This window comes from Eubacteriaceae bacterium Marseille-Q4139 (assembly GCA_018223415.1).
In the GTDB taxonomy this organism is placed as follows: domain Bacteria; phylum Bacillota; class Clostridia; order Lachnospirales; family Lachnospiraceae; genus CABSIM01.
This window is the reverse complement of record JAGTTQ010000001.1, coordinates 944365-1002035: the sequence shown is the minus strand read 5'-3', so window position 1 is coordinate 1002035 and position 57671 is coordinate 944365. Positions and strand designations below refer to the sequence as shown.

Sequence of the window (57671 nt, the reverse complement as noted above, 5' to 3'; positions counted from 1 at the left end):
ATTGGCACAGGCTTCCAGTTTTGTCCCATCAATAAATACGGTTTCTTTTGATAATTCTCTGCTTGCTTCCAGGCGGCAGACCATCTGGTAGAACAGATTTTCACAGGCATCTGCCAGAAAACCGGTTCGGAAACGGGCAATGGTGCTGTGATCCGGTGCTTTTTGTCCGGCAAGCAGCCACATAAAGTTGATGTCGCGTCTGCATGCGGTTTCAATTTTTCTGGATGAATAGATGTTCTGGGAATAGGCATAAGTCAGGATCTTGAACATGGTCTTTGGGTCCACTGCCGGATTTCTGCCTTTGGCAGAGTAAGCCTGATACAGCAAGCTGTAATCTAAATCCTCCAATTCGTGGCTCAGCAGTCGAACAGAATCATCATCAGGAACCAAACCTTCCAAATTTAATGGCAAAACCAGTTGATAAGGCTCACCGAATTCGGTATAATTTTTATGGTATTTTAATTTACTGGTCATATCTTATTATACCATGGATTACGGGCTCTTCAGGGTCCGTTTTCTGTTTTCAGGGCATAAAAAAGGAGCCGCTGCTCCATAGATGATTACTCATCTATTTTGCAACGGCTCCTTTTTGCGTTTTTATATACTTAAAATTTTGTAAAAGCCCCTAAAGCTTATTCTCCTCAAGATACTCCCGAAGTTCCCGAAGGGCCCTTGCGAATTTCGCCGAAGCGGCCGTCGGGTTCCCGCGAAGCAGAGATTTTAACGGCGCAGCGTGGGCGGAGCGCACCGAAGACATCCGGTTTTCCAGCTCTGCGCGGATTTCGGAAAGCTGTTCCTCGGTCTTTCCTTTTAAGGCATCGAGATGGAGCTCCGCCAGATCCTTTAAATCGGCCAGGTCTTCAAGGCGGAGCCGAAGTCCGGCCTTTTCACGAAGCTCTTCGAGACTGAAGCCTGTCAGCTCCTCGAAGCGTCCGGCCTGCTCGGCCTGCCATTCCTTCTGCTTTTCCTTTAATTCTGCGGCCGTGGAAATGAGCCGTTCCTTTGTCTCCATCTTCAAAAGGGCTGCCTGCACCTGCACGCCCTCCAGCTCGCCGCGAAGCTTCGTGAGCGCCTCCAGGGATTTCCCGAGGGCAAAGGCACGGCGTGCGCTGTAATTGAGATCGTAGAGGAAGACCACTGTGACAGCGAACACGAGAACAATCGTGAGCATGGGCGGCCACGCCGTAATAAAATCGGCCACCGGGCGGTGGACAACCTCGGTCATCAGGATCGTGAGAAAGCCCCAGGCGATAGACGAGCTGAGACAGATATAGCCGTTTAAGTTCCACTTCTGGCTGCTGTAATCCCAGTAGCGCACCTTAAAGAGCAGTTCCATCACATACCCGGTCACATATTCCAGCACCGTGGCGCCAGCCACGCCGGAGAGATAGGTGAGAACCAGGCTGTCCCGAAATGGGAGAGAGACCCATAACATCATCACCGCGCCGCTCCCGTAAAGGGGAAGGAGCGGGAGGCGCAAAAACCCCCGGTTGACGAGGTGCTTTGTCTTTATGGAAACATAGGTGGATTCAAAGACCCACCCGAAAAAGCAGTAAAAATAGAAAAATGCCATCCATTGATACCAGGCATATGTCGGCATAAAAATACCTCCGGTTTATAAATTCAGTAAAATTCAGAACAGTTCCATGATACCCCATAAACGAAAACCATGCAAGGGCTGAAATCCGAGAACGGCCTCCCGCACACCGCGTCCCCTGCCGTCTGTGCCAGCAAAAGAGGGTGTCCCAAAAGTCATGAAGTGACTTGAGGGGATACCCTCTTTTTCTGAAAAAATAGAGAACGGTTACCACGCCGTTCTCCATTTCCCCTTATTATGTGATATAATAAGGTATGCTCACATTTAAAGATTATACTACGGATCAATTACAATTACCACTATCTTTTGAAGATTTTATACCGGAAAATCATCTGGTGCGGGTCGTAAATACCATCGTGGACAGTTTGGACCTGTCTTCACTCTACGGCAGATACAAAGAGGGCGGATGCCCTGCTTATCACCCACGGATGATGCTGAAGGTTATGATCTATTCTTATTCTCAGAAAGTTTATTCCTCCCGCATGATCGCAAAAGCTCTTCGTGAAGATGTTAATTTCATGTGGATCGCTGGTGGAAATCAACCGGATTTTCGTACCGTCAATCGCTTTCGCCTTCACATGAAAGACATCATCGAGGATGTGTTCTTTGAAGTGGTCAAACTCCTGATCGAGAAAAACTATATCAAGCTTCAGAATTACTTTTTGGATGGCACAAAGATCGAGGCTAACGCCAATAAGTATTCTTTCGTATGGAACAAGTCCGTCCGTAATTATGACCGGAAACTAGATGAAAAGATCAAGAACCATCTCCGGGAGATCGACCGGATTGTGGCGGAAGAAAATCAGATTTATCTGGAAGAAGACCTGGAGGAAAAGGGGGAGCATACCCAGATCACCGCAGAACAGGTGGCAGCTGTTGTGGAGAGCATCGACAAAAAGTTGGAACAAGAGCCAGGAAATAAACAGCTGAAGAAAAAATCCAAAGAATTTAAAAAGGATATCCTTCCCAGGAAACAGAAATACGAAAAATCCCTGGAAACCTTTCGTGGAAGGAACAGCTATTCAAAAACAGACCAGGGTGCCACTTTTATGAGGATGAAAGAAGATGCCATGTTAAACGGCCAGCTAAAACCTGGCTATAACATCCAGATCGGGACAGAGAACCGATATATCGTGGGCTTTACCATACATCCCAACCCAACCGATACGAAAACAATGATCCCGCACCTAAGGCACCTGGAAGAAAAACTGGGGTGTTTACCGGAAAACGTGATCGCGGATGCAGGATATGGGAGCGAAGAGAATTATGAATATTTAGAAGAAAAGAAGGTAGGCTGTTATGTAAAATACAACAAATTTCACTGGGAGAAGAAAAAGAAAAACCGGGAGAACCCTTATCTGGCGGAGAATCTGCCCTATCTGCCGGAATCAGACAGCTTTGTCTGCAGAAATGGGAAACGGCTGGTGCATGTGGGAAACCGAAAATATGTAACAGAAGCCGGCTATGAAACTAGGCGGGATTATTACCGGTGTGAAGACTGCAGCGGCTGCCACTATGCATCAGAATGTAAGCATACGGAAAAGAACCGCACGGTCCGGGTATCCCACCGGTTGAATGAACTGAAAAGAAAAGCAAACGAGAACCTTTGTTCCGAAAAAGGACTGGTACTGCGTTCACAAAGGGTTGTGGAAGTGGAACAGGTCTTTGGGAGGATCAAAGGCTGTTGGTCGTTCCGTCGTTTTCACTTGCGCGGAGCGGATAAGGTAAAAATAGAGTGGGGACTGTTAGCAATCGCCCATAACATCACAAAGATGGCGCTGGAGAGATGAACATCCAGTGCTGTTTTTCATGTAAAAGCCCTTTTCAGCAATATAAGAAGAGGATGCCCCTCTCTATGATTTTTAATCAATCATAGTTTTGGGACACCCTCTTTGCTGGTTGTTAGGAAATGTTGGTATATATGTTTTCGACCCACGCTCCCTTTTCGGGAGTCCTGAAAGCATTGCCTTGCTGTCGTTCAAGGCAGTTATGAAAAAATCAGTCGGTCATCTGGGGGGAGGATATCAGTCAGATTAACGATTGATTGTCTCCCTGACTGATGATGTTATTATGCCATGAAGTTTTGTCAAAAGTGTGGACATTCCATAAAATAACCCTAAAAAATATTAGGAAATCCTTATGGAATTTTGAATATTCACGTATCAGGTGAACTCTTTCACGACACGGATATAGGCCTGCATATAGGAAGACATGTAAACGCCTTTCCGGAAGGCGGCCACGAAGCTTGTGGTGGTACAGGGGGAGCCGACGGAGAAAACGGCAGGCGAACAGGGAATATGCTTTAAATGGGTCTCTCCGACGAAAGTGACGCCGTAGCCTCTGGCGGCAAGCTGGACGGAGGCCTGGATATTCCGGATTTCCAGGATATTTTCCGGAGAAATCCCCGCATTCTTAAAAAGCTGGTCGGCGGTTTTCCTCGTCCGCTGGTCACTTTTTTGAAGAATGAACCGCTCGCCTGCGGCCGTTTTCAGGTCGATCCAGGGATAGCGGCAGCCGTCCCGTTTGACGCCGGTTTTCGCTAACGGATGATCGGAGGACATGGCAAGCACCACTTCCTCCCGGCTGATTTCCACGTAATCCAGCTCCGGGCTCTGGAGCGGGAGCGTGAAAAATGCCAGGTCGATGGAGCCGTCTAAAAGAAGCGATTCCAGCTGGCCGGAATCGGCCTCATGGACATAGAGGCGGACGCGGGGATAGAGCTTCTCAAAGATCGGAAGCGTACACGGCAGCATGTAAACCCCGCGGGTGGAGGGGAAGGCGATCCGCAGCTCGCCGATGTCGTATTTCATGATGTCGGAAAGCTCATTGTCCAGCTCTTTCTTGGCATTCAGGATGTTTTTTGCATATTCCACATACCGCTCTCCTGCATAGGTGAGGACAAATTTTTTCCCGAGCCGTTTAAAAAGCGGCTGTCCCAGTTCTTTTTCCAGATTCTGAACAAATTTGGAAAGCGTCGGCTGTGAGACATAGAGCTCGTTGGCGGCTTTGCTGACGCTCTGGTGCCTGGCGATGGCGATCACATAAGTCATTTCCCGAAAGTCCATAAAATTCCCCTTCCAAAATCATTCCTTAAAACTATAATTTTTATGATAAAAATGAATTTGATTCATGATATGTTTCATCATATAATGAAGACAACAAAAAGTCAAGGGAGAAGAGGAGGAGAAACATGTACCAGAAAGAAATACCATGCACCATCATGCGGGGCGGCACCAGCAAGGCTGTCTTTTTCCTGGAAAAAGATCTTCCCGCCGACGAAAAGGAAAGGGATGCCGTGATTTTAAAGATCGTGGGAAGCCCGGACAAACGGCAGATCGACGGACTGGGCGGCGCAGTCAGCGTGACGACCAAAGCGGCCGTCATCGGCCCGCCAAGCGTCCCTGGCGCCGACGTGGATTATCTGTTTCTCCAGCCGTCCATCACGGAGGCCTTCGTCTCCTCGGCCGGAAACTGCGGGAACATTTCCTCGGCTGTCGGCCCCTTTGCCATCGAGATGGGGCTTGTGAAGGCAGAAGACCCGGAGACCGTCGTCCGCGTGTATAACCGGAACACGAAAAAAATCATCCGCGAGACCGTGCAGACGCCGGGCGGACGCGTTACATACAGCGGAAGCACCTCCATCGCAGGCGTACCCGGGACGGCGGCGCCGGTGAAGTTGGAATTTCCGGAGCCGGCCGGGAGCATGTTCGGACGTCTGCTCCCGACGGGAAAAACCGCGGAAATGCTGGAATACGAGAGCGGAAAAGCCGTGGAGGTGTCCATCGTGGACGCGACAAACCCGCTGATTTTTGTGAATGCAGCGTCGGTCGGCATGGACGGGACAGAGCTTCCGCCGGAAATCGACGGAAATCCGGAGCTTCTGGTGCGGCTGGAAGCCATCCGCGGGGCCGCAGCCGTGCTTCTGGGTGTCTGCAAAAAGCCGGAGGAGGCAAGGCATGTATCGCCCGGCATCCCGAAAATCGCCGTCATCGGGCCGGCAAAGCCATATGAGACCTCCGAGGGAGAAAAAATTGGCGGAGACGATTATGACCTTTCCATCCGCATGATGAGCATGCAGAAAGCCCATCCGGCCTGCGCCATGACGGGCGCCATGTGTACGGCCGCCGCAGCCGTCTGTCCCGGCACGCTGGTTTGGAAGGCATGTCAGAGGGAAGAGGAACCTGTCAAAACAACCATCAGGCTGGGCCACGCCGGAGGGCTTTTGGAAGCCGGGGCGAAGGCGGAGCCAGGTACGGACGGCTGCCCGCATATCTGCTCCGTCTCCGGCATCCGGACAGCACGGCGCCTCATGAGCGGTACGGCCTTTTATGAACCATTGGGGGAATAGGTATGATAAAGACAAACTGGAATCCGATTTATCTCGTAAACGGCCAGGAGCTTGTGCCGGCGGAAAATGAGCCGCTTCTGCGTGCCCAGTTCGGCGAAAGGGCCGTGGATGAGGCAGACTGCGGGACGATGGCATGGAAGATTTTTAAGTCTCACGACAAAAGTGCCGGAAAGCCGGGCGGCCGCCTGGCCCTGACCTTCGATTCCCTGGCGTCCCACGACCTGACGTATGTGGGCGTCATCCAGACGGCAAAGGCCAGCGGCTTAAAGGAATTCCCGCTTCCCTATGTGATGACCTGCTGCCACAACAGCCTCTGCGCCGTGGGCGGCACCTTAAACGAGGACGACCACCGGTTCGGGCTGTCGGCGGCGAAAAAGTACGGCGGGATCTTCGTGCCGGCCCATGTGTCGGTGATCCATTCGTACATGCGGGAAGAATATGCCGGCTGCGGCCGGATGATTTTAGGCTCCGACAGCCATACGCGATACGGCGCACTCGGCACCATGGGCGTCGGTGAGGGCGGCGGCGAGCTTGTAAAGCAGCTTCTTGGAAAAACCTACGACATCGCGTATCCGGAAATCATCTGCGTAAAACTCACAGGAAAGCCGAAGCCAGGCGTCGGGCCCCAGGACGTGGCCCTGGCGCTGATCCGGGAACTGTTCCCGGACGGCCTTGTGAAAAACAAAGTCCTGGAATTTGTCGGCGACGGAATCGGCCAGCTTTCCGCCGATTACCGGTGCGGGATCGACGTGATGACAACGGAGATGGCCTGCCTGTCAAGCATCTGGATGACAGACGATGTGATCCGCGAATATTATAAGACCCACGGGCGGCCGGAGGACTTTTCCTATATGGCCCCGGAGACGTTAGCCCGCTACGACGGCTCCGTGACGGTGGAGCTGGATAAAATTGAGCCGATGATTGCCTTTCCGTTCCATCCGTCCCATGCATTCTCCATCCGGGAGTTTTACGAAACGCCCGAGGACATCCTCCGGGAGACGGAGCGGATGGCATGCGAACGGATCGGGGAAACCGGAAAAAATTTACGGCTGGTGGGAAAAATGGAAAACGGGCGGCTCCGGGTGGATCAGGGCGTCGTTGCCGGCTGTGCCGGCGGAACCTTTGAAAACATCGCCTCGGTTTCGGCGGCGCTCCGGGGCCATACGGCAGGAAACGGCGGCTTTTCCCTGTCCGTCTATCCGGCCTCGCAGCCGGTCTATCTGGAGGTGGTTCGCCAGGGCCTCATGACAGAGCTTATGAAAAGCGGTGTCATCGTCCGCTCCAGCTTCTGCGGCCCCTGCTTCGGCGCCGGAGAAGTGCCGGCAAACGGAGGCCTTTCGGTTCGCCATGTGACGCGGAATTTCCCGAACCGAGAGGGCTCCAAGCCAGGCCAGGGACAGGCGGCCGCGGTGGCCCTGATGGATGCCAGAAGCATTGCGGCCACGGCGAAAAACGGCGGGCTCTTAACGGCCGCCGGAGAGGAAACGCCCATCGCCGGAACCATCTACTATTTCGACAGGAGCCCCTACGACGCCAGGGTTTACAACGGCTTCCGGAAGGCAGAGAAGGAGGCGGCTCTCCAGTACGGGCCGAATATCACCGACTGGCCGGAGATGAAAGAAATGCCGAAGCACCTGCTTTTGGGAACGGCCTCGGTCATCACGGATCCGGTGACGACGACAGATGAACTGATCCCGTCCGGCGATGCCTCAACGTACCGTTCCAACCCGCGGGCCATGGCGGAGTTTACCTTAAGCCGCAAGGATCCGGCTTACGTGGGCCGCGCCAAAGAGTGGCAGAGGGCAGAAGAAAGCCGCGCCGCAGGGAAGACGGAAGAAATTCCGGAAGGCATAAAAGCTGCCATGGAAACGGCGGGAGCCATCTGCGGCGGTGAGATAGAAGCCATCGGGCTCGGCTCCCTGATCTGCGCCGTAAGCCCGGGAGACGGTTCCGCGAGGGAGCAGGCGGCAAGCTGCCAGCGCGTCCTCGGCGGATGTGCCAACATCGCCGCCGGGTATGCGACGAAGCGGTACCGCTCCAACCTGATTAACTGGGGGATGCTGCCTCTGCGGGAGACAGAAGCCGGGGCAATTTCCGTCGGGGATGCCATTTTCCTCCCGGATATCCGGACGGCGGTGGCAGAACATGCGCGGGAGATTCATGGATACATGATACAAAACGGGACAGCACGGGAAATTTCCTTCCTATTGGATCCCATGACAGAGGAAGAAACCGGGATTTTGCTGGCCGGAGGACTCATCAACTACTATCACGGAGGTATGCAATGAAAGAAAAGGTACAAAGGCTTATGGAGGCACAGCAGGTAAAGGCGGTCATGGCACAGCTTGACCGGGACGAGAAGCGCATGGTGGATGACCAGATCGAGCTCTGCGCCATCAATTCCCCCTCGAACCAGGAGGAGAAACGCGCGAAACGCTACGAGGAAATGTTTAGAGAGCTGCCCTTCGACAAGGTCTGGATGGACGAAGTCTGGAACGTCTACGGCCTTTTAAAAGGCACCGGCGGCGGCCCGAAGATTGTGATTTCCGCCCACATGGACACGGTGTTCGACGCGGATACGGACGTGACGCCCAGGATTGACGAAAACGGCGTCATCCACGCGCCCGGAATCACCGACGACACGAGAGGAATGGCCGAGGTTTTAGGCATTGCCCGCGCCATGATGGAAACCGGCGTCCGCGCCATGGGCGACATCCTTTTCTGCGGAACCGTCGGCGAGGAGGTACTTGGAAACCTGAGAGGAACCCGCCACATGTTTGAAACCATGGACGACATCGACGGCTTTATCTCCATCGACGGCCCGATGCCGGAAAAAATCACCCTGCATGCCATCGCCAGCATGGTGTACCATGTCACCTACCGCGGAGTCGGCGGCCACGCCCTCGGCATGTTCGGAATCCCCAACGCCAACAACGCCATGGGACGCGCCATTGCAAAGATCAGCGACCTCCAGGTGCCGAAGAAGCCGGTCACCGTCTTTAACGTGGGCATCGCCCGCGGCGGTACCTCCACCAACGGCATACCGACAAAGAGCGAGCTGATGATCGACATGCGCTCCATGCAGGACGCGGAGCTGGACCGCCTGGCAGACCGGATTGCAGCGTGCTGCCGCGAGGCCTGCGAGGAGGAGAACGCCAGATGGAACCATCCGACGGAGACCGTGACAGTGGAAATCGAGGCCTCTGGAAGACGGCCGGGAGGCGAGCAGGACATGGACGCGCCCCACATCCAGGCGGCCCTTGCGGCATACAGGGCCTTCGGCATGGAGCCGGTGATCCCGGAGGGCGGCAGCACGGATTCTAACATTCCGATCAGCAAAGGAATCCCGTCCTGTACCATCGGAAGAGGCGGAAAAATGGGCCTCAGCCACACAGTAAACGAATACTTTGACCCCACAGGAAGCGCCGAGGGGCCGAAGAGGGATCTGGTGCTGCTTCTGGCATTCGCCGGCCTGGAAGGTGTCTGTGAGCCGGTTGTGCAGAAAAAGAACCGCGGATAAAAGCAGGGGGGGAACCATGGAAAAAACAGCCGAAACCAAGAAAAAGGCACTGAAAATGCCGCACAGCTATGTAATTATTTTTCTGATTCTGATTTTTGTATCCATCCTGACGTACCTGATTCCGGCCGGTGAATATCTCCGGGAAACCGATGCATCCGGTCAGGAAGTCGTCGTCGCCGATTCGTTCCATTACATAGACCAGACGCCGGTTCCGTTCTGGCATATTCCGAACTATGTCATGGACGCCCTTTCCGACCAGGCAGACATCATATTCGGTCTTTTGATTGTCGGCGCCGGGCTGGAAGTCCTTTTGTCCACCGGAATGTTCCACGCCTTCTGCGGCCGGCTCTCCAAGGCCTGCTCGGGAAAAGAAAAGTTCTTTATCCCGCTGTTCCTTCTGCTGTTTGCCAGCATCGGAATCACTCAGGCTACCAACAAATTCATCGGCTTTGCCCCCATCGGTGTCATGCTGGCGGCCACTCTCGGCTATGATGCGGTCATGGGTGTGTCCATCGTCATGCTCGGCATCGGAATCGGGTTTTCTTCCGGCATCTTCGCCTCCCAGACGGCGGTGGCCCAGGGCCTTGTGGGGCTTCCGGCCTACTCCGGCGTCTCCATGCGGATCGTGGCCTTTGTGATGCTGTACCTGATTACGGCCGCCTATTTAATCCGCTACGGCGAGCAGTGCAGGAAAGACCCGGCAAAAAGCGTCATCTACGGCGTGACGGAAATCAAGCATTTTGATGTCAACGAGATTGACGTCCAGGTGGAGAAGCGCCATTACCTTGTCCTCACCATCTTCCTGGCGTCGTTTGCAGTCCTGATTTACGGCTGTTTAAACTTTGGCTGGCAGCTTCGGGAAAATGCCATCGTATTCATGTGGATGGGAATCTTAAGCGGCTTTGCATACGGCTACGGGCCAAGCCGGATCGCCTCCGAGTTCGTAAAGGGAGCCAAAGGAATGGTTTCTGCGGCCCTGATTGTCGGCCTTGGCTCGGCATGCACCCTGATCATGGACGAAGCCAACATCCTGGACACGGTTGTCATGGGAATGGCCTCCAGCATGGATTACCTTCCGGAACTTTTGAAGGGGCCGGTGCTCTTAATTATCAACATGATTGCCAGCGTATTTGTTACCTCCGGCATCGGCCAGGCCTCTGTCGTCATGCCGATTCTGGCTCCGGTGGCCGATATCTCCGGCATCAGCCGCCAGATCCTTGTCCTGGCTTACCGCCTGGGCGACGGAATCTGCGGATATGTCCAGCCCCATGGCGGCTCCCTGATGCCGTTCATTGCGGCGGCGGGAATTCCTTATGACAAGTGGATGAAATTCTTCGGAAAGCTCTGGGGAATGTGGATTCTGGCAGCCTGTCTCCTGATGGTGTTCTGCCAGATCACAGGATATCATTGAGCCATACGAAAAAGGCTGCTGTGCCGGTGGATGCACAGCAGCCTTTGCGGCTTTTATGTTTACATGTTCTCGGGATTTCCGGCTTCTTCCTGCGTTTACGCCTCCGGCACAGCCCCCGCATTCACAATCACATCCGGCGCCCCGGTCAGGTTCACGTTCCGTGTCACCTTCGCGTCGTAGGTGTCGGCCTTCATGATTTCGGCCAGATCCACGCCGGTGGCCTCCTTCATGGATTCAAACAGCTTTGCCATGACGACGGGCACGTTCCCGGCCACGGAGCCGACGCCGTTCTCGCCGTCGCTTCCGCCGCCGATGATGGTGATTTTGTCGATCTGGGACAGCGGCTCTGCGATCTTTCCGGCGATCTCCGGCAGGGCCTTTATCATCATTTCAGCCATGGCGGCCTGATTATATTTCTGGTAGGCCTCGGCCTTCTTTTCCATACCCTGTGCCTCCGCCAGCGCCTTTGCCTGGATCGCGGCAGCCTCAGCCTCGCCGCGGGCCCTGATACCTTCGGCCTGCTGGAGCATCGCATATTTTTCTGCATCAGCCTGGGCCTTTCTGGCCTCGGCTTCCTTTTCCTGTTCGTACTGCTTGGCTTCGGCCTCCCTCTGGCGCCTCGTCAGTTCTGCGGCGGCCGCCTGCTCGATGGCGTAGCGGTCGGCGTCGGCCTTTTTGTTGATTTCAGCCTCCAATTCCTGCTGCTGAACCGTAACTTCCTGGCGCCTTAATTCGGCTTCCCTTTCGGCCTTTGCGATCTGGGCGTTGACGGTGGCCGTCTGGATAGTCTTTTCCTGCTCCTGTTTCTGGATTTCGTAAGCGGCGTCGGCCTCGGCCTTCTTCGTATCGGAGGCCTTCTGGAGTTCGGCCTTCGTGATGGAAAGTTCATTGTTCTTCTGGGCGATTTCCGTCTCAGCCAGGACGCGGGCGTCGTTGGCCGCCTTGTCTGCGGCCGCCTGGGCAATGGCGATATCCCGCTCCGCCTCGGCCTTTGCGATGGAAGCGTCCTTCCGGATCTTCGCGGTATTGTCCATACCGAGATCCTGAATGAGCCCGTGCTCATCCGTCACGTTCTGGATGTTGCAGGACAGGATGTCGATGCCGAGCTTTTCCATGTCCTTCGACGCCTTCGCCATCACCTGATCGGAGAAGGAATCCCGGTCGGTGTTGATGGCCCGCAGCGTCAGCGTACCGATAATCTCACGCATGTTTCCCTGAAGGGAATCCTGGAGGTCGGCGGCGATTTTGGCCGGCTCCTTGTTTAAGAAGTTCCGCATGGCGAGCTTCATCTGGGCGGGATCGTCGGCCACGCGGATTTTCGCCACGGCGTCCACCATGACGTTGATGAAGTCGTTGGTGGGGATGTACTCGTCGGTTTTGATGTCGACGGTGATCTGTCCTAGGTACAGCTTGTCGAGCTGTTCAAAGAACGGGATCTTGAAACCGGCGCGGCCGATGAGGACGCGCGGCTCCTTCCGGAGACCGGAAATAATGTAGGCGTGATCCGGCGGCGCTTTTACATATCCCTGAGTAATTATAATAAGGAAGAGAATCAGGATAATCACAGCCGGAATCGCGGCGATCAGTAAATTAAGTAAACCAGGTGCCATAAAAACTCCTTTCTCTGCAAACCATAGGGATCGTTTTATTGTATGTTTATCTTATCATATGGGAATAAATTGGAAAAGACATTTAAGGAAAACGTCATAAATTGACAGAAAAAAGAAAAAGAAGACAGGACATGGCACGACGTCCGCAGGTGAGCCGCCAGGACATGCGCCGGGAGAGCCGCCGAATACAAAAAACGCCCCGCCAAAAGCGGAGCGAAAATTTCAAGGGGGACCGGGCGGTTGCCCGCCCGGCATGAGTATGAAAAAGCTTTGTGTGTTCAAGTGAATCACTTGAAACAAAGGCAGGTTATCCTTTCGGATAACGTAATTGTATTATAGGGAAGAAATGTGTCCAAAGTGTGTAGGCGCGATTAAAAAAAAATGGCTCTGTCACAACAAATGGTTGATTTTTGACGAGAAATAGCGTATAATAATAGTAAGAAACAGTACCACCGAAGGAGGTAATTGGATATGCCTACTATCAAAGACGCATTAGATATTATCGGTAAGTTGACTGTCGCAGAGCAGGAAAGCCTTAAAACAATGCTTTTAAGTCCTGCCTTTGTAAAGTCTTTGAATATTGAAGATTTCGTAGCAAAGGAACGCTTTGCAAATGGTCGTGTATGCCCTCTTTGTGGCTGTATCCATGTGGTTCGCAATGGTCATCGTAAAGATGGCACACAGCGATATGTATGTAAGGATTGTGGCAAGTCCTTCGTGATTGCTACGAACTCCATTGTGTCTGGTACAAGAAAAGACTTGTCCGTGTGGGAGCAGTACATTGATTGTATGATGAATGGCTTATCCATTCGTAAGACTGCTGTTGCTTGTGGGATTCACAGAAACACCGCATTCCTTTGGAGACACAAGATTTTGGATGCACTTCAGAATATGGCAGACGATGTTACCCTTGACGGCATTATTGAGGCTGACGAAACTTTTTTCGCCATCTCGTACAAGGGCAATCATAGCAAGAGTAAGACATTTGCTATGCCACGCAAGGCTCATAAGCGTGGTCATTCTACACATATCAGAGGCTTGTCCCAAGAAAAGGTATGTGTTCCTTGTGCGGTTAATAGGAATGGCTTGTCTATCTCCAAGATTACGAATACTGGTAGAGTTTCTACAAGAGATTTACATCATATTTATGATGGTAGGATTAAGACCAATTCCACTCTTGTTACGGACAAGATGAACTCCTATGTGAGATTTACAAATGCCAATAGCATTGACCTTGTGCAGTTAAAGACTGGCAAAGCCAAGAAAGGCATTTATAATATCCAACATATCAATAGCTACCATAGCCAGCTAAAGAGGTTTATGCGTGGCTTTAACGGTGTTTCTACCAAGTATCTGAACAACTATCTTGTGTGGAATAACCTTGTAAATTACGCCAAAGAAAGCGACATGGAGAAAAGGAACATCTTCTTAACTTTCGTTTTGGCAACATTGAAAACTGCTAAATGCAGAGATTTATCAAACAGACCAGCAGTTCCTCTGGTCGCCTAATTAGAATTTGTGGAGATGATAAGATGGTCAATATAACAGATGTAAAACAGATTCTTCAATTTGCAATAGATGCGGAGATTAAAGTCTTTCTTGATGGTGGCTGGGGTGTAGATGCTCTTCTTGGATATCAGTCAAGAGCCCATAATGATATTGACATTTTTGTAGAAAAGAACGATTATCAGAACTTTATAGAAATAATGAAAGCTAATGGCTTTTATGAGATTAAGATGGAATATACAACATTGAACCATACTGTATGGGAAGATTTGAAAAACAGAATTATTGATTTGCATTGTTTTGAATATACGGACGAAGGTGAAATTCTTTATGATGGGGATTGTTTTCCGGTAGAAACTTTTTCGGGTAAAGGAAGAATTGAGGAAATAGAGGTTTCCTGTATTGAACCATATAGTCAAGTAATGTTCCATCTGGGATACGAGTTTGATGAAAATGATGCACATGATGTGAAGTTATTGTGTGAGACACTTCATATCGAAATTCCAAATGAGTATAGATAACTGCAAATAACAGTTTATAGGGGAGTTCTGATACTCCCCTATAAAAATGGCTATTTATCAACTGTTTGTTGTGACATAGCCAAAAAAATAAACTTGCTAAAGCCGCAATGAAAAATAAAAAAAACTCTTTAAAAACCAAAGGGTTTTGTATATAATAAGATTGATATTTTGGGCCCTGCATGGGACATAATGAACATTATAACATAGAAAAGCAAATGGAATGACAGGAAAATTTGAGATTTTTCGGAAGAAACAGGAGGAAAACGCCAATGATGATGTCAAACGACATTGGAATTGATTTAGGTACAGCCAGCATTCTGGTTTACATTAAGGGAAAAGGCGTCGTATTGAAGGAGCCGTCCGTGGTGGCCCTGGATCGGGACACAAACAAGATTATCACCTTCGGAGAGGAAGCGCGCCTGATGATCGGCCGTACCCCGGGCAACATCGTGGCCGTCAGGCCCCTGAGAAAGGGCGTGATCTCCGATTATACGGTAACGGAGAAAATGTTAAAATATTTCATCGACAAGGCTGTGGGAAAGCGTACCTTAAGAAAGCCGCGGATCGCGGTCTGCATCCCCAGCGGCGCCACAGAGGTGGAAAAGAAGGCCGTTGAGGACGCCACCTACAACGCAGGCGCCAGAGAGGTCTGCATCATCGAGGAGCCGGTTGCGGCAGCCATCGGCGCCGGAATCGATATCTCCAAGGCCTGCGGAAACATGATCGTCGATATCGGAGGCGGTACGGCGGATATCGCCGTGATTTCCCTGGGAGGCACCGTTGTCAGCACGTCCATTAAAGTGGCTGGAGACGACTTCGACGAGGCCCTCGTCCGTTATATGAGGAAAAAACACAATCTTTTAATCGGTGAGAGGACGGCCGAGGAAATCAAGATCAACATCGGCGCGGCATACCGCCGCCCGGAGCTTGTGACCATGGAAGTACGCGGAAGGAACCTGGTGACGGGCCTCCCGAAGACCATCATCGTGACATCCGACGAGACCCTGGAGGCATTAAAAGAACCGGCGCTCCAGATCGTTGACGCCGTACACAGCGTCTTAGAGCGGACTCCGCCGGAGCTGGCGGCCGACATTTTTGACCGCGGCATCGTCCTTACGGGCGGCGGTTCCCTGCTTTCCGGCCTGGATGCCTTAATCGAGGAGAAGACGGGAATCAATACGATGATTGCCGAGGAGCCGCTTACGGCCGTGGCAATCGGAACAGGAAAATTCATTGAATTCGCCCATGGCGGCGGAAAGGGCGCAGACGACTAAAGCGCCTTTCACAGAGTGGGTATGGCGACAGTAAAAGGTTATGTTGAGAGAATTAAATACCGCAATGAGGATAACGGCTATTCGGTTTTAAGCGTCACCGATGGGAAAGAGGAGTACATCCTTGTGGGAACCTTCCATTATATAAGCGAAGGCGAGCTCATCGAGGCGACCGGCCGCATGGTGGAACATTCGATTTACGGCGAACAGCTTGCGGTGGAGAGCTATGAAATCAAGGCTCCCGAGGACACCCTTGCAATGGAACGGTATCTTGGCTCCGGTGCGATCAAAGGCATCGGAGCTTCCTTAGCTTCCAGGATCGTGAAAAAATTCGGCATGGACACCTTCCGGATCATCGAGGAGGAGCCGGAGCGGCTTGCGGAAATCAAGGGAATTTCCGAGCGCATGGCCATGGAGATCGGCAGCCAGGCCGCCGAGAAGCGGGACATGCGCCAGGCCATGATTTTCCTCCAGCAGTACGGGATTTCCATGAATCTGGCCGTGAAAATCTACCAGCAGTACGGGCCGTCCATGTACTCGGTGATTCAGGAGAACCCCTACCGGCTGGCCGATGACATCCGCGGCATCGGCTTTAAAATCGCAGATGAGATTGCGGCCAAAGTGGGGATTTTCACCGACTCCGACTACCGGATCAAGAGCGGCCTTTTTTACACGCTCCTTTCGGCCGTCGGAAACGGTCACACTTACCTGCCGGAGACGGAGCTCTGCAAAAATGCGTCGGAGCTTCTTAGCGTCGAGCCGGAGCACATGGAAAAGCACCTGATGGATCTCCAGATGGAGCGAAAGCTCATCGTGAAGGAAAAGGACGGCAGGCGGATCGTCTATCCGGCTCAGTTTTACTACATGGAGCTCAACACGGCGCGGATGCTCCATGACTTAAACGAAAAGGATTATGTTCCGGCGGAGCAGGTGAAAAAGCGGCTTTTGGAGCTTTCGGAGACCGGCGGCCCGGAGCTCGACGAACATCAGGAGGAGGCCGTGATCCAGGCCGTGAACAGCGGCCTTTTAATCATCACCGGCGGCCCGGGAACGGGAAAGACGACGACCATCAACATGATTATTCGCTATTTTGAAAAGGAAGGCCTGGAAATTTTGCTGGCGGCTCCCACGGGGCGGGCTGCAAAGCGGATGTCCGAGGCCACGGGACATGAAGCGAAGACGATCCACCGGCTTCTGGAGCTTACGGGAATGCCGGGGGCGCCGGGCTTCGGCGGAAAGAGTGATGCTTCGGGAAACGGGCAGGCGGCCGGGACGGCGTCTTTCGGAAGCTCAGAGAGCCGTCTGGAGGGCATGCATTTTGAGCGGAACGAGACGAATCCCCTGGACGGCGACGTCATCATCATCGACGAGATGTCCATGGTGGACATCAGCCTGATCCATTCGCTTTTAAAGGCTGTGACCGTGGGCACGCGGCTCATCCTGGTGGGCGATGTGAACCAGCTTCCCAGCGTCGGGCCGGGAAATGTCCTGCGGGACATCATCGAATCCGGGAAGTTCCCGGTGGTGAAGCTTACGAAGATTTTCCGGCAGGCGGCCCAGAGCGACATCGTCGTAAACGCCCATAAAATCAACGCCGGCGAGCAGGTGCCTCTAAACAAGCGGAGCCGGGATTTCCTGTTTATCCGGCGGGAGAATCCGGCCGATATCATAAAGGACATGATGGTGCTTGTGAAAGACAAGCTCCCCAATTACGTGAATGCCGAGATGTCGGAGATCCAGATTATGACGCCCATGCGAAAGGGCGCCCTGGGCGTGGAACAGCTTAACAAGGTGCTCCAGGAGAGCTTCAACCCGCCGTCGCTGGGTAAAGAGGAAAAAGAGTCCGGCGGCACCGTCTTCCGGGTCGGCGACAAGGTCATGCAGATTAAAAACAACTACCAGATCGAGTGGGAAATCCGGAACCGCTATGGGATCCCTGTGGAAAAGGGAGAGGGGATTTTTAACGGCGACACGGGTACTGTCCGCGAGATCAACGGCTTTGCGGAGACGATGACCGTGGAATTCGACGAGGGGCGCATGGTGGAATACGGCTTCAAACAGCTCGAGGAGCTGGAGCTGGCCTATGCAATCACCATACATAAGTCCCAGGGAAGCGAGTATCCGGCCGTGGTAATCCCGGTGCATAACGGCCCCAGGATGCTGATGACGCGGAACCTGATTTACACGGCCGTCACCAGGGCGAAAAAATGCGTCTGCCTGGTGGGGCTTCCCGAGGTGTTTCAGGCCATGGTGGACAATGAGACGGAACAGAAGCGGTATTCAGGGTTAAAAGACAGGATCCTGGAAATCGAGTTCTAGTTTAAGAGGAAGTAAATTGAATCGAGATACATTTCTGAATGTTCTTTTTCCCCGCCGCTGCCCGGTGTGCGGGGAAATCACGGAGCCGGCCGGCAGTCTCATCTGCCGTGCCTGCTATCCGAGGCTTTCGCCTGTCAAATCGCCTGTGTGCAAAATCTGCGGAAGAGAGGTTTTATCGTCTGCCGAAGAGCTTTGCCGGGACTGCGCGCGTCGCAGGCCCTCGTTTTCCTATGGCATGGCGCTTTTCAATTACAACGAAACGGCAAAGCGTTCCATGGCGAAAATCAAATACGGGAATAAGCGGGAGTACCTGGATTTTTACGGGGCTGCCATGGCGGCGCGGTTCGGGAAGGCGGTCTGCCGCATGAGGGCCGATGTCCTTGTGCCGGTACCCATCCATCCGTCCAGACGCCGGGCGCGGGGCTTTAACCAGGCGGAGGTGCTGGCCGATGAGATCGGAAGGCGCTTAGGCGTCCCGGTGTACCCGAACCTTCTTGTGCGGACAAAAAAGACGGCGCCCCAGAAGGAGCTTTCTGCCGCAGAGAGGCTTAAAAACCTTTCAGGCGCCTTTGCCTTCGGGCGTCCCGGGGAGCGGTGGGAGCGAGCAGGGCTTCACCTGCTCATGGAAGGACATCTCTCAGACAGGAAAAAGCCGCCTGTCGTGCCGGAAACGGTGATCCTGGTGGATGACATTTACACGACCGGAAGTACCATGGAGGCGTGTGCCCGGGTTCTGTTAGAAAACGGTGTGAAAAACGTTTATTTTCTGGCCGTCTGCATCACGGGAGGACGGTAGATGCTGCCATTCTTTAAATGGCGGAAAATTCTTAAAAATACGCATGAAATGAAGGATTGTGCAGATAAAAACACTTGTCATTTCGCCTGCTATGACATATAATTGATGTATGACAGTGTGTTTCAGCGACTGACGGATGGGGTGCAGAAAAAGAAGCGCCTCTTTTTTTGGAAAAGGGTTGACAGCGTATGTACGGAGAGGGACAGGTCTGCGCTTTTTCATTTGTGACAGCTATCAACAGACGGGTTCTGTCTGCGGATTTGCCGCAGAGGGGAGTCGTTTGTTTCCGCTTATGGTGAGAACGGTTGGAGACCGCCGGGAAAATTGCAGGGCAGTGTACCTGACGGACGGGGATGTGCAGAACGGGTGATATGGTATGGAAAAGCAGTTTGAGTTTGCCGAAACAATCAACAAGCGCATAAAGAATATGCGGGACGGAGAGATGGCCGCCCTTTTTCTGGTGTCTGTGGAAACGGGAGATGGATGGGACGCAGAAAACGGCGGAATTCCCAATGCCGGCCAGGTAAAGAAGACACTGGCACGCTTTTTCAGGGAGACGGATATCATTGAACACCTGGAAGGGGAGAAGTTTCTTGTCTTTCTTCAGGGAAAAATATCGGAGAGTGTCGTGCGCGGGAAGTTAGACATGCTGTGCGATGCTCTCCGGTATGCGGAAGAGGAATTTTCCAACGTGAAGCTGACGGACAGGATCGGAATTTATCTTTTCCGGGATTCCTCGAAAAACTTTCCTGTGGTACTGGAAATGGCGGAGTATGCGGCGGAGCTTGCGAAAACAGAGACTTCTGATAAATATTATGTGTACAGTGACCCGGAGGCCGACCGTGTCAGGTTCCTGGGGGATGAGGCGTCAGCAGCGCAGAATCCGGAAGCCTGCCCGGAGGAGACGGTACGCATCCTTGAAGCGGGGGATGAGATCCGGATCCTTTATTCCGGGCCTGCCCGCTCCGCTTCATACAGGATAGATCCGGCAGACCTGGTACTCTATGAGGATGTAGTGAGGGAGGCCGCGAGAAAAGGCGAGGCAGATTGCAGGTGCCGCGTCTCAGAAGACGGGCTCCAGTGGACGTCCTGCCGGCTCCGGTTCCTGTGCATCCGCCCTGCGGGAGAAAAGCCGCCGGTTGTCCTGGAACTGATCCGGAATCCTTTTGAACTGAAGCGGATGAACTGGCGGCAGAACCTGTACCGGGAGTGGCTTGGCTTTACCCTGAAGCATTCGGATTTCCTTTTGTGGGATGTGGATGTCCGGACGCGGCAGTTCCGCATGTTTTATACGGATAGACGCGAAGCCGGCCCTTACGACGTGTACGAGAATTTCCCGGAATCGCTGATTGAAAACGGCCGGGTTCATGAGGATTCCGCCAGGGACTTCCGGAAATTTGCCGGGGATATGTTAAACGGAAATCCCGGCGACAGCGGAAATTTTATCCTGCGTCACAGAAGGACGAATGTTTACAGTTGGTGTTCCATGTCCTATAAGATGATGTATGATGAAAAAGGAAGGCCGTTCCGCGTCCTGGGAATCAGAGAAAATATATCGGATTTTTCGGAGGGGCAGACAGGTTCCCTATATCGGAGGTCAATACCGGAATGCATCTATCCCCACCTGTTCTGTTATCTCCAGGTAAACCTGACAGAGGATTTTGTGGAAAAACTCCAGGTGGAGGGCAGTGACCGTGCAAGCCTGGATGGGTACAGGAAATACACCTCCTTTTTAAAGAACGGGATCGGCACTCTTTTCACCAGAGAGGAAGAAGACAGCATCCAGAGAAAATTCGGCAGAAAGAGGCTCCTGGCAGATCTGGATCAGGGGCGCAGATGGATTGTGGAACGCCTCCGGTTCGTGGATGCCCAGGGGCGGATCCGCTGCGGGCTGATCGGCGCCAATCTGGCACGGGATGAAAATACCGGCGATGCTTTCCTGTACTCGTATTTGTGTACCATGGACGAGAAATGGAAGTGGGAAACCGGCATGCTTTTTTCTGTCTCGAGAGATCAGGAAACAGGGCTCTGGTCGAAGGAATCGGTTCGTGCCGCGGCCAAATATATGATGGGCATGCCGGAGACCGTCCAGGGTACCGTCTGCCTGATCCGGATTGAGGGGCTTAAGGATCTTTCTGAGGGAAGAAGAGCGAAACGGGAAAAAGCAAATCTGGGAGCGGCGTTCAGCGTCTTTCTGGGAACCGAGTGCCTGGCGGGCTGGCAGAGTGAGGACAGCATTGTAGTCTTCCTTCCGGGAGAACAGAACCGGCGGAGTATTTCCAGGTGGCTCCAGAGTGCCCTTGTTTTTGTGCGGGTTTCTTTAAAAGAGGTGCCGGAAATCCAGCAGCTCCGGTTTGCTGCCGGAGTTGTTTTTGGGGAGAAATGCTCGAAGGATTACGACAAGATGCTGGAAGCGGCTGAAATGCTCTGCTTAAGCCACAGCACGGATGCGGTGGACGCCGTTGTGTTTCAGGAGGGCGATAAGGTGCCGGTCCAGAGCGGGATGAGGCCGAACGGCATCATTCCGGAAGGCGTTTCGATGGAAGCAACAGAAATGCACAGCGAGCTGACAGATCAGGAAAAGGACGTGGCCCTGGAGTGCATGAGCATTCTTTTAAAGGCAGATGCTTACACGGATCCAATGGAAAAGGTCTTTGAAAATCTGGGCAGCTATTATGGCGCAGACAGGCTTTATATCCTGGCATTTTCAAAAAAAGATAAAAGCGCGGCCATTCTTCAGGAGTGGTGCCGGGAAGGGAAAATTGTCCTCCGTGATTCGGTCTATGGAAAGCACCTGGAAGATTTCCCTGTTCTTGCGCGCTGCCTTGCAGGCGGAGAGCCGCTGTTTTTGTCTAAGCCGATGGAAAAGAGCGGGAAAGAGACAGAAGACAGAGGGAATGGGGTGTGGAAATTCTTCGTCTCCCCGATGAAAGATCAGTCGGATATGTCGCTGCTTTTCTGTATGGAAAACCCGGTCAAGGGCGATCAGAAGATGGCTCTTGTCGGGAAAATACTGGAGTATTCGGAGGCCTGGTTCGTGCAGGAGAAACAGCAGGCGGAACGAAGATGGGAGTCCCCGCACTTTTTGTTTCCTGGCCTTCGCTCTTATATGGATGCGATTTATTCGCTGGATTCCAGCATGTACAGCGCCATGGGAGTCCTGGCGGTGGACGCTATCCCGCATCCGAAGCCTGCCGGCGATGAGGAGAGGGACGGCACCAGCCGGTTCGAGCTGCGCGCTTCGGAGATTTTGACGGATGTTTTCGGCAGCAGCCTTCTTTTCCATACCCAGAAGGCGGAGTATGTGGTGCTATGCACCAACACGACATATGATGGCTTTGTAAGCCGGTGCGGCCGCGTCAGGGCTCTTCTCGACAAACAGTTTTCCGGGCAGTTCCGGATGGGGCACACCTGGTCGGACGGTATATTTAATGCCAGGGATCTGGTGGACAAAGCCAGGAACCTGATGTACTGCGACATTTCTTACGAAAACAGGCCGTCGGAGTGGTCGCTGATCGAAAAAAGGAATGGGAGCTGTCAGGAAAAGGAAATCAAGAGAAAACAGGAGACAGGGAAATTTACGATTTACCTTCAGCCGAAAATCGACATCCGGACAGGGATGCTGGTTGGGGCGGAGGCCCTTGTCCGCGTCATGGATTCCGACGGCAGCCTGCTTCCCCACGGAAAGATCATCGATCAGATGGAGAAGGAAGGGACAATTCAGGAGCTGGATTACTTTGTCTTCGATCAGGCCTTGTCGGTTTTAAGCCAGTGGAAACAAAAAAATTTCCAGCCATATTCGATTTCAACGAATTTTTCGCGGAAAACCCTGCTGAATCCCACGGCACTGGCGTCGCTTCTGGCGATTCTCAGCCAGTATCCGGAGGTTCCCCTGGATCAGGTGGAGATGGAGATCACAGAGACGGCAGGAGATTTTGAAAACAACACATTCTCGGCGATGATCGACCAGTTCCAGGAATACGGGTTCCAGTTTTCCCTGGATGATTTCGGCTCCCGCTATTCCAACCTGTCCATGCTGTCGGATATCCGCTTCCATTCGGTGAAGCTTGACCGAAGCATGGTTCGGGGAATTACCGGAAACCAGATCAGTCAGATGATGGTGAAAAATATTGTAAAAATCTGCCGCAGGACAGGAATGATCTGTATTGCGGAAGGGGTGGAAACCCCGGAACAGGCGTCGGCCCTTTTGAAGGTAGGCTGCATTTACGCCCAGGGCTATTATTACGGACGGCCGATGCCGGTGCAGGAATTTGAGGAAGCTTACCTGAATCATCAAGGCCCGGCCGCGGAAGCCGGTTTATACCAAAGCAAGCAGTAGGAGGTTTCGATATGGAACAGAAGCGTACAAAGAAAGAAGAGAAGGGACACGGCCTTGCAAACCAGGTTCCCGTGGTGGGAATCGGTGCATCGGCCGGCGGCCTGGAGGCACTTCAGCAGTTCTTTTATCATATGTCGGCGAACAGCGGCCTGGGGTTTGTGGTGATCCAGCACCTGTCGCCGGATTATAAGAGCCTTATGGCGGATATTCTGGGAAAATACACGCCCATGGCAGTAATCCAGGCGGAGAACAATATGGCGGTGGAGGCCAATAAGGTGTATGTGATTCCGCCAAAATGCAACATCTCCTTCCGCGGCGGCAGGCTTTATTTAAGCGAGTACGACCACGGCGCCTTAAACCACCCCATTGATATTTTCTTTACCTCCCTGGCCGAGGAGAAAAAGGAGTCGTCGGTGGCGATTGTGCTTTCGGGAACTGGTTCCGACGGAACCAACGGCATTAAAGCTGTCAAGGAGCGCGGCGGCCTTGTTATCGTCCAGGATCCGGAGAACGCCAAGTTTGACGGAATGCCGAGAAGCGCCATTGGGACGAACCTGGTGGATTATGTGCTGCCGGCCAGCGAGATTGCCGACGAGCTGATCCATTTCTTCCAGCACCATGTGAGCATTGAGCCGGAGGAAGAGGGCTTTTTCACCGACGAAGAGAGCTTTTCCCATATCTATGCCGTCATGAAAAAGGAGAGAGGCATCGACTTTACTTATTATAAGAGGACGACCCTGTTTCGGCGGATCGAGCGCCGGATGATGGTAACGCACAGCAGCAGTCTTGCGGAGTATGCGAAATATCTGGACAGCAACCAGGATGAGATCGACGTGCTGGTGAAGGAAATCTTAATCGGCGTCACGAACTTTTTCCGTGATCCTGCCTTTTTTGAAAAGCTAAAGACGCGGGCCATCTACCCCATCATCCAGGGAACCCAGGAGCATGAATCCATCCGTGTATGGAGTGCCGGCTGTTCCACCGGTGAGGAGGCCTATTCCATCGCCATCCTGTTTAAAGAGGTTATGGAGGAACTGGGGATTCGCAGGGATGTGAAGATTTTTGCCACGGATATCGACGTAAAGGCCATCGAGCAGGCCGGGCGCGGCGTCTTTTCCGACAGCATCATCGACGACGTTTCCACGGAGCGTCTTTCCAAATACTTTACGAAGCGCGGCGACCAGTACCATATCAGCAAGGACATCCGCCGCATGATCGTTTTCGCGCCCCACAACATGCTGTCGGATCCGCCCTTCGGGAAGCTGGATCTCATAAGCTGCCGGAACGTGATGATTTATTTCCAGCCGATTCTCCAGAGGGGGCTTTTTGCAATCTTCCACTCTGCCCTGAAAAACGGCGGCTACCTGTTTTTAGGAAAGAGCGAGACGGCCAACGAGTATTCCAACGTGTTTAAGCTGGCATGCAGTGCGGAAAAAATCTACATCCACGACGGTTCCGGGCGGAGCGACAATCTCTCCACGCCGACGTTCAACATCCCGAATATTCAGACCGTGGTGCCGAAAACCACAGGTGCGGCCGGGCGTGATCTCCCGGAATCCGGCATGGAGACGGTGTACACCCAGTTTTTAGAGAAATATATGCCGGCGTCCATCGTGTTAAACGGCTCCAACGACGTGATCCATTTCTTCGGAAATTATCTGGATTATGTTTCCATTGCGCCGGGGAAGGCCTCCTTCAACCTGTTTCACATCATCCATAAGGATTTAAGCCTGGCGGCTTCCACGGCACTCAGCCGGTGCCGTTCGGAACATACGCCTGTTACATATTCGGGGATTGTCGTAAACACCGTTGCAGGGAGAAAGGTGATCGACCTGAGCGTGAGCCCGATTCTCCTGCCAGGCGGAAAAGAGAGCGGGCTTACGGCCATGCTGTTTTTGGACGGCGCGGAAAAGGAAGCGGAGCCGGACGGCGTTACGGAGAAGTATGATATCGACAGGACGGCGGCCCGCCGCATCGTGGATCTGGAGCAGGAGCTTCAGGAATCCCAGAATGACTTGACGAAGACCATTGCGGAGCTGGAGACCGTGAATGAGGAGCTCCAGGCGGCAAATGAAGAGCTTCTGACGGCCAACGAGGAGCTTCAGAGTTCCAACGAAGAGCTCCAGTCGGTCAATGAGGAGTTATACACAGTCAACACCGAGTTCCAGCAGAAGGTGGACGAGCTGATGACCATGACAAACGACTTGTCCAACTTCCTTTCGTCGACGATGATCGGTATCCTGTTCGTGGACGGGAACCTGAACATCCGCAAATTCACGGAATATATCGGACGGGAATTTCAGCTCATGGATCAGGATGTGGGACGCTCGATCCAGATTTTTGCCCACAGCTTCCCCTATGAAAAGATCGTGGAGGACGCGGAGAATGTGTTAAAGAACCTGACGCCCATCGACCGGGAGGTGGTTGCCACAAACGGCCAGTTCTATACCCTGAGGATCGCGCCCTACCGGACGACGGAAAACAGCATCAAAGGTCTGGTTATCACGATTATCGACAGCCTTGGGACGAAAGAGACAAAGACGGAAAAGACAGAAGAGAAAAAGGAAAACTGATCGCCGCACTTCTTGCATTCGCCGGCCGGATGGAATATAATGGCTCAAAGCTTTTATGACGGCAGTCGGAGAGGAGACGGGACATGATTGAAATTCGGGCGGCGAAAGAGCAGGATATGGAGGCGGTTCTTTCCATATATAACTATGAGGTGATGCATGGGACGGCAACCTTTGACGTGGTGCCGCGGACGATGGAAGAACAGATGGACTGGTTCCGCCGCCATGACGGCGGCCGGCATCCGGTTCTCGTGGCGGTCGAAGACGGCCGGGTGGTGGGCTTTGCAAGCCTTTCGGCTTACCGCGACCGGGCGGCCTACGATGCCACGGCGGAGCTTTCCATGTATGTGGACGCAGCGTACAGACGGCGCGGCATTGCCAGGGCGCTTTTGCAGGCACTGTTTGCCGGAGCCAGGGAGCGCGGGCATATCCGCACGGTGATTTCCGTCATCGGCGGGGAAAACACGGCGAGTCTGGCGCTTCACAGGGAATTCGGGTTCCGCGAGGTTGGGACGTTTCACGAGGTCGGAGAAAAATTCGGCCAGCTTCTTGATACGCACCTGATGCAGCTCATGCTTTAAAGGCGGAGCAGGTTTTCCTAAAGGAAAAACCGATGGAAGAGGGCAGTGCCATGAAAAATCCAATGGGTAAAGGGCCATGGAAGCTCTTGCGCCCATGGGCATACCGATGTAGAATATAAGATGTCCGCTGTGCGGCCATGGCAGCCTCCGGCGGAACCAGGCGCCCGGTGTTTTCCGGCAGACGGAAAAGCGGTACGCGCCGCGAAAAAGCCCGGGGACGGGCGCAGAATACGATAGAATCGGAAAATGGAGGTTATGCCAATGGAAAAGATTGTGGATGCCAAGGGGTTTGCGTGCCCGCAGCCGGTTTTGATGGCAAAAGATGCATTAAAGGGAATGACAGAGGGAGAACTCAAGGTTCTTGTGGACAATGAGATCTCCGTACAGAACCTGACAAAGCTCGGAAAGAGCTGCGGTCTTGAGGTGACGTCCGGCAAGAAGGCCGAGGCAGAGTTTGAGGTTGTGTTCCATGTGACGGAGAGCGCAGCCGCGGCCATGGCTTCGAACGATGAGATCGCATGCAACCCGGATGAGAGAAAGAAAGGCCTTGTAGTCGTTATTTCCTCGGATCAGATGGGAAACGGAAACGAGGAGCTTGGAAAGATTTTAATGAAGGGCTTCATCTTTGCCCTGACGAAGCTTGATGCACTGCCGGAGACGGTTCTCCTTTACAACGGCGGCGCGAAGCTTTCCGTAGAGGGTTCCGAGTCTCTCGACGATCTGAAGATGCTGGAGGCTCTGGGTGTGGAGATCTTAACCTGCGGTACCTGCTTAAACTACTACGGGCTGTCCGAGAAGTTAGCAGTCGGAAATGTCTCGAACATGTACGAGATCGCAGAGAAGATGACTCTGGCCGGGTCGGTTGTACGGCCATAAAGGATATTCATGTGCGAGGAGCGGGCAGGGAAATTCTTCCCTGCCCGATTGTTATATTTCTTCATGATCTTCCACTTCGCTGCTGTCGTACTCCAGCAAATCTTCCATGCGGCAGCCGAGCGCTTTAGAGAGAGCGAGAAGCGTGACTGCGGCAGCCTTGTTTATGTCTTTGGCACGGATTTCGTACTGCTGTAAAGTACGCAGATTGACGCCGACCTTTCCGGCAAGCTCCCTCTGTGAATAGCCGCAGATTTTACGCTGTGATTGCAGGCGTGTCGGCAGGTTCTTTTTTCGTATCATACGGTTCACAGTATCCACAAATTTCTTTTCAGAAGCTTCGTGCAGAGTGGGATAGAGCTTTTCAATTTCCTGCATGGTGATATGCTTCTGAATTTCCCTGAAGCTGCGCCCGGTGTACCACTGGTAATAGGCGAGGATCCAGCCGCACCAATACTGCGGCGAATAGTCATAGTCAGTCTGGGCCTGCGGGAAGTCTGTTTCTGCTCCTGACTTTGTGAGAACGTCCATCACAAGCTCCGTACCAGATACGCCGGAAACGTATTTGGGAGCACCGGCGGCAAAAGGTTCGGCATAGCCTGTGCCGATAAACAGATTAAGAAATTCATCCATTGTTATGTGACAGCTGTTTGCGGCGTAGTCCATCGCTTCGCCCAGGCACCTCATGGCATCATCCAGATACTGATTATCGTAAGCGCGGATCATCTGGTTTCACCTCCTCGCGGATGATATCCCGCATATACAGGCCGTCGATATCATCCCGCTCAAGCTCTGCCCGGAAAGAAGCTCTTGCTTCATCATCCCGAGCCTTTCTTTTTGCATAATACTCCGTATTATCCGCAATTTCATAAGAAACGAACCGAATTTTTTCAAAAGCGGCAGGGCTTTTCAAAACGAACTGTTCGCCGAGCCTGCCAAGGCGCATGGCATAGGAGAGCTGTGCCAGTGAAATTTCGTTATTCACGAACGATCTTGCAAAAGAAAAATAGGAATCGTCCGCACGATATCCAACAACCACATCATAAGATGTCAGATCAATGAGGAAATGCTCTCTCAGCCAATCGGCCCCGCGCTTCATGACAGGAGTGGAAATACGGAATCTTCGGTACTTCATCAGCAGAGCCAGCCAATGCAGAATCGTGTATTCATCGGCGGAGAGATTCAGAATCGCAAGACCATCCGTGTCCATTTCATATTTGTTTGCATAGCCGTCTATGTTTTCCGTACAGGCCCATTCTTTTGCAAGCTCCGGATGTTCCGTGCAGTAAAAGCCCTGTCCGTAGTCATTATAGGGTTTGCCCTTTCCCAGCACAGGCGTTTGAATAATATCAGGGGAACCGTGATATAGGATTCGTCTGCTCATTTTATCCCTCCATACTTCCAAAGAGTTATATTACTTATATTATACTTCCAAAGAAGTATGAAGTCAATGCACCGAAAGAAAAATCCCGCAAAAATCCATGGAAACTCAGGGAGAAATACCTTGACGTCCCATTATTTCTATGATACAATGGTCGGGCGAATGGAAGAACATAGGTCTTTTTTTTATGCTCAAAATTACGATAGCAAAGCAGGGAAAAAGGCCGCCTTACTAAGAATTAAACGGAGGTGGAAGTTGTGCGTACAAAAATTACACTGGCATGCACAGAATGCAAGCAGCGCAATTACAACATGACGAAGGATAAGAAGACTCATCCGGACCGCATGGAAACAAAGAAATACTGCAGATTCTGCAAGAGACACACGATGCACAAAGAAACTAAGTAATCCGGTTTTCAAAAGGACGTGAATTATGGCAGAAAAAGTAAGTAATGAGAAGGCCCCTAAAAAGGACTTCATCAAAGGCTTAAAATCCGAGTTCAGGAAAATTATCTGGCCGAACAAGGAAGACCTGACGAAAAACACGATTGCCGTCGTTTCTGTGACTGTTGCATTGGGCGTGCTGATTGCAGTCCTTGACCTGATTATCAAATTTGGTCTGAATCTGTTGATTGGTTAAGGATGAGGTGAGCATATGTCGGAAGCACAATGGTATGTTGTACACACTTATTCCGGATACGAGAATAAGGTAAAGGTTGACATCGAAAAGACAATCGAGAACAGGGGTCTTCAGGAGCAGATCTTAGAGGTTTCCGTCCCGATGGAAGAAGTTGTGGAGCTGAAAAACGGTACTCAGAAGCAGGTGGAGCGCAAGATGTTCCCGGGCTACGTGCTGATCCATATGATCATGAACGATGATACATGGTATGTAGTCAGGAATACCCGCGGCGTGACCGGATTCGTGGGACCGGGTTCCAAGCCTGTGCCTCTGACTGAGGAGGAGATGCAGAACCTCGGCTTTAAGACACCCGGAGTCGTCGTTGAGTTTGCCGTCGGAGATACCGTGGTCGTCACGGCCGGCGCATGGAAGGATACGGTCGGTGTCGTAAGAACCGTCAACGAATCCAAACAGTCCCTTACGATCAACGTCGAAATGTTTGGCCGGGAAACGCCGGTTGAACTGAATTTTTCAGAAGTTAAGAAGATGTAGCCGGATCCATGCCGGAGACATCGTGACAGCGTGGGAGGGAAATCCCCGACATTACCACATAATTTAGGAGGTGCCGAATTATGGCAAAGAAAGTAACTGGTTATATTAAACTGCAGATTCCGGCTGGAAAGGCTACGCCGGCTCCGCCAGTTGGTCCGGCTCTTGGACAGCACGGTGTAAATATCGTACAGTTCACGAAGGAGTTCAACGCCAGGACGGCTGATCAGGGCGATATGATTATCCCGGTCGTTATCACCGTATATGCGGACAGAAGCTTCAGCTTCATCACCAAGACTCCGCCGGCTGCCGTATTGTTAAAGAAGGCCGCTAAGATCAAATCCGGTTCTGCTACCCCCAACAAGACGAAGGTAGCTACCCTGTCCAGAGCAGAGGTTCAGAAGATCGCCGAGCTGAAAATGCCGGATCTCAATGCTGCAAGCATCGAAGCTGCTACCAGCATGATCGCAGGAACCGCAAGAAGCATGGGTATCAAGGTAGAGGACTAATCCGGCTGGCGCCGATACACGGCGCAGACAATCCGGCAACATGAACGTGGGAGGGAAATCCCCGTCAACACCACAGGAGGTTATTTAGAATGAAAAGAGGAAAAAGATACGTAGAAGCGGCAAAAGCTATCGACCGCGCTACTCTTTATGATACGGCAGAGGCCATCGCACTTGTAAAGAAGGCCGCTGTTGCAAAGTTCGACGAGACGATTGAGGTTCATTTAAGAACAGGCTGCGACGGACGTCATGCTGACCAGCAGATCCGCGGCGCTGTTGTTCTGCCCCACGGAACCGGCAAGACGGTCAGAATCCTTGTATTCGCAAAGGGACCGAAGGCCGACGAGGCAGCCGCAGCAGGCGCAGATTACGTTGGAGCTGAGGAGCTGATCCCGAAGATCCAGAACGAAGGCTGGCTGGATTTCGACGTTGTCGTTGCTACCCCGGACATGATGGGCGTTGTTGGTCGTCTCGGCCGTGTACTTGGACCGAAGGGCTTAATGCCGAACCCGAAGGCTGGTACCGTTACGATGGATGTTACCAAGGCCATCAACGATATCAAGGCTGGTAAGATCGAGTACAGACTTGACAAGACAAACATTATCCATGTGCCAGTAGGTAAGGCTTCTTTCACAGAAGAACAGTTGGCGGACAACTTCCAGACGCTTATGGATGCAATCATCAAGGCAAAACCGAGCACCGTTAAGGGCGCTTACTTAAAGAGCGTAACCATGACTTCCACCATGGGCCCGGGCATCAAGTTAAACGTGGCAAAATTAGTGAACTAATTTCCCGTTTTAACAGGAAAAGTGATTGACATTCCGAATATATCATGATACAATACGCGAGTATTGAATGCCGAAGACAGCAGGTGCCGCAAGGCGTAAGGTAGAAACACCTGCCGAGGAACATACAAAACTCACACCGGAATTTTGTAGGCTTCTTCGTCTTTGGGCGGAGAAGCCTTTTTCCATAAAAATGGTTTTGAGTGCTGTGACGGCTTTACAATACTGACGGGCCGCATCCTGCGGCTGTCCCAAAATAAAACAGGAGGTAAACCATTCATGGCAAAAGTTGAATTAAAACAGCCAATCGTAGCTGAGATTGCTGAGCTTTTCAACGGAGCGAAATCCGCTGTTGTCGTTGACTACCGCGGACTGACTGTTGAGCAGGATACAATCCTTCGTAAGCAGTTAAGAGAAGCCGGCGTTACTTATAAAGTATATAAGAACACCATGATCCGCTTCGCTGCAAAGGGAACAGAGTTCGAGGCTCTTGAGGCTAATCTTGAAGGACCGACAGCATTGGCAGTATCCAAGGAAGATGCTACCGCTCCGGCAAGAATTTTAGCTCAGTTCGCTAAGACGGCTGACAAGCTCGAATTAAAGGGCGGCGTCGTTGAGGGAACATACTATGACCAGAAGGGCATCCAGGTGATCGCTACCATCCCGTCCAGAGAAGAACTTCTCGGAAAGCTGCTTGGAAGCATCCAGTCCCCGATTGCAAACCTGGCACGCGTCCTCAATCAGATCGCAGAGGCACAGAACGGCGGTTCTGCCGAGTCTGCGGAGGCATAAAAAAGGTTCCGGATCCGGGAACATACGGTGTCCCGGCCGTTCGGTCTGCGGCATAGCGTCCGAAAGGAGACAGGCCGCATAAAAGTTTCGTGGAAACAAAATCGTGTATAGAAAATATTTATGGAGGTAAATCATAATGGCAAAGTTAACTACCGCTGAATTTATCGAAGCTATCAAGGAATTATCCGTATTAGAATTAAACGAGTTAGTAAAGGCTTGTGAGGAAGAGTTTGGTGTATCCGCAGCAGCAGGCGTTGTTGTAGCAGCAGCAGGCGCTGGCGCAGGTGCAGCAGAGGAAGAGAAGACCGAGTTCGACGTAGAGCTTACTGAGGTTGGTCCGAACAAGGTTAAAGTTATCAAGGTTGTTCGTGAAGTTACCGGCCTTGGCCTTAAGGAAGCAAAAGACGTTGTTGACGGTGCTCCGAAGGTTCTTAAGCAGGGCGCTTCCAAGGAAGAGGCTAACGACATCAAGGCTAAGCTTGAGGCTGAGGGCGCTAAGATTACTCTTAAGTAATTCTGGGCGGAATTTCATACGATTTAAAACAGGGCTTTCCGGAGAAATCCGGGAGGCCTTTTTTTATTTCACGGGAACCTGGGTTTCCCATGAAGCAAAAGGCGCATCTCTCACCGATACACTTTTTCAATCCAACAAAAAAATCTATACATTTTTCCGATTGGACGCTGGAAAACGAATCCACTATAATGTAGCTGTTATGTAAAAAAAGGAGAAGCAGTATGTTGAGTCTTGGCATTGATTCCGGCTCCACGATGACGAAGGGCGTCCTGTTTGACGGGACGAGCGTCACATCGTACCGGATGGAATCCACGGCCATGAATCCCGGAAAGGTTTTAAGAGAGCTTTATGCGAAGATGCATTCCGACGAAACGGGCATCGTCGTCACCACGGGATACGGCCGGGAGCTTTTAAAGGAAGCAGATAAAAAAATAACGGAAATCACCTGCCACGGCGCAGGCGCGGCCTACCTCTGTCCCGGCTGCGAGGCGGTCATCGACATCGGCGGCCAGGACTGCAAGGTGATCCTTTTGGACGGTCACGGGCAGATTACGGATTTCCTCATGAACGATAAATGTGCGGCGGGAACCGGCCGTTTTATGGAAATGATCATGGCGCGGATCGGAAGCGACATCAGCCATCTCGATGAGTTTGTAGCCGGCTGTACGCCGGTGCCCATCAACAGCATGTGCGCCGTGTTCGCAGAGAGCGAAATCGTAGGGCTTCTGGCGCAGGAGAAAAATCCCGGCGATATCGTCCTGGGCTGTGTCCACTCCATCTGCCGGCGGACGGCTGTGTTCGCCCAGAAACTGGCTCACGAAAATTCCAGGATTTTCTTTTCCGGCGGTCTGGCCCAGTCGGAGATCATGCGGGAAACCCTTGGGTATTATATGAAGGCAAAGAATATGTACACGGATCCGCTGGCCCAGTACACAGGCGCCATCGGAGCTGCCGTTTTAGGCTATCGCCGCATGGCGCGGTAGGACATACAAGAAAAAGGAGAGAAGAGCAGCATGGAACTTAGAAAAGACCTGCCGGAAATTTTTGAAGAGTTTGCGGACGCGAGAAAGCAGTCGTTTTTGACGATTAAGGAACTGAAGGATCAGGGAATGCCGGTTGTAGGCGTATTCTGCACGTATCTGCCGCGGGAGATTCCTCAGGCCATGGGGGCTGCCGTCGTGGGCTTATGTTCTGTCTCCGACGAGACAATCCCGGAAGCGGAAAAGGATCTGCCGAGAAACCTCTGTCCGCTCATCAAGTCCAGCTACGGCTTTGCAAAAACAGATAAATGCCCGTACTTCTATTTCTCGGATCTGGTGGTAGGCGAGACTACCTGCGACGGGAAGAAGAAAATGTATGAGATGTTAGCGGAGTTCAAGCCGGTTCATGTCATCGAGCTTCCCAACAAGCAGACGGAGGCAGGCATTGAGCTTTATAAGAATGAGCTGATTAAATTCAAAGAGCTTCTGGAGGAAAAATTCGAGACGACTATCACAGAAGAAGCCATCCGGGCACAGATTCATGAAAGAAACGAGATCCAGGCCGCCCTTCACCGGCTTCAGTATGTGATGACGCTTGATCCGGCGCCGGTTACGGGACTGGACATTGTCAATACGGTTTATGGCTCCGGCTTCCGGATGAAAACAGGAGAGCTGGCCGCAGAGCTGAATGCCGTCACAGATAAAATCGAGGCCGAATACGCGGCCGGAAAGAATATTGGAAAGAAGAAACGCATCCTCTTAACCGGTTCCCCGTCCGGCGGCGCCGCGCTTAAGGTGGTGCGCGCCATCGAGGCCAACGGCGGTGTTGTTGTCTGCTTCGAGAACTGCTCCGGCATGAAGCCTCTGGATCCGGTGGACGAAGAGAATCCGGATGTTTACGATGCCCTGGCACGGAAATATTTAAACATCGGCTGCTCCTGCATGTCGCCGAATCCCAACCGCATGGCGCTTCTTGAGAAGTTAATCGACGATTTCAAGGTAGACGGCGTTGTGGATCTGGTGCTCCAGGCATGCCATACCTACAACGTGGAGACGGCGATGGTACGCCAGCTTGTGAAGGATAAGAAGGGAATCCCCTATACGGTGGTGGAGACCGACTATTCCCAGGCGGACATCGGACAGATCAACACAAGAATGGCTGCATTTATCGAGCTTTTGTAGGAGGAAAGAAATTTGGAACCGCAAATGACAAAGGAACAGCTCCGGGAGATGGAGGAAAAGGAAAAAACCTGGCTGGAAAAGCGGCTTGACGTGGTATTTCTCCTGTTTCCCCTGGCCTGCGGCCTGTTTGCGATATGGGAATACTGGGAGATCCCCAATCTCAGGAAGAATAAGGATCCGATGACATACGTGTATTTCCTGCTGTTTTTCATGGTGCTGTACGCGGTCTTTCTCGTGTACGGTGTTCTGGGAAAGAAGAAGCGGCTGGTGGACAAGCTCCGCTACATGGCACCGTTATACGGCGTGCTGTTTCTGGTGCTGTCGCTTTACGATTACATGACGTTAAAGACAGGGGCTTTGAGGTACCCGTTCTTCCCGTGGTTCAACGATATTTTCAATATCATGATTGAAGACCGGGCATATCTTCTGGAATGCGCCGCCCACACGCTGCGGCTGCTTTTTACAGGCTACTTCTGCGGCGCCATCCTGGGGCTCATCACCGGCATCACCTGCGGATACAGCAGGCGGGTGCGGTACTGGGTGGATCCGATTTTAAAGGTTCTGGGGCCGATCCCCACGTCCACATGGATCCCGCTTATGATGGTAATCGCGTCGTCCTTATTCATGGGCGCCGTCATCGTCATCGGCCTCGGCGTCTGGTTCTCCGTAACCATGGCTTCGATGACCGGCATCTCCAACGTGGATGTGTCGTATTTTGAGGCTGCCAGGACACTTGGGACAAAGGAGCATCAGATGGTGTTCCGCGTGGCGATTCCCCATGCGCTCCCGAACATTTTCCAGGGGCTGACCCAGGGGATGAGCATCGCCTGCACCGCCCTCATGATTGCCGAGATGATCGGCGTGGAAGCCGGACTCGGCTGGTACATCAACTGGGCGAAGGCATGGGCCCAGTACAATAAAATGTATGCGTCCATCATCATCATCTGCCTGATCTTCACGGCAGTCACGAAGCTCTTGGGGCTCATAAAGAGCAGGGCGCTCAGATGGCAGGAAGGAATGGTGAAGTAATGGCAGAGGAGATTGTACTGAAGTTAGACCATGTGTCCAAAAGCTTTGCCAGGGTGGACGGCGACGATATCACCCACGCCCTCGGGGACATTAACACGGTCATGAGGGACGGCGAGTTTGTCAGCATCGTCGGCACATCCGGCTGCGGGAAGTCCACAATTTTAAGGCTGATTGCCGGCCTTACGGTACCGACGACAGGGCATCTTTCCGTCAACGGAAAGGAGATTACAGGGCCGGACCCGAGCCGCGGCATGGTATTTCAGAAACCGACGCTGTTCCCGTGGCTGACGGTGGAGAAGAACATCTCCTTCAGCCTGCGGATGCAGAATACATATAAAGGAAATGAAGAGAAGGTCGAGCGGATGTTAAAGCTCATCGGCCTGGAGGATTTCCGGAACGACTATCCGGCACAGCTTTCCGGCGGTATGGCACAGCGCGTTGCCCTCGTCCGTTCCCTGATTAACGAGCCGGACATCCTTTTGATGGATGAGCCTCTCGGAGCCCTGGACGCGTTTACACGGATGAATATCCAGGACGAGATCCTTCACATGTGGCAGAAGGGGAAACAGCTTATCGTCATGGTGACCCACGACATCGACGAGGCCATTTACATGGGAAGCCGCGTCCTCGTGATGGAGGCCAAGCCTGGCAGGATTAAAAAGGACATTAAGATCGACCTGCCGTATCCGAGAAAGCGGAGCGGCCCAAAATTTGTGGAATACAGGAATCAGATCCTGGAGCTTTTGGATTACGGCTCCGGCGAAAAGACTGCCTGATGATTTCAAATATATATGTTTTATAACGGAGGAGAACGATTATGAGAAAAAGACACTATCTGATCGCAGGCGCGCTCTGTGCTGCCATGGCTTTAAGCCTTACGGCCTGCGGCGAGCAGGGGGCTGCAAAGGAGACGACAGCAGCAGAGACGACAGCGGCAGAAACGACAACGGCAGCAGAGACGACGGCCGAGGCGGCAACGGAAGCTGCGTCTGAGGAAGCAAGTGACGAGGAGACAGAAGCAGCCGAGGCGGCAGCAGAAGTCGATGAAGAGGCATGGAAGGCTGAGCCGGCTTACGGCAAGCCCGTCACTTACTACTATACAGGCGGAAACTGTACCTCCGCACCGTGGTTTGCCGATGTCCTTGGCTACTATGAGGAAGAAGGCATTGAGGTTGAGATGGTAGCAGGAAGCTCCTATACGGAGGCACTTGGAACGGGCGCTGCCGACCTGGCAGTAGGCCACATTTCCACGATGTTAGTGCCGGCTACCAACGGCGTAGACCTGGAATTCGTTGCAGGCGCCCATACAGGCTGCCGTTCCTTATATGCTCTGGCAGACAGCGGCATCACGACGACGGCTGACCTGGTTGGAAAGAATGTTTCCACACCGGATCCCATCGGTTCCAGCGGCTATAACATTACCTGCCGTTTCTTTGACGTGGACGGCATCAACCCGCTCACCGACATCAAGATCATGCAGGTAGAAAACGACGCTGCCATCAACGCAATGGAAAGCGGAGAAATCAGCGCATCCCTGTTTACCGATATTTATGCATATCCTTTCGTTCAGGATGGAACGCTTGTATGCGTCCGTTCCCTGCTTGACGACGACTTCGCCGGAGAGCCCTGCTGCGTACTTGCCATGAGCAAGACGTTCGTAGAGGAGAACCCGATTACGGCGAAGAAGATCACGGACTGCGTCCGCAAGGCAAGCAAATGGATGGAAGAGAATGGAGCTGAGGCTGTCCAGATGCTTTTAGACAACAATATGATTTCCGGAGACTACGACATGAACCTTGAAATGTTTGAGGTTCTGGATTTCGATATCGACAAGGATTTCAGCGAAGCCGGACTTGAGCAGATCGTGGCAGACTACATCCGTCTTGATCTGATTACGGCATACGAGGAAGGCCAGGAAGAAGAGGTCATGGATCTCGTATGGAATCCGCTTGAGAGCTAGACAACTCCCCCTTAATTGGACGGTGCAGGCCAAAACCGGTCATTTTGGCCCGCACCAATAGATTTCGCCCCTCCACCGGTCATGGAGGGGCGTTTTTTCGTCCGAAACACGAAAACCTTATGGAAAGACGGGATGATATATGATAGAATAGTCGCGTAAGCGGCTATTCTATCATTGCGGATGCCGGTTTTTGCGTACACCGCAAAAATCCGGGCGCTGGAATCCGCCGGAGGCCCATATCCGTGAACGGATATGGAGAATAGTCGCGTAAGCGGCTATTCTATCATTGTGCACAAAAACAGGACAGGAGACATGGACATGCAGGAAAAGATAAAAGAAATACTGGACGGACTGGTTCTTCGCTATCCAGCGCTGGAAGCGGTAAAGGGGGAAATCCGGAAGGCGTATGAGATTCTCGAGGCCTGCTACGCAGGCGGCGGAAAGCTCTTAATTGCGGGAAACGGCGGGAGTGCCGCCGATTCGGAGCATATTGTGGGAGAATTGATGAAGGGCTTTGTAAAACGCCGCCCGGTGGGCGAAGAGATGGCAAGAGCTTTGTCGGAGGCAGACCACGTGCGCGGCGCCGAGCTTTCCGAAAAGCTCCAGGGCGGGCTTATGGCCATCGCCCTCTCGGGCCATGCGGCGCTGTCCTCGGCCTTTGCAAACGACGTGGACGGCACGCTTTCCTATGCACAGCAGGTCAACGGCTACGGCCGGCCGGGCGATGTGTTCCTGGGGATCAGCACGTCCGGAAATGCGGAGAATGTCATGTACGCAGCCGTGACGGCGCGGGCGAAGGGCATGAAGGTTCTCTGCCTTTCGGGAAAAGACGGCGGGAAGCTGGCGGCCTTTGCGGATGCGGCCATCGTCGTTCCGGGGACGGAAACGTATAAGATCCAGGAGCTCCATCTTCCGGTGTATCACGCCCTGTGCCTGATGTTGGAGGAGCGGTTTTTTGTTTCATAGAAAATTGCGTCCTATGAAACAAAAACGCTCCGCAAGGATGCGCACTTCGCGCAGAGGAATATGGCTGCTGACGCAGCCGCGCTCCGGCGCGAGTGTGCGCCGCAGCGCACACTTTTTTATCGCATAGGACATACGCGGGGGTGACATGAAGAAAAAGGAATGGGCCTGCCTCATCTTTCTGGCAATGGTGACGGCGGCGGCCCTGTTAATCGGGATCGGCCAGATTTATGTCATAGGTGTCGACGGAGAACGGCTCTGGGAGCCGGAGAGTGTGGGGCTGCTTTTGGAAACGGCAGTCCTCTTCGGCGTGTTCTTTCTCATTTTAAAAAGGTGCCGGGTGCCGGTCGTCCGGTGGTGCCTTCTGTTTCTGGCAGGCGCAGTCTTTTCGTGGCTGCACCGGGCGTTCTTCCCGCTTCTCGTGTCAGGGCTTTACGTCCTTCTTTTGATCCGGCTCGGGAGCACGCTCCGCCGCCAGATAGCAGGCGGGGCAGCAAAAAAAGGCGAAAACGGCTTCCTGGAATTCCATGAGATTACGGCTATGGCAGATTTCGTCCTGGGAAGCGGCCTTATGATTTTAGCCTTCTGCCTCCTGTCCCTTGCGGGAATCGGAAGCATCGCCCATACCAGGATCCTGACGGCGCTCCTTGCGGCCGTTTATCTGGTGCCTGCGGCGTCCCGCATGGCGGCAAGGCTTTCTGTGAATTCGTCCTGGCGGAAACGGTTTCTTGTGAAAAAGCGGCCCATGAGCTTTACGGCGGCGGTTATGGTTTCCGTGATGCTTGCGATCCTTTTTATGCAGGCGGGCCGGATGAACATCTGCCTGGATTACGATTCCCTTCACTATGGCCTCCGGTCGGAATATGTGTTAAACAATGGGAACGGGATTTATGAGAACCTGGGGAGCGTCAATGTGGTCTACACCTACCCGAAGGGCCTTGAGATCCTGCTTCTGCCGCTTTCCGGCCTGCCGTCCTACGGATTTTTTCTGGCATTCCAGGTGTGGGCGGCCGCCGGCGTCCTGTTTTCCTGCGGGAAAATTGCGGAGTTATTTGTGAGCCGCCGTTACAGTCTTCTCTGCGCGGCGATGGTTTCCTGCATCCCCGGCGTCATGAACATGGCCATATCGGCAAAGACAGACATGGTGACGGTACTGTACCAGCTTATCATGATCTGCTTTCTGCTCCTGTACCTGAAAAAACGGCGGGACTCCTATCTGGTGATCGCGCTTGATGCCTATTTCCTGACGCTTGTGATGAAGCCGACGGCGCTTGTGTTTTCCACAGCCGTTTTTGGGACGGCCATCCTTTACATGCTGATTACGAAAAACCTCCGGTTCCGGTTTAGGGAAAGCCTCTGGCAGACCGTGATTCCGACGGCGGCCATGTGGATTCTTGTGTGGCTCCGGACGTTTCATCTGACTGGCGTCCCGATCACATCGGTTTTTTATGAGATCTGGGAAAAGCTTGGATTTTATGCGAAATATCCGTTCTGGTTTGCCGCGCTCCCCTCAAACGGCGGCTCCCCGTTTTCAAAGGAAGGGGTCTGGCATTTTGTCAGGCGGCTTTACGGCGTCCTTTTAGCGCCGGTGAGCGAAGACATGGCCCATGTGCGGATTGCATGGGGTTCGCCGTTTCTTGTGATGATTCTGGCGCTTTTTCTGGTTCCGGCCATTGTGCGGATGAAAAAAGGGAAAAAACGGGAGAAGGCGCCGCTTTCCTGCCTGCTTTTTCTATTCCTTTCGGTTGGCGCGGCAAGCCTTGCGGCCCTTTACCTTTTATGGCAGGTGGACGGAAACTATTTCATGCTTTTGTACTGTCTGTTCGCAGTGCTTGCAGTCATTGTCATCGGGAAGATGGAGAATGCCGTCCTGGCCCATCTGACGGTGGAACTTTTCGTCCCGGCGGCGCTTTTCAACATGACAATCATGGCGGTCAGCAACTGGGCCGGCGTTTTGGGGCTTACGCCGGTGAGCGTTTTCCATGCCGGCTATTACGATCATGCGGCGGAAAACGAGGCGATGCTAAAGGCGGACGGGAATCGGGAAATCTGGGACATTCTGGCGGCCGATGAGGAGACACGAGCCCTTGTGATCGGGAGCCAGCCGGAAATGCTGCTGTTCCCGTGCAATGCACAGAGCTATACGGACATCGAGGGGAGCGACGGGAATCTTTATCTGGCCGCCAGCCCGGAGGCCCTGGTCTGTTACTTAAATTACGCAGGAACCGACTATATTTACCTGGGAAGCGGCTACTTAAAGCCGGGGACAGACGGCTGGAACAACGTCGTTGTCATGTTGAAAAAGGGATACATGACGGACATGCTTTACGAAAACGGGAACGCTCTCGGGCGCTTTGATGCGGAACCGGCGCCGCCGGAGGATGCGGACGCCGTCTTAAAAGAATTTTCTACGAAATACTGGGCTGGAGAACAGCAATAAGGGGAACGAATGATGGACTTGAAAAACAGAATGGCAGAAGAATTTGAGAAAAGGAAGGACGGGCTTTTAGTCTTTGCCCTGCTTTTAGGACTTGGCTTTTTTGTAAACCGCGGCGTTACGATCAAGGGGCTTTATATGGATGATCTGTACCTCTGGTCCTGCTACGGCGAGCAGAGTTTCCTGGAGTACGTGTTTCCCATGGGCAGCACCCGCTTTCGTTTCCTGTACTACCTGATTTCCTGGCTGGAGCTTGCGTTTGTTGGAAATCATGTCACATGGATTGTGCCGATCAACATCGTCTTAAACGCGGCCATCGCCTTTACCATTTACCGGATTGCCTTTCGGATCGGCGGGAGACGGTTTGTGAGCATCGCCCTTTCCGTGGCTTACCTCCTTTCCCGCATGGCCTACTACCAGATCGGCCAGCTCTACGGCACCATGGAGAGCATGGGGCTGTGGGCAGCCATCGGCATCCTGTACTTCCTTTACCGGTATGTCAACGAGCGGGACGGAAAGTCCTATCTTCTTGCAAACGTCCTCTATTTCTGTGCCAGCTTCATCCATGAGCGGTACATGGCGTTAATCCCGGTGCTTCTTCTGGCGCTTCTTTTGGGGCAGGGGGAGAAGGCGCAGAAATCAGACGGTGACATGGAGGCGGCCTACGGAAAGAGCAGAAGAAGGCGGACGGAGGAAGAATACCGCACGCCGAAATGGCAGTTTTTTCTTTTAAGCATCGGGATTTTCGGCCTTATCATGCTGATCCGCCTTTTTACCATCGGGACGCTGTCGCCGGCCGGCACAGGCGGTACCGACGTGGCCGATACGTTTGATACGGCTGAGGCGGTGGCCCATGCGTGGGAACAGGTGGGCTTTGTCTTCGGTGTCGGGACGGGGCCGGATTACCTCTGCGGCATGACTTTCGCAGATTCCCCGGACAATATCAAAAACATGATCCATGCCTGCTGGGGGATCCTCGGCGTCCTTGTGGCGGTTTTTGCCGTGCGTTGGGCGCTCGATAGCGGACGGCGGCTTTCCCATTTAAAAAATGTCCTGTTATTCCTGGCCTTTATCGCGCTCTGCATCGGCTCCTCCAGCGTGACAATCCGCGTGGAGATGCGCTGGGTCTATGTGGTTTATGCGGCGGCGCTCTTATTCCTCTCCTATCTTTCGGCCTTCGTGGGGAAGGCGGGGATTCTCGTGTTTGCCTATATGGCGCTTCTCTTTCCGGTGGAGGGCTTCTATCGGGATACCTGGGACGTGCTCCATCTCTGGCCGAACCAGCTTCGGTACAACTCCCTGGCCGAGGAGACCGTGGGGAAATACGGAGAGGACTTTTTTGACAAGGAACTGTATATTATTGGAAATACGTATGAGATGAGCGATTTTACGGCGGAGACCTTCTTTAAGGTGTACGCGCCGGATCCGGACACGGAATTCCCCGTGCATTTCATCGACAGCGATTTTGACTTAAAAGAGATTACGGATGACATGGTGATCCTCAGGGAAGACCCGGAAAACAACGCTTACCAGGATGTGACCTCGTACATTAAGGACGAGCGGTACCGGCTGGCCTACGGAAGCTATGAGGACGGCTGGATCGACGAACACGCAAAAATTGTGTTCTTAAACGGGAACCGGGACAAGATGGTCTTATCCTTCTATTATCCGGGAAAGATCACGGGAAACGAGGTCTGCGAGATCAAAATGAATGGAAAGCGGCTTCCCGACCTGGTGTTCACGGAAAATTCCATGTCCATGGAGCTTGACGTGGCGCCATACCAGCGGATTTCTTTGGAATTTTCCTGCAATTTCTATGTGAAGAATGCCAAGGAGAAGCGGGGCGAGGAGAACCTTGCCATGATTGTGCACATCAAAGATAAAGAATAAATGAAAGGAGAGTGGAAATGGATGGACAAGCGGGATGGATCCTTGGGCTCCTGGCCCTTATGACGGGCGGCGGGCTTCTTGCGGCCTTATGGAGAAAGACAAACCACGGTGCGTTTTTAGGAGAGGTCAGAAGGGAACTGAAAAAGGAGAGAAGCTGGCTCCGCCGCGGCGAGTATAACGCGGCCATGGTAAAGGGACGGCAGAATCTGGAGCTGCTTTTAAAATCCGTGGCAGACGAAATCGGGATTGAGATCGACAATACGGCCCCGTCCCCGGCCGGACAGAAGGGGGATGGCGGCGCCTCGAAAAACAGAAAACAGAGCGGACGCCGCAGGCGGAAAAAGCCGTCCAACCAGCCGATGACGAACCAGCAGTTCTGCCGCTGGCTCGGTGAAAAGGGGTATCTCGACCGGGTATCCAAATGGGAGCTGAACGAAATCCGCATCATCGGCAATAAGGCGGTTCATGAGAATTTTGATTCCAAGGACGAGGCATGGAACCAGTATAATTATCTGGTGGATCTTGTAAAGATTTTCTCCGCGCAGAACTGGCACCATGCGGAGCGCGGAAAGAAGGCGGGGAGAGCCTGACATACTTACAGCCTGGAGGGCAGCGATGAAGCAGCTTAGAAAATGCGTGTACTGGGGGCTTCCGGTCATTGGAGTCCTGTTTTATCTTTTATATCTGCACCGGTCGGCCATCGACATGGTTTATTCGGACTACATCCGGCTCATCAATTCCTACCTGCCGGACGTCTGGAACCCGGAGAAATTCTTCGTGCCGGATCTTTTGACGCGGATTCCGGTGAATTACTTCGAGCGTGGGCTCAACGTCTCGCTTTTTGGATACAGCGTGACCTTTGACCGGGTGATGGGCGTTTTAAGCTTCGGGCTTTCGGCCATGATTCTGGCATCTTACGGGAAAAAATACAGGATCGGCCTTGGCTGGTACGCGGCCATGATGGTTTTCATGTTCAGCCTTAACAAATGGGAGATGCTTTATAACGGGACAGGCTGGGCGCATTTTCTGGCGTTTGCGTTCTTTTTCTGGAATTATACGGTTCTTGATGCGGTTTACGGCCGGCACGGGGGGCGGCATGACAAAGTCCTGCTTTTCGTGCTGCCGGCCGTGACGACGGTTTTTGTGGCCGGGCCATACTGCGCCATTTATATCATGACGCTGCTTCTTACCTACGGCTTCCTTTTTGTAAAAGACAGGCTGATTCTCCGGGATGACAGGAAGAAAGCCGAGGCGCAGGCGCCTGCCGGTTCGGCGTCCATCGGTTTTATTGACAGGCGGCTCGGCCTGCTTTCAGGTAAGACGCTTCTCGGGCTTTCGATTGCTGCGGTGCTTCCGCTTTTTCTCTACCTCTGGAGCAATTCCATGGCGGTTTACGAGTACAGCGGCGCCGTGGACGAGCCGCTTTTATCGGCTTTCCTGCGGGAACCGAAATTTTTCCTTACATTTTTCTTGAAATCCTTTTCTTCCATGATTTTTGGGGTAGAATGGATGTCAAGGCACATGAGCTGGCTTCCCGGCGAGGCGCTCTGCCTTTTGGGGCTTTTCGTGATCGGCGTTTACTTCCTGGCGGTGTGGATGAACTTTTACTACGGGCTTTATAAGAAGACGCTGTTCCCCCTGATGCTTTTGGCAGGCGGCGGGATGAACCACCTTCTTGTTTTGGCAAGCCGCTGGATTTTCATGCCCAACGACCTTTACGGCATGAGCTCCCGCTATGCGCTCCAGTACGAGATCGGGATCCTCGGGATTTTTTTGACCTTCGGGCTGGTTTCCAGACGGAAATTTAAACGGCGCGGGAAAGCGTCCGTAAACCCGCAGGTCATGCGGGCCATCGCCGTTTTCACAGCGGCCGTGTTCCTTCTCGGGAACGTGGTGACGACGGCGGAGGAGTTTTCCCACGGCGTCAACCGGCGGATTTACAACGAGGGGAACCGGGAAGTTCTTCTGGATTTTGAAAACAGGAGCGAGGACGAGTTAAAAACCGTCCTGGAATACCACAAGGACGGGGTGAAGGAAGCCCTGACGATTTTAAAGGACAATCACTGGAACATATTTAAAGATACGGATGAGCAGGAGGAGATACGATGAAGGTAGTCATCCTGGCAGGCGGGTTCGGGACAAGAATCAGCGAGGAAAGCCATTTAAAGCCAAAGCCCATGATCGAGATCGGGGAGAAGCCGATCCTCTGGCATATCATGAAATATTATTCTCAGTTCGGGTACAATGAATTTATCATCTGTCTCGGCTATAAGCAGTATGTGGTGAAGGAGTTTTTTGCCGATTACTTCCTGCACACATCGGACGTGACCTTTGACCTGGCAAACAACAGCATGAAGGTTCACAACAACTATTCGGAGCCATGGAAGGTGACGCTCATCGACACCGGCTTAAACACCATGACCGGCGGCAGGATTAAGCGCATCCGCGAGTATGTGGGCGATGAGCCGTTCATGCTCACCTACGGCGACGGCCTGGCGGATATCGACTTAAAGGCGTTAGAGAGATTCCACAAAGGCCACGGGAAAATCGCCACGATTACGGCCGTCAACATCGGCCAGCGGTTCGGCGTTTTAGATCTCGATGAGAAGAGCCAGATCCACGCCTTCCGGGAGAAAAACGACGACGACGGAAGCCTCATAAACGGCGGCTTCATGGTGATGAATGCAGGCGTCTTTGATTACTTGGAGGGCGATGAGACGGTGTTCGAGCAGGCGCCGTTACGGAACCTGGCGGCCGACGGGGAGCTCATGGCCTTCCGCCACGAGGGCTTCTGGAAGTGCATGGACACCCAGAGGGAGAAAAACCAGCTGGAAGAGCTGTGGACGTCGGGAAAAGCGCCCTGGAAGATCTGGGAATAGAGGAAGAGATACATGGATTTTAAAGAGGTTTTTACATTTTATAAAGATAAGCGTGTCCTTATCACCGGCCACACTGGCTTTAAGGGCGCCTGGCTTTCCAGAATCCTCACAAACGCCGGCGCAAAGGTGACGGGCTATGCCCTAAACCCGCCGACAGAGCCGTCCCTTTTTGACGCGGCCGGCGTAAAGGAGAAGATGCATTCGGTCATCGGCGATATCCGCGACCTGAAGCACCTAAAGCAGGTGTTTGACGAGGCAGAGCCGGAGATTGTCCTTCATCTGGCGGCGCAGCCCATTGTGCGGGATTCCTATAAGGAGCCGGTCTACACGTATGAGACGAACGTGATGGGGACGGTGAACGTCTTAGAGTGCGTGCGCCTTACGCCCTCGGTGCGTTCGTTTGTCAACGTCACCACCGATAAGGTTTACGAGAACATGGAGTGGGAGTACGGCTACCGGGAGACCGACCGCCTCGACGGCTATGACCCCTATTCCAACAGCAAGTCCTGTTCGGAGCTTGTGACCCACAGCTACCAGAAGTCATTTTTTTCCGACGGGCGCTGTGCCATTTCCACCTGCCGGGCCGGAAACGTCATCGGCGGCGGAGATTTTGCCAATGACAGGATTGTGCCGGACTGCATCCGCGCGGCCATGAAAAAGCAGGACATTATCGTCAGGAACCCCAATTCCACCAGGCCCTACCAGCATGTTTTGGAGCCGCTGCTTTTATATCTCGCTGTGGCGAAGGCCCAGTATGAGGACATCCGCTTTGCGGGGCATTACAACGTGGGCCCGGACGACTGTGACTGCGTGACAACGGGCGAGCTTGTCACCATGTTCTGTGAAGTCTGGGGAGACGGGCTTTCCTGGGTGAATCAAAGCGACGGCGGCCCCCACGAGGCCAATTTCTTAAAGCTGGACTGCTCGAAGATTAAAAGCGTCTTTGGCTGGCGGCCGCGGTTCCATGTGAGGGAGGCCATCGGCCTTACGGCGGAGTGGTTTAAGGCCTGGGAGGCGGGGGACGACGTGACCGCAGTCATGGATAAACAGATTGAGACAATGATTTCCGTACATTAAGCACTTGGAGGAAGATTGCAGCATGTTTGAAAACAAGACAGAAGCCCAGGCGAGAGAGGAAATCCTCGCCATGGTGGCGGAATATGCAGAAAAATTTCATAATCAGAAAAAGGAATTTCACGAGGGAGACAGGATTCCCTACGCCTCCCGCGTTTATGATAAGGAAGAAATGGTGAATCTGGTGGACAGTTCCCTGGAGTTCTGGCTCACGTCCGGCCGCTACACCGACCAGTTTGAGGCGAAGCTTGCCAAGTATTTGAAGGTTCGCTACTGTTCCCTCGTAAATTCCGGCTCGTCGGCCAATTTAATTGCCTTTATGGCGCTGACTTCGCCGCTTCTTGGAGACAGGCAGGTAAAGCGCGGCGACGAGATCATCACCGTGGCCGCCGGTTTCCCGACGACGGTGACGCCGGCCATCCAGTACGGCGCCGTGCCGGTGTTCGTGGACATCACGATTCCACAGTACAACATCGACGTTTCCATGCTGGAGGCGGCGCTCTCGGAAAAGACAAAGGCCGTGATGCTCGCGCATACCCTGGGAAATCCCTTTGATCTTACGGCGGTGAAGGCGTTCTGTGAAAAGCACAACCTGTGGCTCGTCGAGGACAACTGCGACGCCCTGGGCTCCAAATACACCATAAACGGCGAAGAAAAATTCACCGGCACCGTCGGCGACATCGGCACGTCCAGCTTTTACCCGCCCCATCATATGACCATGGGCGAGGGCGGCGCCGTCTACACCGACAACCCGCTGCTTCATAAGATCATCCGCTCCTTCCGCGACTGGGGACGCGACTGTGTCTGCCCGCCGGGCCGCGACAACCTCTGCGGCCACCGGTTTGACAGGCAGTACGGCGAGCTGCCGCTTGGGTATGACCACAAATACGTCTATTCGCATTTCGGATACAATTTAAAGGCCACGGATATGCAGGCGGCCATCGGCTGCGCCCAGCTTGAGAAGTTCCCGTCCTTCGTGGAAAAGAGGCGCCATAATTTTGACCGGCTGCGGGCGGCCCTTTCGGAGGCAGAGGACAAGCTGATCCTTCCGGAGGCGGCCGAGCATTCCACGCCAAGCTGGTTCGGCTTTTTAATCACCTGCCGGGAAGGCGTGGACAGAAACCGTCTCGTGCAGTACGTGGAAGATCACGGCGTCCAGACCAGGATGCTGTTTGCGGGGAATTTAATCAAGCATCCGTGCTTTGATGCCATGCGGGCAGAAAAGACAGGCTACCGCGTCGTCGGAAGCCTTGAAAATTCCGACCGGATTATGGCCGATACCTTCTGGGTCGGCGTCTACCCCGGCATGACAGACGAAAAAATCGACTACATGGCAAAGGTAATTAAAGAAGGGCTTAAATCGTGAGCGAAGAGAGAACATTTGACCTGACGAGGGTTCATGAGGCAAATTTAAAGATGTTAAAGGAGATCGACCGCATCTGCCGCAAGTATAAGATCAAGTATGCGTTAGATGCCGGGACGATGCTCGGCGCCGTCCGCCATCAGGGGTTCATCCCCTGGGACGACGACGCGGATGTGGTGTTTACGCGGAAAAACTATGAGATGTTTGCGAAGGTGGTGCGCCGAGAGCTTCCCGAGGGCATGACCTTTGTGGAGCCGAACGAGTACCACGGCGGAACGGCGTTTTACGATTTCGTGCCCAGGATCCTCTATGACAAAAGCCAGAAATTCGAGGGTTCCGGGAAGATGGCGTTTTACGACGATAAGATCAGCCGCCTCTGCATTGACTTATTCATCGTGGACGCCCTGCCGGAGGGAAAGGCCGTCAAAACCGTAACGAAGCTCTCCCAGTGCATCGTCTACGGGTTTGCCCTGGGGCACCGGTACCGGATTGACTATTCCGACTATAAAGGCATCATGAAGCTTTTCGTGGCCGTGCTTTCAGGTATCGGGAAGCTGATCCCGTTTCCGGTCACGTACCGGCTCTGGCGGGCCGTTTCCATGAAGGATGCGAAGAAAAGGACGAACCTTTATTACTATTCCAACTATGCCCCGGATTACCTCTATGTGGAGTTGGAAAAAAAGTGGATGGACGAGGCGGAGGAGGTGCCGTTTGAGGACTGCCGGTTTTTCATCCCGGCCGGGTGGGATCCGTATTTAAAGCAGGTTTACGGCGATTACCGGAAGCTTCCGCCGAAAGAAAAGCAGATTCCGGAGCATTCGGACATGGAGATAAAAATATATGGGTAAGCTGCTTTCAGTGGTTGTCTCCGTCTATAACGAGGAGGCGGCCCTTCGGGAATTTTATGCCGAGACGAAGGCCGTCCTTTTGGGGCTTTCCCCGGCCTGGGAATACGAGCTTTTGTTTGTGAACGACGGGAGCGCCGACGGCTCTTACGGGATTTTAAAGGAGCTTGCGGCTCTTGATAAGAACGTGCGGGTCGTGAATTTTTCCAGGAATTTCGGCCATGAGGCCGCTATGATTGCCGGTATCGACTTCGCTTCGGGCGACGCCGTCATCTGCATGGACGCCGACCTCCAGCACCCGCCGGAGTGCATCCCGAAGATTTTAAAGAAAATGGAAGAGGGCTATGAGGTCATCAACATGGTGCGGACGAGGAATACGTCGGCCGGCCTTATAAAAAATGTGACTTCCTCGGCTTTCTATAAACTGATTAACCGTATGTCGGATGTGAAGTTTGAGGCTAACGCCTCGGATTTCTTCGCGGTGAACGCCCAGGCGGCGCAGGTGCTTAAGGAAAACTACCGGGAGAAAATCCGGTTCTTAAGAGGCTATGTCCAGAGCATCGGCTTTCAAAAGACGACCATCGAATACGAGGCCAGGGCACGGTTTGCAGGCGAGAGCAAGTACAGCTTAAAGAGCCTGTTCCGGTTTTCCGTCAACACGATCCTCTGCTTTTCCGACCTGCCGTTAAAGCTGGGGATTTATACGGGCTGCATCGTGGCGCTTTTCGGCCTGGCCGTCATGGTGTACACGATTTATACCTGGGCAAAATACGGGGCGCCAAGCGGCTATGCCACCATTGTGGTGCTTTTGTCGTTCATGTTTGCGGTGCTCTTTATTCTGGTGGGCATCATCGGGGAATACATTGCGATCCTGTTTGCGGAATTAAAGGACAGGCCCATGTATATTGTCCGCGATACGGAAAATTTTGATGGGCAGGAAAGAGAAGTTAAGAATTCCTGAAGAATTTGTGATTTTTTGTGAAAAGGACTACAAAAACGGGAAACAATCGTATATAATACCTTGGTACTTTTAATTACAGGGGAGTGGCGCGGGGTTCCTGCCCGTTCTGCCTGTTTGGAAGGAAAGTCAGGAGGAAAGAACATGAAATTATGGAAAATTGCTGCCTTGCTCTGTGTCTGTGTGCTCGGGGTGAGCGGCTGTACACAGAGCAGTATTTCTCAGAGCGCGCCGGCAGACGGCGGACTTGGGATGTTCATGGACGATGATGAGGATGAGACGCTTCCGAGAGATCAGAATATTCTGATCGAAGAGGAGACGGAAGAGCAGTCCATGTATGACTGGGAGCAGGTAAAGGACGAAACGGACGGCCTGTTTATGGATGCGAACCGGTACCCGCAGGGCGAGACCATGACCTTTGAGGCGGACGAAGATGCCCTGACGATCAAGTTAAGCTGGATTGTCAAGGACGGCACGACGGAAGAACAGGCCATGCAGTATGCGGTGGAGATGGTGAAGCTGTTCAACGACATTGTCGCCGTCCAGAGCGAGGAGCTGACGATTTCCTCGGCGGATTCCTTTGGAAACCTGTGGGATACGTTCTCCCTGACGGTTCAGGTGGGAACGGCCGACGGCACATGGCTCGTGGATAAGACGTATGCGGCCGGCGAGGCCATTGACCTGGTGGCAGTCGAAGAAGAGTACGGCGACGGCCCGGAGCCGGAGGAATACAACGGGCCGGTGAAGGACGATACAAAGAAGTAAAAAAGGATAAGGATTTTGAAAGCGGCGGAAGCGGAATGGATTGGCTTCCGCCGCTTTTGCATGCCCCAAAACACATTTTTTTAAGATTTGCTTTCCTTATTCTGCCGTTTATGTTAAGATAAACGGTATCGTATTCATACGGTGCTGCCGCCTGCGCGGCAGGTTTCAGGAGGGGCAGTTCCTGTTGACACATCATTTTCACACCAGAGGAGGAATGAGGAACATGAATGAGTTTTGCGAAAAGGTGTTTCACCTGAAGGAAAACAAGACAAATGCCAGGACGGAGATCCTGGCGGGCATCACGACGTTTATGACGATGGCCTATATTCTCGCGGTCAACCCGGGAATTCTCGCGGAGGCGGGAATGGACTCCGGCGCGGTTTTCACGGCCACAGCCGTTGCGTCAGCGCTGGGCACGCTTCTCATGGCGGCCTTTGCAAATTATCCCTTTGTACTGGCGCCCGGCATGGGGCTCAACGCCTTTTTTGCCTACACGGTGGTAATCCGCATGGGCTACACCTGGCAGGTGGCGCTGGCAGCCGTCTTTGTAGAGGGAATTTTATTTATCCTGCTTTCCCTGACAAATGTCAGGCAGGCCATTTTTAACTGTATCCCGCAGTCATTAAAGCTCGGCGTTACCTGCGGAATCGGTCTTTTCATTGCGTTTATCGGGCTTCAGAATGCGAAGCTGGTGGTAGATTCTTCCACGCTCGTGACGATCTATCCGTTTAAGGATTCCCTGGCGGACGGAAGCTTTTTCTCCACAGGCATCGGCGCGGCCCTGGCTCTTGCGGGAACCATTTTTACGGCTGTCCTCCTGACGAGGAAGGTGCCGGGCGCAATTTTGTTCGGCATCCTGGGAACCTGGGTGGCCGGAATCCTTTTGGAAATCTGCGGCGTTTATGTCCCCAACGCGGAGCTTGGAATGGCATCGGTGATTCCGGATTTCTCTGCCGGTTTTTCTGTTCCGTCCATTGCGCCGACGCTTATGAAGATGGATTTCTCCGGCCTCTTAAGCTTTAATTTCATCACGATCATGCTGTCGTTCCTGTTTGTCGACCTGTTTGACACCCTTGGAACCCTGATCGGCGTCGCCTCCAAGGCAGATATGCTGGATAAAGAGGGCCGCCTTCCGAAGATCAAGGGCGCGCTTCTCGCCGACGCTGTGGCAACGACCGCAGGCGCCGTCCTGGGAACGTCCACGGTAACGACCTTCGTGGAGAGCTCTTCCGGCGTCATGGCAGGCGGGCGCACGGGACTTACGGCCGTTACGGCAGCCGTGCTGTTCCTGCTTTCCCTGTTCCTTTCGCCGATTTTCCTGGCGATCCCGTCCTTTGCGACGGCTCCGGCGCTAATTATCGTCGGCTTCATGATGATGGGCGCCGTCGTCCGCATCAACTTTGACGATATCGGAGAGGCAGTTCCGGCATTCATCGCTATTTTTGCGATGCCGTTCATGTACTCCATCTCCGAGGGAATCGCCCTTGGCGTCATCGCTTTCGTGTTAATCAACCTGTTTTCAGGAAAGAAGGAGAGGATCAGCCCGATTCTGTATGTCCTGGCTGTCCTGTTCCTGTTAAAATATCTGTTTGTGTAATGAAAACCGCCCCGCGGGAAGCAAGTGAAACTTCCGGCGGGGCGGGATTTTTCTGTACAGGAGGACGCGCCTTCAGCAGGCGGTTATCCTTCTATTTGCACTGATTTACGAAATACTCAAACATCGGGATGGAGTCCACACAGTTTTCCGGGTTCGTGACCGGGCCGGTCATGCGCTCCGGGTGCCACTGGACGGCCCATACAGGAAGAGAATCATGCTCAACGGCTTCCACGATCTCATGGCCGTTGGAGTCGGACCATGCCGTCGCCGTAAGGCCGTCGCCGAGCTTGTCGAGAGCCTGATGGTGGTAGCTGTTGATGACGAGAGACTCGCCGAACATGTTTCCGAGGATGGAATCCTTTTTAATTTTTAACGGATGGTTGACGCCTTTGGAGTGTTCTCCGCCAAGCTGATCCGGGATGTCCTGATATAAGGTTCCGCCGAAGTACACATTTAAGACCTGAACGCCGCGGCAGATTCCGAAAATCGGTTTTTTCCGCTTTACAAATTCTTTAATCAGAGCCATTTCCTGCTCGTCACGCTTCTCGTCCATGATGACGAAATCATATTTCAGATCCTGTCCGTAGAGTTTGGGATCCACGTCTTTGCCGCCGGTCAGAAGAAGGCCGTCAGCCAGATCGGCATATTCTTCCGCACAGCAGTTGTCAACAGCGAGAATCGGAAGTCCGCCGACACGCCGGATGTTTTCTGCGTAGTTGCAGTTTACGTTGTAAGTCGGGGTTCCGTTGGCAGCAGCGCCTGTGCCGCCTGTCAGTAAAATCAGTGGTTTCATAGTAACCTCTCCTTTTTAACATTTCATTTATGAAGCAGCCGGGAGAGACAGGGCTCTCCGTCAAAGGCCGCGGTGACAGCGGAGGACACAAAAACTGTGCCGCCCGCGTGTTCTCATCGGTAATGGAGCTGCCCTACGTCAAGGCCGCTGTGGTAGGAATAGTTTCCAAGCTCGTTTAAAAACGGATCCCAGTCCCGCTCTCTCAAAGGCCGTTCGCCGCTCATCAGCTCGTTTAACAGGTAGTAGACCATGTGGCATTTGTTTAAGGTCTTATGGTACAGATCCAGGAACGAATCCGATGATGCCATCTGCTTGTTCCAGGGATTGCACCATGTTTCATGTTCCAGGTTCAGGGTTTTCCTGACGCCGACGGGATTTTCATCTGTTACTAACTTCCGCGATGCCACGGGATGCTTTAAAAATATGGTCTCAAAAAACTCAATTTTATTTTTCTTGCGCCCTTCCGGATCCGAGAGGAGCCGCCCGCCGAAGCGGATCGCATGGATGGAGCGGCGCACCATGCCTTCCGTGACCTGGAAATTGTTCCGCTCGCTGATCTGGTAATAGGTGGCGTTGATGGCGCGGCATAAAAACCTGGAAATAAACTGGATTTCCTGGCCGTTTAAGCAGATCGTGGCCGCCTGGTTGAATTCCGACGGCTTTTTCTTCTTGAATTTCCGAAGCAGGATCGCGTCGATGTCGTTTTCCAGGGCCGCATGGCGCCCGTGGAAGTGGGAGCTTTTCACATCAGTCTCATACTGGATCCGCCCGTAAATGAACGGATGGCAGATGGAGTCCCCGACATAGTGGCAGAGATAGCCGGCGAAATAGGACAGGGCCTGCTCCTTCTGCTGGCGGGAATGGATTTCCGAAATTTCCGTCAGGCAGCTCTGGAAAAAGTCATTCACATGAAAGTCATGCATATAGGAGCCCACATTGCGGTAATCTCTGTGGCGCAGGATCGGAATATTGTAAAAGAAAATATCCGGGCCCTGGAGGCCGAGCTGATAGAGCCAGCGGTATTTGGATATCACATGCTTTAAATAATTGTTCGGAAGGTCATTGTAGGCCTTGACACCGAAGAGATAATGGGTCGTAAATCCCGGCAATGCACTCATCTCCTTTTTGCTGAAACATGTTCTGTTTCGTTTCTTTCAGTATAGCATAAGTGGGGCAAAAATGGAATAAAACATAGAGAGAAAAATATGGGAGAACTGCATGATACATATTCTTCACGAGGCAATCTGGGGATCTGGAATGCTGGCTCTTTTCCTTGGTGTCGGGCTCCTTTACAGTCTGCGCCTTGGCCTGTTCCCGCTTCTTAAGTTCCCGCGGTGGTGGCGGGCGACGGCGGGGAGCCTGCTTCAAAAGAAGGAGACGGGAGTGGACGGCGGAATCACCCAGTTCCAGTCGGCCTGCACTGCCCTTGCAGCTACCATCGGGACGGGGAACATCGCCGGTGTTGCCACGGCGCTTCTGGCCGGCGGGCCGGGGGCAATTTTCTGGATGTGGGTGTCGGCGTTCATCGGCATGGCGACGGCCTACGGCGAGACAGAGCTGGGAATCCGCTACCGGGAGAAGGGCGCAGACGGAAGCTGGATGGCGGGGCCGATGCTTTATCTGGAAAAGGGCGTGAAAAGCCGGGCAGCGGCCATGCTGTATGCCTTTCTCTGCATGACGGCGTCCTTCGGCATGGGCAGCATGGTACAGGCCAACGCGATCTCAGAGACTCTGGAGTTCAATTTTTCTCTCCCTCCGCTCATCGCAGCCGCCGTATTGACGGTGGTCTGCGGCTTCATCATCGGCGGCGGTGCAAAGCGGATCGCCGGGACGGCGGAACGGCTGGTTCCAGTTTCTGCGGCCATCTATATGGCGGCCTGTGTGTTTGTGATCGTGCTGTTCCGTGAAAAGCTTCCGGCGGCCTTCGGGCAGATTTTTTCCGAAGCGTTTTCCTTCCGTCAGGCGGCGGCAGGAGTATCCGGCTACGGCGTGCTCCAGTGTGTCCGCTACGGCGTCGCCCGCGGCGTGTTTTCCAATGAGGCAGGACTCGGCAGCATGGCAGTCTTAAACGGGAGCGCCGAGCAGGCGCCGCCGGGGGTGCAGGGGCAGTGGGCGATTTTTGAGGTGTTTTTTGACACGATTGTGAGCTGCACCATGACGGCGCTGGTGATTCTCTGCACCATGGGGAACGGGCTGGCGGACTTTCTCGGAAATGGGGCAGCCCTGACCGGAAGCTGCTTTTCCATGGGCCTTGGGAACCTGGGCGGCTATACCGTGTCCATGTGCGTGGCCCTGTTTGCGTTTGCGACGATCATTGCATGGTATTATATGGGAAAACAGGCGGCATCGTACCTGGGGAGTAAGCTTGGAAGAAACCTGGCAGGCGTGTATTTTTTCGGGTACCTGGGGGCCGTGTTCCTCGGGGGCATGGGGCCCATGGAGGCGGTCTGGGAGGTTTCCGATATTTTTAATGGGCTGATGGCCGTGCCGAACCTTCTGGCACTGGTGATTCTTGTGCGGGAGGTGCGGGCGCCTGGAAGCGGGGAGTAGAAAGGACAAAGGTGCGCCTGGCGTGCGCCCACACCGGAGATTATCACCGCATGAAAAAAGCACCCCGCCGGGTGCTTTTCTCACAAAATGATTATTTGAAAAAGGGAGGAGAGCTGATAGCTGTTATATCAGCTCGAGTATTATGAAAAAAATCTTATAAGCAGCATCTCTATTAGATGTTATCTGTTTATGGTTATACTATATATGGTAATCATGAAGAAAACATGTGTATTGTGTAAAAAGATTTTGAAGAGTTTTTGAACGAAATATGAACGGAAAAGGAAGCAGGCTATTTCAGGAACTCCGGTACAGCCGCGGCAGGCCCGGCTCCATAAAAAGCCCGCCCTGCCGTCTTTCCTGGCAGGGCGGGCGATATGTCTATGGAAGGAATCCTATTCCTGGTCGTTTGTCAGATGGAGCCTGTCGAAGGCATAGAAGATCAGGCTTAAGATCATGCCGGTGACGCAGGCCAGAACCATGCCGGTGAGCTGGACGTTGCCGAAGCTTACGCTGATGCCGGAAAGGCCGGTTACGAAGATTACGGCGGTCAGGGCCTGGTTCCTGTTCTTGGAATAGTCGACCTTGGAATCCACGAGGATCCGCAGGCCGGAGGTACCGATCATTCCGTAAAGAAGGAAGGAGATTCCGCCGATGACGGGGCCGGGGATGGTCTGGATTAACATGGACAGCTTTCCGATGAAGGAGCAGATGATGGAAAGCACGGCTGCGCCGGCGATGACCTGGACGCTGTAAACCCTCGTGACGGCCATGACACCGATGTTTTCGCCGTATGTGGTGGTCGGCACGGAACCGATTAAACCGGAGAGCATGGTGGAGAAGTTATCTCCAAACAGGCTGCGGTGAAGTCCCGGATCCTTTAAGAGATCGCGGCCGACGATTTTGCTGGTGACGACCTGATGGCCGATGTGCTCCGAGGTGATGACTAAGAGAACCGGGAGAATGATTAAAATGGCCTCCAGGCTGAATTTCGGAGTGGAAAAGTTAGGGATTGCAAAAATCGGGGCGGCTGCAACGGCACTGAAGTCCACGAGGCCGCAGGCGATGGCGGAAATATATCCGGCAATGACGGCAATCAGGATCGGGATGATCGAGAGGAAGCCGCGGAACAGCACGGAACCAAACACGGCAAAACCGAGCGTCACGAAGAATACGATGGCGTTTGCCGGATTGATGGTTTCCGCTAAAAGTCCGGCATTGTCAGCGGCGTTGGCGGAGAGCTCAAGCCCGATCAGGGCAACAACGGGGCCCATGGCTGCCGGCGGAAGTACGATATCGATCCATTTGTATCCGACTTTGTAAATAATAAATGCGAGAATACAGCCGCAGAAGCCGACTGCTGCGAAACCACCTAAGGCGTATTCATATCCGAATTGGGAAATGACAATGCCTGCCGGTGCGAGAAATGCGAAACTGGAACCAAGATAGGCGGGAGCTTTGCCCTTGGTAACAAAAATGAAAAGTAAGGTGCCGATGCCGTTCATGAATAAAACAACGGCCGGATTGATGCCGAACAGGAACGGAACCACGACAGATGCGCCGAACATGGCGAACATGTGCTGGATGCTCAGGGGGACGAGAAGGTTAAAGGGAACCTTTTCCTCTACCTGGATAATTCTTCTGTTTTCCATACTTGCCTCCTTGTAAGCTGGTATTTTTTATTCTTTCGTCAGGTTATCCCGAACATTATAACATATGATTGGATTTTGTCCAGCGAAATTTTTTTAAAGAATTGGGGAAAGAAGGGAGTGTCGCAAAATCATCAAAATAGATGATTGAGCGGCACTTCTGCTTGTTACAGCAAAAAATCCGGCGCTCCCTATGGTTTCAGAGCAGATCGCCGGATTTTTGCCGTACTTTAATAAAACCTTTCGGTTTTATGATTTTTCTATGCAGTTTTTACTTCAAACAGATGGCTTCCTGTCCGGCCATTTTGGATCTTAGCATGCAATTTATTCAGATTATACCCCAGGCACAGCAG

Annotated in this window: 48 protein-coding genes and 1 other annotated feature (1 of these 49 running past the window's edge); of the genes, 39 read left to right on the top strand and 9 right to left on the bottom strand. The window is 53.0% G+C overall.

All coding sequences use genetic code 11. The annotated features are described in order from the left end of the window. A protein-coding gene (locus tag KE531_04760) for an IS1182 family transposase (GenBank protein MBR9952937.1) crosses the window boundary here: on the bottom strand, positions 1-474 show its 5' portion. It extends 1131 nt beyond the left edge of the window; 474 of the gene's 1605 nt are visible here — the first part of the coding sequence; its start codon is at positions 472-474; the stop codon falls past the left edge of the window. A 151-nt stretch (positions 475-625) separates the two neighbouring features. After that, entirely contained in the window at positions 626-1600 is a 975-nt protein-coding gene (locus KE531_04755) for a hypothetical protein (GenBank protein ID MBR9952936.1), read from the bottom strand. Positions 1601-1851: 251 nt separating this feature from the next. Here KE531_04755 and KE531_04750 point away from each other — a divergent pair, with 251 nt between their 5' ends. Beyond that, a complete protein-coding gene (locus KE531_04750) occupies positions 1852-3387 on the top strand; it encodes an IS1182 family transposase (protein ID MBR9952935.1) in 1536 nt (511 codons plus the stop codon). 372 nt (positions 3388-3759) lie between these two features. Here KE531_04750 and KE531_04745 read toward each other — a convergent pair whose 3' ends face one another. Beyond that, positions 3760-4662 carry a LysR family transcriptional regulator gene (locus KE531_04745; protein ID MBR9952934.1) on the bottom strand — a complete coding sequence of 301 codons (903 nt, stop codon included), beginning with the start codon at positions 4660-4662 and terminating at the stop codon, positions 3760-3762. A gap of 125 nt (positions 4663-4787) precedes the next feature. Between KE531_04745 and KE531_04740 the strand changes: the two genes are divergently transcribed. The 4 genes from KE531_04740 to KE531_04725 are packed head-to-tail and all read left to right on the top strand — an operon-like array spanning position 4788 to position 10876. After that, the gene (locus tag KE531_04740) at positions 4788-5945 is read left to right on the top strand and encodes a 3-methylitaconate isomerase (GenBank protein ID MBR9952933.1); all 1158 of its coding nucleotides are present in this window, start codon (positions 4788-4790) and stop codon (positions 5943-5945) included. Positions 5946-5947: 2 nt separating this feature from the next. Beyond that, a complete protein-coding gene (locus tag KE531_04735) occupies positions 5948-8233 on the top strand; it encodes a hydratase (protein MBR9952932.1) in 2286 nt (761 codons plus the stop codon). Continuing rightward, positions 8230-9465, top strand: coding sequence for a M20/M25/M40 family metallo-hydrolase (locus KE531_04730; GenBank protein ID MBR9952931.1), 1236 nt, complete (start codon positions 8230-8232; stop codon positions 9463-9465). Before KE531_04735 ends, KE531_04730 begins: the two co-directional genes overlap by 4 nt. 16 nt (positions 9466-9481) lie before the next feature. Further along, the gene (locus KE531_04725; protein MBR9952930.1) at positions 9482-10876 is read left to right on the top strand and encodes a YfcC family protein; all 1395 of its coding nucleotides are present in this window, start codon (positions 9482-9484) and stop codon (positions 10874-10876) included. Positions 10877-10971: 95 nt separating this feature from the next. Here the strand turns inward: KE531_04725 and KE531_04720 are convergent, their stop codons facing one another. Then, entirely contained in the window at positions 10972-12486 is a 1515-nt protein-coding gene (locus KE531_04720) for a flotillin family protein (GenBank protein ID MBR9952929.1), read from the bottom strand. Between the two features lie 471 nt (positions 12487-12957). Between KE531_04720 and KE531_04715 the strand changes: the two genes are divergently transcribed. The 9 genes from KE531_04715 to yedF all read left to right on the top strand — a co-directional run bounded on the left by KE531_04715 (position 12958) and on the right by yedF (position 27265). Further along, complete coding sequence (locus KE531_04715) at positions 12958-13995, top strand: IS1595-like element ISSag10 family transposase (GenBank protein ID MBR9952928.1); 1038 nt, start codon at positions 12958-12960, stop codon at positions 13993-13995. Positions 13996-14018: 23 nt separating this feature from the next. Continuing rightward, on the top strand, positions 14019-14513 hold the full coding sequence (gene lnu(C), locus KE531_04710; GenBank protein MBR9952927.1) for a lincosamide nucleotidyltransferase Lnu(C): 495 nt from the start codon (positions 14019-14021) through the stop codon (positions 14511-14513). 269 nt (positions 14514-14782) lie between these two features. Continuing rightward, a complete protein-coding gene (locus KE531_04705) occupies positions 14783-15787 on the top strand; it encodes a rod shape-determining protein (GenBank protein MBR9952926.1) in 1005 nt (334 codons plus the stop codon). Positions 15788-15808: 21 nt separating this feature from the next. After that, entirely contained in the window at positions 15809-18103 is a 2295-nt protein-coding gene (tadA, locus tag KE531_04700; GenBank protein ID MBR9952925.1) for a Flp pilus assembly complex ATPase component TadA, read from the top strand. Between the two features lie 16 nt (positions 18104-18119). After that, on the top strand, positions 18120-18899 hold the full coding sequence (locus tag KE531_04695; GenBank protein MBR9952924.1) for a ComF family protein: 780 nt from the start codon (positions 18120-18122) through the stop codon (positions 18897-18899). 376 nt (positions 18900-19275) lie between these two features. Beyond that, a complete protein-coding gene (locus tag KE531_04690; GenBank protein ID MBR9952923.1) occupies positions 19276-23238 on the top strand; it encodes an EAL domain-containing protein in 3963 nt (1320 codons plus the stop codon). A gap of 11 nt (positions 23239-23249) precedes the next feature. Further along, positions 23250-25811 (top strand): PAS domain-containing protein, encoded by a 2562-nt coding sequence (locus tag KE531_04685; GenBank protein MBR9952922.1) that lies wholly within the window; start codon positions 23250-23252, stop codon positions 25809-25811. An 86-nt stretch (positions 25812-25897) separates the two neighbouring features. Continuing rightward, complete coding sequence (locus KE531_04680; protein MBR9952921.1) at positions 25898-26389, top strand: N-acetyltransferase; 492 nt, start codon at positions 25898-25900, stop codon at positions 26387-26389. Positions 26390-26650: 261 nt separating this feature from the next. Next, complete coding sequence (gene yedF / locus KE531_04675; GenBank protein ID MBR9952920.1) at positions 26651-27265, top strand: sulfurtransferase-like selenium metabolism protein YedF; 615 nt, start codon at positions 26651-26653, stop codon at positions 27263-27265. A 51-nt stretch (positions 27266-27316) separates the two neighbouring features. On the opposite strand, the gene KE531_04670 is transcribed toward yedF, so the two are convergent. Together KE531_04670 and KE531_04665 are read right to left on the bottom strand one after the other, a co-directional pair. After that, on the bottom strand, positions 27317-27988 hold the full coding sequence (locus KE531_04670) for a helix-turn-helix transcriptional regulator (protein MBR9952919.1): 672 nt from the start codon (positions 27986-27988) through the stop codon (positions 27317-27319). Continuing rightward, on the bottom strand, positions 27969-28646 hold the full coding sequence (locus tag KE531_04665) for a DUF3990 domain-containing protein (protein MBR9952918.1): 678 nt from the start codon (positions 28644-28646) through the stop codon (positions 27969-27971). Before KE531_04665 ends, KE531_04670 begins: the two co-directional genes overlap by 20 nt. A gap of 254 nt (positions 28647-28900) precedes the next feature. Between KE531_04665 and rpmG the strand changes: the two genes are divergently transcribed. The 24 genes from rpmG (at position 28901) to KE531_04545 (ending at position 52329) form a co-directional block, all read left to right on the top strand. Then, positions 28901-29050 carry a 50S ribosomal protein L33 gene (gene rpmG, locus KE531_04660; protein MBR9952917.1) on the top strand — a complete coding sequence of 50 codons (150 nt, stop codon included), beginning with the start codon at positions 28901-28903 and terminating at the stop codon, positions 29048-29050. Positions 29051-29075: 25 nt separating this feature from the next. Then, positions 29076-29282, top strand: a complete 207-nt coding sequence (gene secE, locus KE531_04655; GenBank protein ID MBR9952916.1) for a preprotein translocase subunit SecE — start codon at positions 29076-29078, stop codon at positions 29280-29282. 15 nt (positions 29283-29297) lie between these two features. Beyond that, positions 29298-29813 carry a transcription termination/antitermination factor NusG gene (gene nusG, locus KE531_04650; GenBank protein MBR9952915.1) on the top strand — a complete coding sequence of 172 codons (516 nt, stop codon included), beginning with the start codon at positions 29298-29300 and terminating at the stop codon, positions 29811-29813. An 80-nt stretch (positions 29814-29893) separates the two neighbouring features. Beyond that, the gene (gene rplK, locus KE531_04645; GenBank protein MBR9952914.1) at positions 29894-30319 is read left to right on the top strand and encodes a 50S ribosomal protein L11; all 426 of its coding nucleotides are present in this window, start codon (positions 29894-29896) and stop codon (positions 30317-30319) included. Positions 30320-30408: 89 nt separating this feature from the next. Beyond that, entirely contained in the window at positions 30409-31104 is a 696-nt protein-coding gene (gene rplA / locus KE531_04640; GenBank protein MBR9952913.1) for a 50S ribosomal protein L1, read from the top strand. Between the two features lie 52 nt (positions 31105-31156). Next, positions 31157-31296, top strand: a sequence feature (ribosomal protein L10 leader region). A gap of 84 nt (positions 31297-31380) precedes the next feature. Next, positions 31381-31893 (top strand): 50S ribosomal protein L10, encoded by a 513-nt coding sequence (locus KE531_04635; GenBank protein ID MBR9952912.1) that lies wholly within the window; start codon positions 31381-31383, stop codon positions 31891-31893. Positions 31894-32029: 136 nt separating this feature from the next. Beyond that, complete coding sequence (rplL, locus tag KE531_04630) at positions 32030-32407, top strand: 50S ribosomal protein L7/L12 (protein ID MBR9952911.1); 378 nt, start codon at positions 32030-32032, stop codon at positions 32405-32407. A 221-nt stretch (positions 32408-32628) separates the two neighbouring features. Next, on the top strand, positions 32629-33390 hold the full coding sequence (locus KE531_04625; protein MBR9952910.1) for a hypothetical protein: 762 nt from the start codon (positions 32629-32631) through the stop codon (positions 33388-33390). A 30-nt stretch (positions 33391-33420) separates the two neighbouring features. Further along, positions 33421-34569, top strand: coding sequence for a 2-hydroxyacyl-CoA dehydratase (locus tag KE531_04620; GenBank protein ID MBR9952909.1), 1149 nt, complete (start codon positions 33421-33423; stop codon positions 34567-34569). Positions 34570-34593: 24 nt separating this feature from the next. Then, the gene (locus tag KE531_04615) at positions 34594-35598 is read left to right on the top strand and encodes an ABC transporter permease subunit (GenBank protein ID MBR9952908.1); all 1005 of its coding nucleotides are present in this window, start codon (positions 34594-34596) and stop codon (positions 35596-35598) included. Then, a complete protein-coding gene (locus KE531_04610; GenBank protein MBR9952907.1) occupies positions 35598-36374 on the top strand; it encodes an ABC transporter ATP-binding protein in 777 nt (258 codons plus the stop codon). The genes KE531_04615 and KE531_04610 overlap by 1 nt, the downstream gene beginning before the upstream one ends. A gap of 41 nt (positions 36375-36415) precedes the next feature. Next, entirely contained in the window at positions 36416-37558 is a 1143-nt protein-coding gene (locus KE531_04605) for an ABC transporter substrate-binding protein (protein MBR9952906.1), read from the top strand. A gap of 318 nt (positions 37559-37876) precedes the next feature. Continuing rightward, complete coding sequence (locus KE531_04600; protein ID MBR9952905.1) at positions 37877-38524, top strand: SIS domain-containing protein; 648 nt, start codon at positions 37877-37879, stop codon at positions 38522-38524. A 145-nt stretch (positions 38525-38669) separates the two neighbouring features. After that, a complete protein-coding gene (locus tag KE531_04595) occupies positions 38670-40961 on the top strand; it encodes a hypothetical protein (GenBank protein MBR9952904.1) in 2292 nt (763 codons plus the stop codon). A 12-nt stretch (positions 40962-40973) separates the two neighbouring features. Continuing rightward, positions 40974-42848, top strand: coding sequence for a hypothetical protein (locus KE531_04590; protein ID MBR9952903.1), 1875 nt, complete (start codon positions 40974-40976; stop codon positions 42846-42848). A gap of 17 nt (positions 42849-42865) precedes the next feature. After that, positions 42866-43438: a hypothetical protein gene (locus KE531_04585; protein ID MBR9952902.1), complete on the top strand. Its 573-nt coding sequence runs from the start codon at positions 42866-42868 to the stop codon at positions 43436-43438. Between the two features lie 25 nt (positions 43439-43463). After that, entirely contained in the window at positions 43464-44957 is a 1494-nt protein-coding gene (locus KE531_04580; protein ID MBR9952901.1) for a hypothetical protein, read from the top strand. Further along, positions 44954-45727 (top strand): glucose-1-phosphate cytidylyltransferase, encoded by a 774-nt coding sequence (rfbF, locus tag KE531_04575; GenBank protein MBR9952900.1) that lies wholly within the window; start codon positions 44954-44956, stop codon positions 45725-45727. Before KE531_04580 ends, rfbF begins: the two co-directional genes overlap by 4 nt. Before the next feature lie 12 nt (positions 45728-45739). Further along, positions 45740-46804: a CDP-glucose 4,6-dehydratase gene (rfbG, locus tag KE531_04570; GenBank protein MBR9952899.1), complete on the top strand. Its 1065-nt coding sequence runs from the start codon at positions 45740-45742 to the stop codon at positions 46802-46804. A gap of 22 nt (positions 46805-46826) precedes the next feature. After that, positions 46827-48167, top strand: a complete 1341-nt coding sequence (gene rfbH, locus KE531_04565; GenBank protein MBR9952898.1) for a lipopolysaccharide biosynthesis protein RfbH — start codon at positions 46827-46829, stop codon at positions 48165-48167. A 50-nt stretch (positions 48168-48217) separates the two neighbouring features. Then, a complete protein-coding gene (locus KE531_04560) occupies positions 48218-49012 on the top strand; it encodes a LicD family protein (protein ID MBR9952897.1) in 795 nt (264 codons plus the stop codon). Further along, positions 49005-49970 (top strand): glycosyltransferase family 2 protein, encoded by a 966-nt coding sequence (locus tag KE531_04555; protein MBR9952896.1) that lies wholly within the window; start codon positions 49005-49007, stop codon positions 49968-49970. Before KE531_04560 ends, KE531_04555 begins: the two co-directional genes overlap by 8 nt. Positions 49971-50111: 141 nt before the next feature. Continuing rightward, positions 50112-50732, top strand: a complete 621-nt coding sequence (locus tag KE531_04550) for a hypothetical protein (GenBank protein ID MBR9952895.1) — start codon at positions 50112-50114, stop codon at positions 50730-50732. Between the two features lie 214 nt (positions 50733-50946). Beyond that, a complete protein-coding gene (locus KE531_04545; GenBank protein MBR9952894.1) occupies positions 50947-52329 on the top strand; it encodes an NCS2 family permease in 1383 nt (460 codons plus the stop codon). A 91-nt stretch (positions 52330-52420) separates the two neighbouring features. Here KE531_04545 and KE531_04540 read toward each other — a convergent pair whose 3' ends face one another. Both KE531_04540 and KE531_04535 read right to left on the bottom strand, forming a co-directional pair. Next, positions 52421-53122, bottom strand: coding sequence for a gamma-glutamyl-gamma-aminobutyrate hydrolase family protein (locus tag KE531_04540; GenBank protein MBR9952893.1), 702 nt, complete (start codon positions 53120-53122; stop codon positions 52421-52423). A 113-nt stretch (positions 53123-53235) separates the two neighbouring features. Beyond that, the gene (locus KE531_04535; GenBank protein ID MBR9952892.1) at positions 53236-54231 is read right to left on the bottom strand and encodes a zinc dependent phospholipase C family protein; all 996 of its coding nucleotides are present in this window, start codon (positions 54229-54231) and stop codon (positions 53236-53238) included. Positions 54232-54340: 109 nt separating this feature from the next. On the opposite strand from KE531_04535, the gene KE531_04530 reads away from it, so the two are divergent. Beyond that, on the top strand, positions 54341-55672 hold the full coding sequence (locus KE531_04530) for a sodium:alanine symporter family protein (protein MBR9952891.1): 1332 nt from the start codon (positions 54341-54343) through the stop codon (positions 55670-55672). Positions 55673-56064: 392 nt separating this feature from the next. Here KE531_04530 and uraA read toward each other — a convergent pair whose 3' ends face one another. Further along, positions 56065-57321: a uracil permease gene (gene uraA, locus KE531_04525; protein ID MBR9952890.1), complete on the bottom strand. Its 1257-nt coding sequence runs from the start codon at positions 57319-57321 to the stop codon at positions 56065-56067. Positions 57322-57671 lie beyond the last annotated feature (350 nt).

Excerpts from the sequence above, each read along its gene's own strand:
- nusG (MBR9952915.1), top strand. The coding sequence starts at position 29,298 with ATGTCGGAAGCACAATGGTATGTTGTACACACTTATTCCGGATACGAG.
- rfbF (MBR9952900.1), top strand. The coding sequence starts at position 44,954 with ATGAAGGTAGTCATCCTGGCAGGCGGGTTCGGGACAAGAATCAGCGAG.
- KE531_04585 (MBR9952902.1), top strand. The coding sequence starts at position 42,866 with ATGGATGGACAAGCGGGATGGATCCTTGGGCTCCTGGCCCTTATGACG.
- KE531_04740 (MBR9952933.1), top strand. The coding sequence starts at position 4,788 with ATGTACCAGAAAGAAATACCATGCACCATCATGCGGGGCGGCACCAGC.
- KE531_04595 (MBR9952904.1), top strand. The coding sequence starts at position 38,670 with ATGAAGAAAAAGGAATGGGCCTGCCTCATCTTTCTGGCAATGGTGACG.
- KE531_04705 (MBR9952926.1), top strand. The coding sequence starts at position 14,783 with ATGATGATGTCAAACGACATTGGAATTGATTTAGGTACAGCCAGCATT.
- rplK (MBR9952914.1), top strand. The coding sequence starts at position 29,894 with ATGGCAAAGAAAGTAACTGGTTATATTAAACTGCAGATTCCGGCTGGA.
- KE531_04560 (MBR9952897.1), top strand. The coding sequence starts at position 48,218 with ATGTTAAAGGAGATCGACCGCATCTGCCGCAAGTATAAGATCAAGTAT.
- KE531_04720 (MBR9952929.1), bottom strand. The coding sequence starts at position 12,486 with ATGGCACCTGGTTTACTTAATTTACTGATCGCCGCGATTCCGGCTGTG.
- KE531_04670 (MBR9952919.1), bottom strand. The coding sequence starts at position 27,988 with ATGATCCGCGCTTACGATAATCAGTATCTGGATGATGCCATGAGGTGC.
- KE531_04610 (MBR9952907.1), top strand. The coding sequence starts at position 35,598 with ATGGCAGAGGAGATTGTACTGAAGTTAGACCATGTGTCCAAAAGCTTT.
- KE531_04605 (MBR9952906.1), top strand. The coding sequence starts at position 36,416 with ATGAGAAAAAGACACTATCTGATCGCAGGCGCGCTCTGTGCTGCCATG.
- KE531_04635 (MBR9952912.1), top strand. The coding sequence starts at position 31,381 with ATGGCAAAAGTTGAATTAAAACAGCCAATCGTAGCTGAGATTGCTGAG.
- KE531_04665 (MBR9952918.1), bottom strand. The coding sequence starts at position 28,646 with ATGAGCAGACGAATCCTATATCACGGTTCCCCTGATATTATTCAAACG.
- KE531_04685 (MBR9952922.1), top strand. The coding sequence starts at position 23,250 with ATGGAACAGAAGCGTACAAAGAAAGAAGAGAAGGGACACGGCCTTGCA.
- uraA (MBR9952890.1), bottom strand. The coding sequence starts at position 57,321 with ATGGAAAACAGAAGAATTATCCAGGTAGAGGAAAAGGTTCCCTTTAAC.
- KE531_04590 (MBR9952903.1), top strand. The coding sequence starts at position 40,974 with ATGGACTTGAAAAACAGAATGGCAGAAGAATTTGAGAAAAGGAAGGAC.
- secE (MBR9952916.1), top strand. The coding sequence starts at position 29,076 with ATGGCAGAAAAAGTAAGTAATGAGAAGGCCCCTAAAAAGGACTTCATC.
- rfbG (MBR9952899.1), top strand. The coding sequence starts at position 45,740 with ATGGATTTTAAAGAGGTTTTTACATTTTATAAAGATAAGCGTGTCCTT.
- rfbH (MBR9952898.1), top strand. The coding sequence starts at position 46,827 with ATGTTTGAAAACAAGACAGAAGCCCAGGCGAGAGAGGAAATCCTCGCC.
- KE531_04730 (MBR9952931.1), top strand. The coding sequence starts at position 8,230 with ATGAAAGAAAAGGTACAAAGGCTTATGGAGGCACAGCAGGTAAAGGCG.
- KE531_04545 (MBR9952894.1), top strand. The coding sequence starts at position 50,947 with ATGAGGAACATGAATGAGTTTTGCGAAAAGGTGTTTCACCTGAAGGAA.
- KE531_04620 (MBR9952909.1), top strand. The coding sequence starts at position 33,421 with ATGGAACTTAGAAAAGACCTGCCGGAAATTTTTGAAGAGTTTGCGGAC.
- yedF (MBR9952920.1), top strand. The coding sequence starts at position 26,651 with ATGGAAAAGATTGTGGATGCCAAGGGGTTTGCGTGCCCGCAGCCGGTT.
- KE531_04715 (MBR9952928.1), top strand. The coding sequence starts at position 12,958 with ATGCCTACTATCAAAGACGCATTAGATATTATCGGTAAGTTGACTGTC.
- KE531_04625 (MBR9952910.1), top strand. The coding sequence starts at position 32,629 with ATGTTGAGTCTTGGCATTGATTCCGGCTCCACGATGACGAAGGGCGTC.
- KE531_04555 (MBR9952896.1), top strand. The coding sequence starts at position 49,005 with ATGGGTAAGCTGCTTTCAGTGGTTGTCTCCGTCTATAACGAGGAGGCG.
- KE531_04750 (MBR9952935.1), top strand. The coding sequence starts at position 1,852 with ATGCTCACATTTAAAGATTATACTACGGATCAATTACAATTACCACTA.
- KE531_04615 (MBR9952908.1), top strand. The coding sequence starts at position 34,594 with ATGACAAAGGAACAGCTCCGGGAGATGGAGGAAAAGGAAAAAACCTGG.
- rplA (MBR9952913.1), top strand. The coding sequence starts at position 30,409 with ATGAAAAGAGGAAAAAGATACGTAGAAGCGGCAAAAGCTATCGACCGC.
- KE531_04725 (MBR9952930.1), top strand. The coding sequence starts at position 9,482 with ATGGAAAAAACAGCCGAAACCAAGAAAAAGGCACTGAAAATGCCGCAC.
- rplL (MBR9952911.1), top strand. The coding sequence starts at position 32,030 with ATGGCAAAGTTAACTACCGCTGAATTTATCGAAGCTATCAAGGAATTA.
- KE531_04690 (MBR9952923.1), top strand. The coding sequence starts at position 19,276 with ATGGAAAAGCAGTTTGAGTTTGCCGAAACAATCAACAAGCGCATAAAG.
- KE531_04755 (MBR9952936.1), bottom strand. The coding sequence starts at position 1,600 with ATGCCGACATATGCCTGGTATCAATGGATGGCATTTTTCTATTTTTAC.
- KE531_04735 (MBR9952932.1), top strand. The coding sequence starts at position 5,948 with ATGATAAAGACAAACTGGAATCCGATTTATCTCGTAAACGGCCAGGAG.
- tadA (MBR9952925.1), top strand. The coding sequence starts at position 15,809 with ATGGCGACAGTAAAAGGTTATGTTGAGAGAATTAAATACCGCAATGAG.
- KE531_04580 (MBR9952901.1), top strand. The coding sequence starts at position 43,464 with ATGAAGCAGCTTAGAAAATGCGTGTACTGGGGGCTTCCGGTCATTGGA.
- KE531_04745 (MBR9952934.1), bottom strand. The coding sequence starts at position 4,662 with ATGGACTTTCGGGAAATGACTTATGTGATCGCCATCGCCAGGCACCAG.
- KE531_04550 (MBR9952895.1), top strand. The coding sequence starts at position 50,112 with ATGAAATTATGGAAAATTGCTGCCTTGCTCTGTGTCTGTGTGCTCGGG.
- KE531_04540 (MBR9952893.1), bottom strand. The coding sequence starts at position 53,122 with ATGAAACCACTGATTTTACTGACAGGCGGCACAGGCGCTGCTGCCAAC.
- KE531_04600 (MBR9952905.1), top strand. The coding sequence starts at position 37,877 with ATGCAGGAAAAGATAAAAGAAATACTGGACGGACTGGTTCTTCGCTAT.
- KE531_04530 (MBR9952891.1), top strand. The coding sequence starts at position 54,341 with ATGATACATATTCTTCACGAGGCAATCTGGGGATCTGGAATGCTGGCT.